At 72.9% G+C, this 56,993-nt stretch carries 52 protein-coding genes (1 of these 52 cut by a window edge); 26 read left to right on the top strand and 26 right to left on the bottom strand.

Annotated elements, in window-relative coordinates; all coding sequences use genetic code 11:
- The 3 genes from BM051_RS26125 to BM051_RS26115 all read left to right on the top strand — a co-directional run.
- Positions 1-928, top strand: the 3' portion of a protein-coding gene (locus BM051_RS26125) for a carbohydrate ABC transporter permease (protein ID WP_092535963.1). Its footprint begins 38 nt before the window's first position; 928 of the gene's 966 nt are visible here — the last part of the coding sequence; its start codon lies off the left edge, out of view; it ends in the stop codon at positions 926-928.
- A gap of 82 nt (positions 929-1,010) precedes the next feature.
- Complete coding sequence (locus tag BM051_RS26120) at positions 1,011-1,820, top strand: carbohydrate ABC transporter permease (protein ID WP_092536118.1); 810 nt, start codon at positions 1,011-1,013, stop codon at positions 1,818-1,820.
- A gap of 2 nt (positions 1,821-1,822) precedes the next feature.
- Positions 1,823-3,349 (top strand): beta-N-acetylhexosaminidase, encoded by a 1,527-nt coding sequence (locus tag BM051_RS26115; protein ID WP_092535960.1) that lies wholly within the window; start codon positions 1,823-1,825, stop codon positions 3,347-3,349.
- 35 nt (positions 3,350-3,384) lie between these two features.
- Here BM051_RS26115 and BM051_RS26110 read toward each other — a convergent pair whose 3' ends face one another.
- Together BM051_RS26110 and uvrA are read right to left on the bottom strand one after the other, a co-directional pair.
- A complete protein-coding gene (locus tag BM051_RS26110) occupies positions 3,385-3,849 on the bottom strand; it encodes an SRPBCC family protein (RefSeq protein ID WP_092536114.1) in 465 nt (154 codons plus the stop codon).
- A 7-nt stretch (positions 3,850-3,856) separates the two neighbouring features.
- Complete coding sequence (gene uvrA, locus BM051_RS26105; RefSeq protein WP_092535957.1) at positions 3,857-6,796, bottom strand: excinuclease ABC subunit UvrA; 2,940 nt, start codon at positions 6,794-6,796, stop codon at positions 3,857-3,859.
- A gap of 180 nt (positions 6,797-6,976) precedes the next feature.
- Between uvrA and BM051_RS26100 the strand changes: the two genes are divergently transcribed.
- Positions 6,977-7,654, top strand: a complete 678-nt coding sequence (locus BM051_RS26100) for an MBL fold metallo-hydrolase (RefSeq protein WP_092536111.1) — start codon at positions 6,977-6,979, stop codon at positions 7,652-7,654.
- Positions 7,655-7,678: 24 nt separating this feature from the next.
- Positions 7,679-8,179, top strand: a complete 501-nt coding sequence (rnhA, locus tag BM051_RS26095) for a ribonuclease HI (RefSeq protein ID WP_177217009.1) — start codon at positions 7,679-7,681, stop codon at positions 8,177-8,179.
- Positions 8,180-8,253: 74 nt separating this feature from the next.
- On the opposite strand, the gene BM051_RS26090 is transcribed toward rnhA, so the two are convergent.
- The 4 genes from BM051_RS26090 to BM051_RS26080 are packed head-to-tail and all read right to left on the bottom strand — an operon-like array spanning position 8,254 to position 10,155.
- The gene (locus BM051_RS26090; RefSeq protein WP_092535954.1) at positions 8,254-8,748 is read right to left on the bottom strand and encodes a hypothetical protein; all 495 of its coding nucleotides are present in this window, start codon (positions 8,746-8,748) and stop codon (positions 8,254-8,256) included.
- Positions 8,749-8,781: 33 nt separating this feature from the next.
- Positions 8,782-8,919, bottom strand: coding sequence for a hypothetical protein (locus BM051_RS29270; protein ID WP_166677642.1), 138 nt, complete (start codon positions 8,917-8,919; stop codon positions 8,782-8,784).
- A 59-nt stretch (positions 8,920-8,978) separates the two neighbouring features.
- On the bottom strand, positions 8,979-9,737 hold the full coding sequence (locus tag BM051_RS26085; RefSeq protein WP_092535951.1) for an ABC transporter permease: 759 nt from the start codon (positions 9,735-9,737) through the stop codon (positions 8,979-8,981).
- Positions 9,738-9,762: 25 nt separating this feature from the next.
- The gene (locus BM051_RS26080) at positions 9,763-10,155 is read right to left on the bottom strand and encodes an NUDIX hydrolase (protein ID WP_092535948.1); all 393 of its coding nucleotides are present in this window, start codon (positions 10,153-10,155) and stop codon (positions 9,763-9,765) included.
- A gap of 61 nt (positions 10,156-10,216) precedes the next feature.
- On the opposite strand from BM051_RS26080, the gene BM051_RS26075 reads away from it, so the two are divergent.
- Together BM051_RS26075 and BM051_RS26070 are read left to right on the top strand one after the other, a co-directional pair.
- Positions 10,217-10,924, top strand: coding sequence for a helix-turn-helix domain-containing protein (locus tag BM051_RS26075; protein WP_092535945.1), 708 nt, complete (start codon positions 10,217-10,219; stop codon positions 10,922-10,924).
- Between the two features lie 10 nt (positions 10,925-10,934).
- Complete coding sequence (locus BM051_RS26070) at positions 10,935-11,837, top strand: hypothetical protein (protein WP_092535942.1); 903 nt, start codon at positions 10,935-10,937, stop codon at positions 11,835-11,837.
- A 73-nt stretch (positions 11,838-11,910) separates the two neighbouring features.
- Here the strand turns inward: BM051_RS26070 and BM051_RS26065 are convergent, their stop codons facing one another.
- Positions 11,911-13,497 carry an FGGY-family carbohydrate kinase gene (locus tag BM051_RS26065; protein WP_177217008.1) on the bottom strand — a complete coding sequence of 529 codons (1,587 nt, stop codon included), beginning with the start codon at positions 13,495-13,497 and terminating at the stop codon, positions 11,911-11,913.
- A gap of 218 nt (positions 13,498-13,715) precedes the next feature.
- On the opposite strand from BM051_RS26065, the gene BM051_RS26060 reads away from it, so the two are divergent.
- Positions 13,716-14,717, top strand: a complete 1,002-nt coding sequence (locus BM051_RS26060; RefSeq protein WP_092535936.1) for a LacI family DNA-binding transcriptional regulator — start codon at positions 13,716-13,718, stop codon at positions 14,715-14,717.
- Between the two features lie 125 nt (positions 14,718-14,842).
- Here the strand turns inward: BM051_RS26060 and BM051_RS26055 are convergent, their stop codons facing one another.
- Complete coding sequence (locus BM051_RS26055) at positions 14,843-15,829, bottom strand: substrate-binding domain-containing protein (protein ID WP_166677641.1); 987 nt, start codon at positions 15,827-15,829, stop codon at positions 14,843-14,845.
- Positions 15,830-15,890: 61 nt separating this feature from the next.
- Positions 15,891-16,466, bottom strand: coding sequence for an ASCH domain-containing protein (locus BM051_RS26050; protein WP_092535930.1), 576 nt, complete (start codon positions 16,464-16,466; stop codon positions 15,891-15,893).
- A gap of 214 nt (positions 16,467-16,680) precedes the next feature.
- Between BM051_RS26050 and BM051_RS26045 the strand changes: the two genes are divergently transcribed.
- Together BM051_RS26045 and BM051_RS26040 are read left to right on the top strand one after the other, a co-directional pair.
- The gene (locus tag BM051_RS26045; RefSeq protein WP_092536105.1) at positions 16,681-17,265 is read left to right on the top strand and encodes a MerR family transcriptional regulator; all 585 of its coding nucleotides are present in this window, start codon (positions 16,681-16,683) and stop codon (positions 17,263-17,265) included.
- Positions 17,266-17,315: 50 nt separating this feature from the next.
- Positions 17,316-17,969: an RES family NAD+ phosphorylase gene (locus BM051_RS26040; RefSeq protein WP_092535927.1), complete on the top strand. Its 654-nt coding sequence runs from the start codon at positions 17,316-17,318 to the stop codon at positions 17,967-17,969.
- Here BM051_RS26040 and BM051_RS26035 read toward each other — a convergent pair.
- Positions 17,956-19,953 carry a S9 family peptidase gene (locus tag BM051_RS26035; RefSeq protein ID WP_092535924.1) on the bottom strand — a complete coding sequence of 666 codons (1,998 nt, stop codon included), beginning with the start codon at positions 19,951-19,953 and terminating at the stop codon, positions 17,956-17,958. The two genes, BM051_RS26040 and BM051_RS26035, sit on opposite strands and share 14 nt — an antisense overlap.
- Before the next feature lie 34 nt (positions 19,954-19,987).
- Positions 19,988-21,043, bottom strand: coding sequence for a TerC family protein (locus BM051_RS26030; RefSeq protein WP_092535921.1), 1,056 nt, complete (start codon positions 21,041-21,043; stop codon positions 19,988-19,990).
- 308 nt (positions 21,044-21,351) lie between these two features.
- Between BM051_RS26030 and BM051_RS26025 the strand changes: the two genes are divergently transcribed.
- Both BM051_RS26025 and BM051_RS26020 read left to right on the top strand, forming a co-directional pair.
- Positions 21,352-24,327 (top strand): alpha/beta fold hydrolase, encoded by a 2,976-nt coding sequence (locus tag BM051_RS26025; protein ID WP_134046028.1) that lies wholly within the window; start codon positions 21,352-21,354, stop codon positions 24,325-24,327.
- Positions 24,328-24,340: 13 nt separating this feature from the next.
- Positions 24,341-25,264, top strand: a complete 924-nt coding sequence (locus BM051_RS26020) for an ABC transporter permease (protein WP_092536102.1) — start codon at positions 24,341-24,343, stop codon at positions 25,262-25,264.
- 752 nt (positions 25,265-26,016) lie between these two features.
- Here the strand turns inward: BM051_RS26020 and BM051_RS26015 are convergent.
- The 4 genes from BM051_RS26015 to BM051_RS26000 form a co-directional block, all read right to left on the bottom strand.
- Entirely contained in the window at positions 26,017-26,589 is a 573-nt protein-coding gene (locus BM051_RS26015) for a GNAT family N-acetyltransferase (protein WP_208325883.1), read from the bottom strand.
- 196 nt (positions 26,590-26,785) lie between these two features.
- Complete coding sequence (uvrB, locus tag BM051_RS26010; protein ID WP_092536099.1) at positions 26,786-28,942, bottom strand: excinuclease ABC subunit UvrB; 2,157 nt, start codon at positions 28,940-28,942, stop codon at positions 26,786-26,788.
- 199 nt (positions 28,943-29,141) lie between these two features.
- Positions 29,142-29,408 (bottom strand): hypothetical protein, encoded by a 267-nt coding sequence (locus BM051_RS26005; RefSeq protein WP_177217007.1) that lies wholly within the window; start codon positions 29,406-29,408, stop codon positions 29,142-29,144.
- 91 nt (positions 29,409-29,499) lie between these two features.
- Entirely contained in the window at positions 29,500-30,774 is a 1,275-nt protein-coding gene (locus BM051_RS26000; RefSeq protein ID WP_092536093.1) for a PucR family transcriptional regulator, read from the bottom strand.
- A gap of 61 nt (positions 30,775-30,835) precedes the next feature.
- Between BM051_RS26000 and BM051_RS25995 the strand changes: the two genes are divergently transcribed.
- The 6 genes from BM051_RS25995 (at position 30,836) to BM051_RS25970 (ending at position 36,611) form a co-directional block, all read left to right on the top strand.
- Positions 30,836-31,396, top strand: a complete 561-nt coding sequence (locus tag BM051_RS25995) for a ribonuclease FAU-1 family protein (RefSeq protein ID WP_092535912.1) — start codon at positions 30,836-30,838, stop codon at positions 31,394-31,396.
- A 99-nt stretch (positions 31,397-31,495) separates the two neighbouring features.
- Positions 31,496-32,407 carry an ABC transporter ATP-binding protein gene (locus tag BM051_RS25990; protein ID WP_244894517.1) on the top strand — a complete coding sequence of 304 codons (912 nt, stop codon included), beginning with the start codon at positions 31,496-31,498 and terminating at the stop codon, positions 32,405-32,407.
- Between the two features lie 22 nt (positions 32,408-32,429).
- Positions 32,430-33,179, top strand: a complete 750-nt coding sequence (locus tag BM051_RS25985; protein WP_092535909.1) for an ABC transporter permease — start codon at positions 32,430-32,432, stop codon at positions 33,177-33,179.
- A complete protein-coding gene (locus tag BM051_RS25980) occupies positions 33,176-34,693 on the top strand; it encodes a glycosyltransferase family 39 protein (RefSeq protein WP_424923260.1) in 1,518 nt (505 codons plus the stop codon). Before BM051_RS25985 ends, BM051_RS25980 begins: the two co-directional genes overlap by 4 nt.
- Positions 34,694-34,719: 26 nt before the next feature.
- Positions 34,720-35,988, top strand: a complete 1,269-nt coding sequence (locus BM051_RS25975; RefSeq protein WP_092535906.1) for a sensor histidine kinase — start codon at positions 34,720-34,722, stop codon at positions 35,986-35,988.
- Positions 35,985-36,611, top strand: coding sequence for a response regulator (locus BM051_RS25970; RefSeq protein WP_092535903.1), 627 nt, complete (start codon positions 35,985-35,987; stop codon positions 36,609-36,611). Before BM051_RS25975 ends, BM051_RS25970 begins: the two co-directional genes overlap by 4 nt.
- A gap of 387 nt (positions 36,612-36,998) precedes the next feature.
- Here BM051_RS25970 and coaE read toward each other — a convergent pair whose 3' ends face one another.
- On the bottom strand, positions 36,999-38,192 hold the full coding sequence (gene coaE / locus BM051_RS25965) for a dephospho-CoA kinase (protein ID WP_092535900.1): 1,194 nt from the start codon (positions 38,190-38,192) through the stop codon (positions 36,999-37,001).
- Positions 38,193-38,454: 262 nt separating this feature from the next.
- On the opposite strand from coaE, the gene BM051_RS25960 reads away from it, so the two are divergent.
- Positions 38,455-38,664 (top strand): hypothetical protein, encoded by a 210-nt coding sequence (locus tag BM051_RS25960; protein ID WP_092535897.1) that lies wholly within the window; start codon positions 38,455-38,457, stop codon positions 38,662-38,664.
- Positions 38,665-38,845: 181 nt separating this feature from the next.
- Here BM051_RS25960 and rpsA read toward each other — a convergent pair whose 3' ends face one another.
- Positions 38,846-40,348 (bottom strand): 30S ribosomal protein S1, encoded by a 1,503-nt coding sequence (gene rpsA, locus BM051_RS25955; RefSeq protein WP_092535894.1) that lies wholly within the window; start codon positions 40,346-40,348, stop codon positions 38,846-38,848.
- Positions 40,349-40,621: 273 nt separating this feature from the next.
- Between rpsA and BM051_RS25950 the strand changes: the two genes are divergently transcribed.
- The 5 genes from BM051_RS25950 to BM051_RS25930 all read left to right on the top strand — a co-directional run bounded on the left by BM051_RS25950 (position 40,622) and on the right by BM051_RS25930 (position 45,786).
- Positions 40,622-41,446: a class I SAM-dependent methyltransferase gene (locus tag BM051_RS25950; RefSeq protein ID WP_092535891.1), complete on the top strand. Its 825-nt coding sequence runs from the start codon at positions 40,622-40,624 to the stop codon at positions 41,444-41,446.
- Positions 41,443-42,360, top strand: coding sequence for a GNAT family N-acetyltransferase (locus BM051_RS25945; protein WP_092535888.1), 918 nt, complete (start codon positions 41,443-41,445; stop codon positions 42,358-42,360). Before BM051_RS25950 ends, BM051_RS25945 begins: the two co-directional genes overlap by 4 nt.
- Positions 42,361-42,543: 183 nt before the next feature.
- Positions 42,544-43,236 carry an ABC transporter ATP-binding protein gene (locus BM051_RS25940; RefSeq protein ID WP_092535885.1) on the top strand — a complete coding sequence of 231 codons (693 nt, stop codon included), beginning with the start codon at positions 42,544-42,546 and terminating at the stop codon, positions 43,234-43,236.
- Entirely contained in the window at positions 43,233-45,128 is a 1,896-nt protein-coding gene (locus tag BM051_RS25935; RefSeq protein WP_092535882.1) for a YhgE/Pip domain-containing protein, read from the top strand. Before BM051_RS25940 ends, BM051_RS25935 begins: the two co-directional genes overlap by 4 nt.
- 73 nt (positions 45,129-45,201) lie before the next feature.
- Entirely contained in the window at positions 45,202-45,786 is a 585-nt protein-coding gene (locus BM051_RS25930) for a TetR/AcrR family transcriptional regulator (protein ID WP_092535878.1), read from the top strand.
- Here the strand turns inward: BM051_RS25930 and BM051_RS25925 are convergent.
- From BM051_RS25925 to polA, 4 genes are all read right to left on the bottom strand, one after another.
- Positions 45,780-46,373: a Rossmann-fold NAD(P)-binding domain-containing protein gene (locus tag BM051_RS25925; protein WP_243859346.1), complete on the bottom strand. Its 594-nt coding sequence runs from the start codon at positions 46,371-46,373 to the stop codon at positions 45,780-45,782. The two genes, BM051_RS25930 and BM051_RS25925, sit on opposite strands and share 7 nt — an antisense overlap.
- 99 nt (positions 46,374-46,472) lie before the next feature.
- On the bottom strand, positions 46,473-46,925 hold the full coding sequence (locus tag BM051_RS25920) for a VOC family protein (protein ID WP_092535875.1): 453 nt from the start codon (positions 46,923-46,925) through the stop codon (positions 46,473-46,475).
- Positions 46,926-46,976: 51 nt separating this feature from the next.
- Positions 46,977-47,366 carry a helix-turn-helix transcriptional regulator gene (locus BM051_RS25915; RefSeq protein WP_092535872.1) on the bottom strand — a complete coding sequence of 130 codons (390 nt, stop codon included), beginning with the start codon at positions 47,364-47,366 and terminating at the stop codon, positions 46,977-46,979.
- A 53-nt stretch (positions 47,367-47,419) separates the two neighbouring features.
- Positions 47,420-50,161: a DNA polymerase I gene (gene polA / locus BM051_RS25910; RefSeq protein WP_177217006.1), complete on the bottom strand. Its 2,742-nt coding sequence runs from the start codon at positions 50,159-50,161 to the stop codon at positions 47,420-47,422.
- A gap of 199 nt (positions 50,162-50,360) precedes the next feature.
- On the opposite strand from polA, the gene BM051_RS25905 reads away from it, so the two are divergent.
- Complete coding sequence (locus BM051_RS25905) at positions 50,361-50,765, top strand: PaaI family thioesterase (RefSeq protein ID WP_092536078.1); 405 nt, start codon at positions 50,361-50,363, stop codon at positions 50,763-50,765.
- On the opposite strand, the gene BM051_RS25900 is transcribed toward BM051_RS25905, so the two are convergent.
- Entirely contained in the window at positions 50,762-51,328 is a 567-nt protein-coding gene (locus BM051_RS25900) for a helix-turn-helix domain-containing protein (protein ID WP_092535869.1), read from the bottom strand. The genes BM051_RS25905 and BM051_RS25900 overlap by 4 nt on opposite strands.
- 343 nt (positions 51,329-51,671) lie before the next feature.
- On the opposite strand from BM051_RS25900, the gene BM051_RS25895 reads away from it, so the two are divergent.
- Positions 51,672-52,958 (top strand): ABC transporter substrate-binding protein, encoded by a 1,287-nt coding sequence (locus BM051_RS25895; RefSeq protein WP_243859345.1) that lies wholly within the window; start codon positions 51,672-51,674, stop codon positions 52,956-52,958.
- Positions 52,959-53,014: 56 nt separating this feature from the next.
- Here BM051_RS25895 and BM051_RS25890 read toward each other — a convergent pair whose 3' ends face one another.
- From BM051_RS25890 to BM051_RS25875, 4 genes are read right to left on the bottom strand one after another with little or no spacing between them, the layout of a single operon-like run.
- A complete protein-coding gene (locus tag BM051_RS25890) occupies positions 53,015-53,764 on the bottom strand; it encodes an ABC transporter ATP-binding protein (protein WP_092535863.1) in 750 nt (249 codons plus the stop codon).
- A complete protein-coding gene (locus tag BM051_RS25885) occupies positions 53,761-54,600 on the bottom strand; it encodes an ABC transporter ATP-binding protein (protein WP_092535860.1) in 840 nt (279 codons plus the stop codon). The genes BM051_RS25890 and BM051_RS25885 overlap by 4 nt, the downstream gene beginning before the upstream one ends.
- Complete coding sequence (locus BM051_RS25880; RefSeq protein WP_092535857.1) at positions 54,590-55,582, bottom strand: branched-chain amino acid ABC transporter permease; 993 nt, start codon at positions 55,580-55,582, stop codon at positions 54,590-54,592. The genes BM051_RS25885 and BM051_RS25880 overlap by 11 nt, the downstream gene beginning before the upstream one ends.
- Positions 55,583-55,592: 10 nt before the next feature.
- Positions 55,593-56,915 carry a branched-chain amino acid ABC transporter permease gene (locus BM051_RS25875; RefSeq protein WP_243859344.1) on the bottom strand — a complete coding sequence of 441 codons (1,323 nt, stop codon included), beginning with the start codon at positions 56,913-56,915 and terminating at the stop codon, positions 55,593-55,595.
- Positions 56,916-56,993 lie beyond the last annotated feature (78 nt).

Below are 56,993 nucleotides of genomic sequence, written 5' to 3'. Positions count from 1 at the left end.
GCCGGGGGTGCCGGCACCGGTGCGCGCCCGGCGCCGGCGGCGGGACGGGCGGCCGGCGGCGCTGTACCTGGCGCCGGCGGCCGTCCTCCTGCTCGGCGTGCTGGCCTACCCGCTGTACCAGCTCGTCCTGATCTCGCTGTACGACTACGGGCAAGCCGAGGCGGCCGGCAACGCGCCGCTGGTGTTCCTCGGCCTGGAGAACTACGTCCGGCTGCTGAGCACCACGCAGTTCTGGGTGGTGCTGGCGAAGACGATCGGCTTCGCCGCGGTGTGCGTGGTCGGCAGCCTGCTGCTGGGCACCGCGCTCGCGGTACTCGCCAGCCGGGTCCGCGCGGTGCCCCGGATGCTGCTGTTCCTGGCCGCGCTCGGTGCGTGGGCCACCCCGGCGATGGCCGGCTCCTACATCTGGCTGTTCCTGTTCGACACCGACTTCGGGCTGGTCAACGAGGTGCTCGCCGGGCTCGGCTGGGAGAGCATGGCCGGGCACTCGTGGACCTACGGCACCTACAGCGCCTTCGGCCTGGTGGCGCTGGAGGTGATCTGGTGCTCGTTCCCGTTCGTGCTCGTGACGATGTACGCCGGGATCAGGGGGGTGCCGGAGGAGGTCCTGGAGGCCGCCGCGCTGGACGGCGCGTCGTGGCGGCGGACCGCGACGGCGGTGATCCTGCCGATCCTGCGACCGCTGCTGCTGATCGCCACGATCCAGTCGATCATCTGGGACTTCAAGATCTTCACCCAGATCTACGTGATGACCAACGGCGGCGGAGTGGCCGGGCGCAACCTGGTGCTCAACGTCTACGCCTACCAGCAGGCGTTCGCCGGCTCGGAGTACGGGTTGGGCGCCGCGATCGGCGTGGTGATGACGCTCATCCTGCTGTCGATCACCGCGCTGTACGTCCGCTCGCAGCGGCAGAGCGTGGAGCTGTAGGGAGGTGGCCCCGGTGTCCACAGTGCTCGCGGCCCGGCGGCGCCGCGGGGTGCGCCGGCCCGGCCGGCTCGTCGCGGAGGTGATGACGGTCGCCGTCGCCGGCCTGGTCGCGTTCCCGCTGTACTGGATGCTGCTGTCGGCGCTCAAGCCGACCGGCGAGATCCAGTCGGCCGACCCGCGGCCGTGGACGCTGGCCCCCACCCTGGAGCACTTCGAGCGGGTGCTCGGCGCGGCCGGGTTCGCCCGCTACTTCGTCAACAGCGTGCTCGTCGCGGTCGTGGTGGTGGCCGGCTCGCTGCTGCTGTCGTTCCTCGCCGCGGTGGCGCTCACCCGGTTCCGGTTCCGCGGCCGCACGGTGCTGCTAGTGATGCTGCTGGTGGCGCAGATGGTGCCGGTGGAGGCGCTGACCATCCCGCTGTTCTTCCTGATGCGCTCGGTGGGTGACGTCGCGCCGGCGTTCGGGCTGAACGAGCTCGGCTCGCTGGTGCTGGTGCACCTGGCGTTCACCCTGCCGCTGGCGATCTGGATGCTGCGCGGGTTCGTCGCGGCGGTGCCGGCCGAGCTGGAGGAGGCCGCGACGCTGGACGGCGCCAGCCGGCTGCGGTTCACCTGGCAAATCCTGTTCCCGCTGGTACTGCCCGGGCTGGTGGCGGTCAGCGTGCTGTCGTTCATCCACGCCTGGAACGACTTCCTGTTCGCCAGGACGTTCATCATCTCCAAGACCGAGAACCAGACGCTGCCGCAGGCGATCCTGGTGTTCTTCAAGCCCGAGGAGAACGACTGGGGCGCGATCATGGCCGGCTCGACGCTGATGACGATCCCGGTGCTGATCTTCTTCGTGCTCGTCCAGCGGCGGCTGGTGTCCGGGCTGGCCGGCGCGGTGAAGGGGTAACCGTGCCCGGCTTCGACACGCTGCTGCCCCGCCCGGTGCGGATCGAGCCGGCGCCCGGGGTGTGCCTGCCGCCCGCGGGAACCGAGTTGGAGGTGCGCCCCGCGGCGGACCTGCCGGCCGAGGGCTACCGGCTGCACCTCACCCCGGATGGCGCGTACGCCGAGGCGGCCGATCCCGCCGGCGCCCACTACGCGTGGCAGACCCTGCGGCAGCTGCGCGGCCCGCACGCCTTCCGCGCCTCGGCCATCCACCCTGGACCGGATCGGCTCGCGTGCGGGGTGATCACCGACTGGCCCCGGTTCCGCTGGCGGGGCTGCCTGCTCGACGTCGCCCGGCACTTCCGCACCAAGGCCGAGGTGCTGCGGTTCGTCGACCTGCTGGGCGCGCACAAGCTGAACGTGCTGCACCTGCACCTCACCGACGACCAGGGCTGGCGGGTCGAGATTCCTCGCTACCCGCGGCTGACCTCGGTGGGCGCGTGGCGGACCGGGTCGATGGTGGGCAGGCACGACGGCCCGGACCGGGACGGGCGGCCGCACGGCGGCTTCTACACCGGCGACGACCTGCGGGAGATCGTCGGCTACGCGGCCGAGCGCGGGGTGACCGTGGTGCCGGAGATCGACGTGCCCGGGCACGTGCGGGCCGCGCTGGCCGCCTATCCGGAGCTCGGCGTGCACCCGGACCGCGAGCTCGACGTGTGGACGTCGTGGGGGGTGTGCCACGACGTGCTCAACGCCGAGGAGTCCACAGTGGAGTTCTTCACCGCGGTGCTGGACACCGTGCTGGAGATCTTCCCGTCCCCGGTGATCGGGATCGGCGGCGACGAGGTCCCGACCGAGCAGTGGGAGCACGACCCGCGGTCCCGGCGGCGGGCGGCCGAGCTGGGCCTGGCCGGCCCGCACGAGCTGCACGGCTGGTTCCTCGGCCGAATGGCGGCGCACCTGCGCGCGCGGGGGCGGCGGGCGCTGGGCTGGGACGAGATCCTCGACGCCGGCGGGCGGGTGCCGGCCGACGCGGTGGTCGCGTCGTGGCGGGGCACCGGCGCCGCCGTGCGGGCGGCCACCGCCGGCCACGACGTCGTGCTCTGCCCGGAGCAGGACGTCTACCTCGACCACCGGCAGTCCGACCACCCCGACGAGCCGATCCCGGTCGGCTTCGTCCGGGAGCTGGCCGACGTCTACCGCTACGACCCGCTGCCCCCGGAGCTGCCGGAGGGCGCCCGGGCGCGGGTGCTGGGCGCGCAGGCGCAGGTGTGGTCGGAACACCTCGACACGGCGCGCCGGGTGGACTACGCGGTGTTCCCGCGGCTGGCGGCGTTCGCCGAGGTGGTGTGGAGCAGCGGACCGCGGGACGACGCGGAGTTCCTGCCCCGGCTGCGCGACCACCACCTGCCCCGGCTCGACGCGCTCGGCGTGGAGTACCGGCCGCTGGCCGGGCCGCACCCGTGGCAGACCCGGCCCGGCGTGCCCGGCCGCCCGCGTCAGCTCACCGCCACGTACCGCGCCTCGGACCTGCCGACCTGCCCGTAGCGCGGCTTGCGGTCGGCCGGCGCGCATCTGGTGGGTCAACCGGGCCGGGCCGTCAGGTGCGCGCTCAGGCCGTGCCGGCCGCGGCGCATCATCACCGCGTGGTTGGCCCGGAAGAGCGGTCGCGCCAGCGGGGACAGCCACCGCAGCACGGGCTTGCGCACCACCACCTGCTGCACGATGTCGAGGCGGGTGCCACCCGGCCGGCCGGTGAGCACGCACCCGACGAAGCCCTCGAGGTCGCCGGTCAGCGCCACGCGCAGCCGCCCCCGGCGGTGGTCCCGCTCGACCCGCTGCTCGACGCGGCGCAACCACAGCCGCAGCTCGTACGGCAGCGCCGAGCGGCAGCGCACCTCCGCGGTGTCGTCGTCCACCCGGCACACCGCGCGGACGTCCGGCCACCACGACGGGTACCCGGCCAGGTCGGTGAGCGCGTCGGCCACCCGCGGCACCGGCGCGTCGATCGACCACACCACGTGGAACCGGTAGTCGATCAACGGCACCCTCGCATTATGCCGGCTCGGGGCGATCGCGGGCGGGGCGATCCGACGATCCGCGGGCTGCCGCGCCCGCTCGCCCACCTGCGAGGGCGCAGCCCCGCAGGACCGGCTCGAGGAACTGGCCGGTGTAGCTCTCCGCCACCTCGGCCACGGCCTCGGGCGGGCCCTCGGCGACCACCGTGCCGCCGCCCGAGCCACCCTCCGGTCCCATGTCGACGATCCAGTCCGACGTCTTGATCACGTCCAGGTTGTGCTCGATGACGATCACCGTGTTGCCCTTGTCCACCAGGCCGTGGATCACGCCGAGCAGCTTGCGGATGTCCTCGAAGTGCAGGCCGGTGGTGGGCTCGTCGAGCACGTAGACGGTCTTGCCGGTGGACCGCTTCTGCAACTCGCTGGCGAGCTTCACCCGCTGGGCCTCGCCGCCGGACAGCGTCGGCGCGGGCTGGCCGAGCCGCACGTAACCCAGCCCCACGTCGACGAGGGTCTGCAGGTGCCGGTGGATCGACTTGATCGGCTCGAAGAACTCGGCCGCCTCCTCGATCGGCATGTCCAGCACCTCGGCGACCGTCTTGCCCTTGTAGTGCACCTCCAGGGTCTCCCGGTTGTACCGGGCGCCCTTGCACACCTCGCACGGCACGTAGACGTCCGGCAGGAAGTTCATCTCGATCTTGATGGTGCCGTCGCCCGCGCACGCCTCGCAGCGGCCGCCCTTGACGTTGAACGAGAACCGGCCGGGCTGGTAGCCGCGCACCTTGGCCTCGGTGGTGGCGGCGAACAGCTTGCGGACGTGGTCCCAGACGCCGGTGTAGGTGGCCGGGTTGGACCGCGGGGTGCGGCCGATCGGCGACTGGTCCACCCGCACCAGCTTGTCCACGTGCTGCAGCCCGCGCACCCGGGTGTGCCGGCCGGGGACCTGCCGCGCGCCGTTGAGCTTGTTCGCCAGCACGGTGGCCAGGATGTCGTTGACCAGGGTGGACTTGCCCGAACCGGACACCCCGGTGACCGCGATCAGGCAGCCGAGCGGGAAGGACACGTCCACGCCGCGCAGGTTGTGCTCGCGGGCCCCGACCACGGTGAGCTGGCGCTTGCGGTCCACCGGGCGGCGGATCCGCGGGATCTCGATGACCTTGCGCCCGGCCAGGTAGTCACCGGTGAGCGACCCCCTGTTGCGCAGCAGCTTCTGGTACGGGCCACTGTGCACGATCCGACCGCCGTGCTCGCCGGCGCCGGGCCCGATGTCCACCACCCAGTCGCTGGACTTGATGGTGTCCTCGTCGTGCTCGACCACGATCAGCGTGTTGCCGAGGTCGCGCAGCCGGGTGAGGGTCTCGATGAGCCGGTGGTTGTCCCGCTGGTGCAGCCCGATCGACGGCTCGTCCAGCACGTACAGCACACCGACCAGCCCGGACCCGATCTGGGTGGCCAACCGGATGCGCTGCGCCTCACCGCCGGACAGCGTGCCCGCGGCCCGGTCCAGGGACAGGTAGTCCAGACCGACGTCGAGCAGGAAGCGCAGCCGGGCCTGGATCTCCTTGAGCACCGCACCGGCGATCATCGCCTCGCGCGGGCCGAGCACCAGGGCGTCGAGGAACTCCGACGCCTCGGCGATGGAGAAGGAGCACACGTCGGCGATCGAGCGCTCACCCCGGGTGGGGTGCTCCAGGGTGACCGCGAGGATCTCCGGCTTGAGCCGGGCGCCCTGGCAGGCCGGGCACGGCACCTCGCGCATGTAGCCCTCGTAGCGCTCGCGCATCTGCTCGGAGTCGGTCTGCTCCTGGCGCCGTTCCAGGAACGGGATCACGCCCTCGTAGTTGGCGTAGTACGAGCGCTGGCGGCCGTAGCGGTTGCGGTAGCGGACGTGCACCTGTTCGTCGACGCCGTGCAACACCGCCTTCTGCACCTTGGCCGGCAGCCGGCGCCACGGGGTGTCCACCCGGAAGCCCATGGTCTCAGCCAGGGACTGCAGTAGGCGCTGGAAGTACTCCGCGGCCTGCCCGCCCGACCACGGCGCGATGGCACCCTCGGCCAGGGACAGCTCGTCGTCGGGGACCACCAGCTCCGGGTCGACCTCCTTGCGGATGCCGATGCCGGTGCACTCCGGGCAGGCGCCGTAGGGCGAGTTGAAGGAGAACGAACGGGGTTCCAGGTCCTCGATGGCCAGCGGGTGGCCGTTGGGGCAGGCGAGGTTCTCGGAGAAGCCGCGGATGCGGTGCGCGTCATGCTCGGGCAGGTCGACGAACTCCAGCTCGACGAGCCCGTCGGCGAGGCGCAGCGCGGTCTCCACCGAGTCGGTGAGCCGCTGCTTGGCGCCGGCCTTGACGGTGAGCCGGTCGACCACCACCGCGATGTCGTGCTTCTCCTGCTTCTTCAGCGTGGGTGGCTCGGTGAGCGGGTAGACCCTGCCGTCCACCCTGGCCCGTGAGTAGCCCTGCTGCTGCAGGTTGGCGAACAGGTCGACGTACTCGCCCTTGCGGCCGCGGACCACCGGCGCGAGCACCTGGAAGCGGATGCCCTGCTCCATCGCGAGGACCTGGTCGACGATCTGCTGTGGGGTCTGCTTGCTGATCGGCTCGCCGCACTGTGGGCAGTGCGGCTTGCCGGCGCGGGCGTAGAGCAGGCGGAGGTAGTCGTAGACCTCGGTGATGGTGCCGACCGTCGAGCGCGGGTTGCGCGAGGTCGACTTCTGGTCGATGGACACCGCCGGGGACAGCCCCTCGATGAAGTCGACGTCCGGTTTGTCCATCTGACCGAGGAACTGCCGGGCGTACGCCGACAGCGACTCCACGTAACGGCGTTGCCCCTCGGCGAAGATCGTGTCGAACGCGAGGCTCGACTTGCCCGAGCCGGACAGGCCGGTGAACACGATCATGCTGTCCCGCGGCAGGTCGAGGTCGACACCGCGGAGGTTGTGCTCGCGGGCGCCGCGAACTACGAGGCGATCTGCCACCCGAGGGTCCCTTCAACTGGTGCTGTGGAGCGCCGAGATCCGGCGGGGCGAGGCTAGCGGGGACCACCGACAGAAACGGGTCGGTGCCCCGGCCGGCCGGACCCGGCGCGGCACCACGAGGGTACGTCGAGCGGTCGGAGGGCGTCGAACCGGTGGAGCCGACCGGCTACGGTGGGCGACGTGAACGTCGTGGACACCTACACCGGGCACGTGGACCCGGGCGGGGACGCCGCCCGGCGGACCCTGGGCGCGCTGACCATCACGAAGCTGTCGGTCGGGGCGATGGACAACAACACGTACCTGCTGACCTGCCGGGAGAGCAACGAGGCGCTGCTGATCGACGCGGCGGCCGACCCGGAGCGGATCTCCGACCTGGTCGGGCACGGCCCGGACCGGCCGGCGTTGCGCACCATCGTCACCACGCACCGGCATCCGGACCACTGGCAGGCGCTCGGCGCGGTGGCCGGGGCGTACGGGGCGAACACGGCGGCGCACCCCGCGGACGCCGAGCCGCTGCCGGTGCCGCCGGACTTCCTCGTCGAGCACGGCGACACGCTGACCGTGGGCGCGTGCACGCTCGAGGTGATCCACCTGCGCGGCCACACGCCGGGGTCGATCGCGCTGCTGTACCGCGACCCGGACGGGCCGCCGCACCTGTTCACCGGTGACTCGCTGTTCCCCGGTGGGGTGGGCAAGACCACCTCCCCGGAGGACTTCCGGTCGCTGATCGACGACGTCGAGCAGCGGGTGTTCGCCGTGCTGCCGGACGAGACCTGGTTCTACCCCGGCCACGGCGACGACTCCACCCTCGGCGCGGAGCGCCCCCAACTCACCGAGTGGCGCGCCCGCGGCTGGTGAGCGCGGCCGGGTAGGGTCCGCGGGGTGGACGAACCGGTCGTGGACATCTACACCGACGGCGCCTGCAGCGGCAATCCCGGGCCGGGCGGGTGGGGCGCGGTGCTGCGGTACGGCCCGCACGAGCGGGACCTGTACGGCGGCGACGCCGGTCCGACGACCAACAACCGGATGGAGCTGACCGCGCCGATCCGGGCGCTGGAGAGCCTGACGCGGCCCGCGGTGGTGCGGATCTACACCGACAGCACCTACGTGCGCAACGGCATCACGTCCTGGCTCCCGCGGTGGAAGGCCAACGGCTGGCAGACCAGCGCCCGGCAGCCGGTGAAGAACGCCGACCTGTGGCGCCGGCTCGACGAGGCCGCCGCGGACCACCGGGTGGAGTGGCACTGGGTCAAGGGCCACGCCGGCCACCCGGAGAACGAGCGGGCCGACCGGCTGGCCGTGCGCGGCGTCCGGGAGGCCACCGGCGCGCCATCGAGCGACCGGGTCACGACGGAGCCCGAGGGCGGGCTCGCCCCGGCCTGACCCCGCGCGGGACCTGGTGCGCGGAGTCGCAAGCCCATGGGGTCGGGGTGCGAGCTGGCCGGGGTCCGACGCCGTCAGTCGGACAGCGGCTCGCGCAGGGAGGCGGCCACCTCCTCCCCGTAGCGGTTTACCACGACCTGGTCGACCATCGCCTTCACCGTGGCGTCCTGCTGGGCGGCGGCCTGACCGAGCAGCTCGTCCATGGCCGCGAGCAGCGGTGTGAGGTCCACCTTCCACGCGTCGCCCTCCCGCTGGAAGTCCAGCTGGCGGAGCGTCGTGCTGCTCCGCCCGAGCACCCGCGCCGACGCCGCGTCGCCGTCCGCGGTGACGCCTCCCAGCTCCACCTCACGCAGCGTGTCGCCGTTCACCAACCCCAGGTCGACCGCGCCGCGCACCAGCTCCTCCGGCGTGTAGGTGCTCAGCTCCTCCCCGGTGAACTCGGCCCGCATCACGTAGACGGTCAGCAGGGTGGCCGGCCCGTGGCCGGTGAGCTGGTCCTCCGTCGCGGTCAGCGCCAGCTCGCGCGCCTCGTCGTAGAACCCGTACACCGACGTGGCCAGCACGGTCACGGCCGTCGCGCCGTCCTGGTCGATTGCGGCCGTTCAGTAGGTGTCGAACGCCGCGCGCACCGCCGACTGGACGTCGGCCGGGGCCTCCAGCTGCACATCAGGATGCGGACCGCACGCCCCCACGCCGAACACGACGACACCGCAGAGCAACGACCACAGAATTCGCCTCACCGGGGCAGCCTAGGCGGACAAGGGGGCCATCCGGCCGGAAGAGACCGGAACGAGACAGGTCAGCCGTGACGGCGCCAGTCGGCGTGCAGCAGGCGGGCCGCGACCAGGTGCACGGTCACCAGCACCGCCACCGACTGCGCGGCGAGCAACCCGATGAGCACCAGCAGCTGCGTCGCGCCGGCCTGGACGGGGCTGGCGCCACCGAGCAGCATCCCGACGTAGGCACCGGGCAGGGTCACCAGCCCCACCGTTCGGGTCTGGTCGAGCGCCGGCACCAACGCGTGCCCCGCGGCGGGCCGGGCGATCTCCAGCGCGGCCGGCCGCTGCGGGAACCCAAGCGCCAGCGCCGCCTCGTACTCGCCGTACCGGGTGCGCAGGTCGTCCAGCGACCGCAGCGCCGCCTGCGACGTCGCGGTCATCGCCCCGCCGATCACGATCCCGGCCACCGGCACCACCGCGACCGGCCGAACTGGCACCACACCGGCGGCCAGCACCAGCGCCAGCACCGGCGCCACCCCGGACCCGATCGCCACAGCCACCCACAGCACGTCCCTCGGCGCGCCGATCCGCCGCGCCGAGGTCACCACCGCGACCGAGAACATCAGCGCGACGAACCCGGCGGTCCACCACCCGGACCGCAGGATCACCGCGATCAGCAGCGACACCACCGCCAGTTGCACCGCCGCCCGCACTCCGGCGACGACCACTGCGCGCCCCGAGCCCACCTGCCCACGCGTCACGACCACGGCCGCGGCCAGCAGGAGCACCGCCAGCACGGCGAACAGCGCGGGTCCCGGCACGATCGACGCGTTCGTCACGGCCCCCGATCGTGCCGTACCGGGCTCAGTCGACCTCGCCGGACTCGGCGAGCAACCGCAGCGCCCGCCGGCCCGCGGGCGGGCAGCGCGGCGCGTCGGCCGAGGACAGCCACGCCAGCTCGGCGATCTCCCGCCCCGGCACGAACTCGCCGCGGTGCGCCGCCCGGTACGCGGTCATGTGCACCCTGCGCCCGTCGGCGTAGCCGTCGGCCCGCTCGTCGAACACCGCGAACAGGCGGAAGCTCAGCGGGTCCAGCTCGACGCCCAGCTCCTCGCGGATCTCCCGGCACAGCCCGGCGACGTCGCTCTCCCCCTCCTCGCGCTTGCCGCCAGGGAGGTAGAACTTCGCCCTGCCCCGGGTGCGCACGCCGAGCAACCGGCGATCCCGGACGAAGATCCACGCGAGGCTGTCGATCATCGGCGGGCTCGGCATGCGTTCACCGTAACTCGCTGTCGGACCCCGCCGGCATAATGCACCCATGTACGTCGAGCACCCGCCGCCCACCCCGCTCCGGCCGGCGATCCGCTGCCTGTGGCGCACCAGGATGCCCGAGCGCAAGCGGATCGTGCCGGATGGCTGCGTCGACATCGTCGTCGGCGCCGGCGAGGTGATCGTCGCCGGCCCGGACACCCGCGCCTGGCACACCGCGCTACCCGCCGGCGCGCTGGTACACGGCCTGCGGTTCCACCCCGGCCACGCACCCCGCGCCCTCGGCGTCGCCGCCGACGAGCTGCGCGACCTGCGGGTCCCGCTGGCCGACCTGTGGGGGCGCGGAATCGCCGACCGGCTGCTGGCCGAGCCCGCGGCGCTGCCCAACGTCGTCGCCAGCCGCCTCACCGGGGCACCGGACCCGCGGCTGGGTGTGCTGCTGGCCCGGCTGACCGCCGGGGTCCGGCTCGGCCCGGCCACCGCCGGGCTCGGCCTCGGCGAGCGCCAGCTCCGCCGGCGGTTCACCGCGGCCGTCGGCTACGGGCCGGCGCGGTATCTGCGGGTCGCCCGGCTGCAGCGGGCCATCCGGATGGCCGCGCGGGCGGCCGGCCTGGCCGACCTCGCGGCCCGCGCCGGCTACGCCGACCACGCGCACCTGTGCCGGGACTGCCAGGAGCTCACCGGGCTGTCCCCCGGCGCGTTCTTCCCGGCGTGGGTGACCGTTTCCGGCAAGCCGGCCGGCGTGCCGGCGGGCTAGCGTCAGCGCCATGAGCACACCCGACCTCGGCCGCGCCGCGGAGTTCCTCACCACCCACGCCCGGCTGCTGGAGCGCCGACTCGCCGCGCTGCACGGCGGCACCGGCGACGCCCACGGCGTGCTGGACGCCCTCGCGGCCTACCGCAACCCGGGCGGCGGGCTCGGCCACGCGCTGGAGCCCGACGTCCGCGCCCCGGACAGCCAGCCGCTCGCCGTCGACTTCGGACTCGAGGTGGTGGAGCAGGTGCTCGACTCCCCCGCCGGCCACGACCCCGAGGTGCGGGGCCGCGCCCGCGAGCTCGCCGCGGGCCTGCTGCCCTACCTGGCCGAGGTCGCCGCGCCCGGCGGCGGGCTGCCGATCGTGCTGCCCTCCGCCGCCGGCCACCCGCGTGCCGCGCACTGGGGCGACTGCCGGTTCCCACCCGGGCTGAACCCGACCGGGAACATCGTCGCCCGGCTGCGGATGCTCGGCCTCTCCTCGACCTGGCTGGACGCCGCGGAGTCCTTCTGCCGCGGGGAGATCGACGCGCTCGTCGCCGCGGCGGACCCGCCCGACGCGCACACCGCCGGCAACGCGTGGCGGTACTTGCGGTCCGCGCCCGACCGGGCCTGGGCGGAACGGAGGAGCGCCCAGCTCGCCGACCGGATGGCCGCCATGCCCCTGCTCCACCTCCACCCCGGCGAGGGGTACGGGCTGACCCCGCTCGACCTCGCGCCGACCCCCGACCATCCACTGCGCCCCCTGTTCCCGGCCGGCGCGGTGGCCGCGCACCTCACCGCACTCGGCGAGGCCCAGCAACCGGACGGGGGCTGGCCACTGGCCTGGCAGCCACCGGGTCCCGCGGCCGTGCTGGAGTGGCGCGGCGTGGTGACCGGCAACGCCCTGCGGGTGCTCACCGCCCACGACCGTTAGCGGCCGGGTCCGACGGCCCCGTCCCCACCCCGCGCGGAGAGCCCCGACGCCACCGAGGCCCCCTTGGTCGCGTTCAGCGCTCCCCTCCTGCGCGGGCTTCGCCAGCATCGCGCAACGGGGCACCTCGGGGGCTCTGGTGGCTCTGGTGGCACGACGACGCGGGGTTCTGAGCCGGGGTGTCCCGCTGCCGTTCGGCGAGGAAGTGCGCGATGTCGGCGGTGGCCGGGTACAGCACGCGGTAGCGGACGTAGAACTCGTCGTACACCGCGGTCCCGCGCTCGTCCGGGATCACGGTGTGTCGCACCGGGTTCCACTCCGCGACGTCCGGGTCGAGGCCCACGGCCACGGCCGCGAGCAGCGCGTCGCCGAGCGCGGCCCCCACCGTCTCCGCCGGCACCTGCTGCTCCGCGCCGGTCACGTCGCTGACGATCCGGGTCCACAGCCCGCCCCGCACACCACCGCCGACGGCCACCAGCCGGTGCGCCACCCCGCCCGCGTCGCGCATCACCTCGAGGTTGTGCCGGACTCCGTAGGCGATGCCCTCCAGCGCGGCCCGGTACAGCTCGGCGCGGCCGTGGCCGGTGGTCAGGCCGGCGACGACACCGCGGGCGTCCGGGTCGAACAGCGGGGTGCGCTCCCCGGCGAAGTACGGCAGCATCAGCAGCCCCCGGCTGCCGGCGGGCACCTCGGCGGCCTCCGCCACCAGCGTCGCGAAGTCCCCGCCGACCAGGCCGCGCAGCCAGTCGGTGACCGCGCCCGACGTGGCCATCCCGGCCGCGAGCGAGTACGTGCCGGGGTCGACGCCCCGGGTGGTCCACAGTCCCGGATGCGGCCGCGGGTTGGTGAGCACCTGGACGAGGAACATCGTGGTGCCGTACATGACCATGGTGTCGCCGGGCTCACGCACGCCGACGCTGGCGGCCTCGGCCCAGGCGTCGACCGTGCCCGCGGTGACCGGAAGCCCTTCCGGCAGGCCGGTCTCCGCCGCGGCGGCCGCGGTCACCGTGCCGGCCACCTCGGTCGGCCAGAGCAGCCGGGGCAGGGTGACGGTCGGGGCGACGCGGCGGGCCCAGTCCTGGGCCCAGGCCGCCGCGCGCAGGTCGTACATCGGGTCGCACTGGCTGGCCGAGTGGTGGTCGAGGACGTACTCGCCGGTGAGCCGGTGCACCAGATAGGAGCTGGCCATGAGGAACAGCTCGGCGCGCGCGGCCACGTCCGGTTCGTGCCGGGCCAGCCAGCGCCACTTCGGGCCCACCGCCTGCGACGACAGCGGCGTCCCGGCGCGACGCAGGATGGCGTCGGCGCCGAGCTCGGCGGTGAGCTCGGCGATCTCGGCCGTGGCCCTGGTGTCGACGCCGTAGAGGATCGCCGGCCGCAGGGGACGGCCCGCCGCGTCGGCTGGCAGCAGCACCGGGCCGATACCACTCACCGCCAGCCCGGCCAGCGGGCGTCCGGCCGCGGCGTCGAGCAGCTCCCGGCTCAACGCACGGAAGTCCGCCCACCACACGGCCTCGGCGTCGTGCTCCACCCAGCCGGGGCGCGGGGTCGCCGTGCGGTGCGCCCGGCCGACCTTGGCGAGCACTTCCCCGCGCGGGCTCACCAGCACTCCCTTGGCGCTCGCCGTGCCGATGTCGATGCCCAACAGCAACCCGTCCGGCACGGCTAGCTCCGCGACCACGCGTCGAGTCCCACGTCGAGCCACTCTGCCACGCGGCGCGGCCAGGCGGCCCACGACCATCCGGGGAGACGGTGGTCACATTCGCGCGTGCTCAGCGCCGTTTCCCGTCGTCAACTCACTCGCCGCGGCGAGTAATCGATTTCTTCGTCGATTATTCTCGCTCGGGATCGACGAGAACGGATACGAGGAGGGGTGGGCGCGTGGCGACCATCAGCGACGTGGCCGCGAGGGCCGGTGTCTCCACCGCGACGGTGTCCAGGGCGCTGAACGGGAAGTCCACAGTGGACCCGCAGCTGGTGGCCAGGGTGCTCGCGGCCGCCGAGGAGCTCGGCTACCACCCCAACGGGCTGGCCCGCAACCTCCGCCGGCAGGAGACGGCCGTGCTCGCACTGGTCATCTCCGACGTGGCCAACCCGTTCTTCACCGCGATCGCCCGTGGCGTCGAGGACGTCGCCCAGGACGCCGGGTACTCGGTGGTGCTGTGCAACTCCGACGAGAACCCGGACAAGGAGCGGCGCTACCTCGACGTGGCACTGCAGGAGCGGGTGGCCGGGGTGATCATCTCCCCCACCGGTCCGGCCACCAGCGTGGACGTGCTCACCCAGCGCGGCACCCCGGTGGTGGCGGTCGACCGGCCGCTCACGGGGCGGTCCGCCGACCAGGTGCTGGTGGACACCAGGGCCGCCGCGCAGGAGGCCACGGCGCACCTGCTGGCCGGTGGCTACCGCAGGGTGGGCTGCGTGACCGGACCGGAGGGGGTGCGCACCGCCGACGACCGGCTCGCCGGGTACCAGGACGCGCTGCGCGCCGCCGGGCTACCCCGGACCGGCCGGTGGGTGCGCCGGGTGGAGTACCACCTTCCGAGCGGGGCGCGGGCGGCGGCGGGTGACCTGCTGGCGCTGCCCGAGCCACCGGACGCGCTGCTGGTCGCCAACAACCCCACGGCGATCGGCGCGCTGGAGGCGCTGGCCGAGCGCGGGCTGCGACCGGGCCGGGACGTGGGCGTGGTGGCGTTCGACGACGTGCCGTGGGCAACGCTGATGGACCCGCCGCTGAGCGTGGTCACCCAGCCCGCCTACGAGATCGGCACGGAGGCCGCGCGGATGCTGCTGGCGCGGATCGCCGACGGCACCCGCCGGCCGAGCACCCGGGTCCTCGCCGCCACGCTGATCACCCGCGCCAGCTCGCGCCGCACCCCCTGACGGCGCGTGCCCGCCACGACACCGACATCCGTGTCCGCGCGCCACGCACACGTGTCCGCGCGCCACGCACACGTGTCCGCGCCGCACGACGTGGAGACACGTACACAGCACGCGGACACGTGGGGTCAGCGGATGAAGTCGGTGACGTTGGCGGGGGTGACCAGCCGCAGGGGTAGCGGCTGCCGCTTGGGGACCGGCTGGCAGTCGACCAGCAGCCGCCGGGACGTCTCGACCGCCTCCCTGCCGCCGGTGCTGTGGTACACCAGCGCGGCGAACCGGCCTTCGGCGACGGCGGCCACGCCATCGGACTCGCCCGTCAGCCCGGTGACCGCCACGATCGGCAGATCGGCCCGGCCGGCGGCCACGGCCGCCTGGTGCGCGCCCTCGGCCATCTCGACGTTGTGGGCGAACAGCCCCCGCAGGTCCGGGTGCTCGCCGAGGATCTCCGCGGTCATCCTCCGCGCCTCGTCCCGCAGCCAGTCGGCGTCGCGGGCGGCGACCAGCCGCGTCGAGGTGCCGGCCAGCGCCTCCGCCAGCCCGGCGGCCCGGTCGCGGGCCGCCGCCGAGCCGGGCAGCCCGCGCAACTCGGCCACCGGGCCCCCGTCCGGCAGCGCGCCGGCGAGGAAGTGGCCGGCCTCCCTGCCGATGGCGATATCGTCGGGGGCGACCAGCGCGGTGTAGTCGTCGCGCTTGACGTCCCGGCCCAAAACGATCACCGGAACGCCCTGGTCGAAGGCCTTCTTCACGATGCCGGTGAGCGGGGTCGGCTCGTTCGGGCTGACGATCAACAGGTCGACCGGCTGGCGCAGGAACTCCTCGATCTGCGCCACCTGCCGCGAGTTGTCCTCGACCGCGTCGGCGAACCGCACGGTGAGCTGCGGCACCTCCGCGGCGGCCGCCCGCACGTCCTCGTCCTGCCGCCGGTAGAAGGACTCGGCAAGGTTCGCCTGGCTCATCCCGATCGTGTAGCTGCCGTCCGGGCCGCACCGGGGCGGCACGGCGCCCTCGCCCACGGGGCTGGGCGCCGCGTCCCGAGGCGCGGCGCAACCGGGCAACACGAGCAGGCCGGCGAGGACCGCCGCGGCCAGCCGGCCGCGGGTGCTCGGTCTCATGGTGGTCACTCCTGGCATCGAACGGCACGGGCCACGGTCACGGCCGCGCATGGTCTGGCGGTCAGGCGGGGGAGACGCGGAAAGCGCGGCCCCGTGGGGACAATCTATAGCCGACCGGGAGGCTCTCGGTGAGCCCCAGGTTCTTCAGCTTCCGCACGTCGGCCTTGACCTCCGCCACCGGCCGGCCGCGGCGCGCCGCGAGGTCGGCCGCCCGCTCGCCCGGGTGGTCGGCGACCAGCCGCAGCAGCTCCCGGGTCCACGGCCCGTGCCGGCTGGCCCGGTCCAACCGGTCGAGGGCGGCCCGCAGCCGGTCCAGCTCCACTCCCTCGGCGACCCGCTCCCGCAACTCCTCCCTCGGGTCCGGGCCGGCGAGGGCCAGCGCGATCCGGTAGACCTGCCCGTCGGGGCGAGTGGCGAGGTCGGCGCGCACCGCGTCGGCATCGGGGTAGCCCGCGCTGCGAGCGTCGGCGTCGGTGATGTCCTCGGGCCGCACCGGGTCCACGGCGTCGATCCGCAGCACGCCCACCGCGGTACGCAGCGTCCCGCCCGACCGCACCGTGGGCCGGCGCCACCGGCGGAAGGCCACGGTGACCCTGCCCGCGGCGATGTGCTCCAGGATGTCACGGCTGAGCAGCATCGATCCCCCTTCCGGCCGTGCTGGTCACCGACATGATCGCACCGCCCGGCAGTGACGATCGACCCTGGACATCACCACCCGTGCCGGGCACACTGTCCCTCGGTCGTATACATCTCGTGTTGCTTCGTGTGCGGTCTGTACCGACTCCTGGTGAATCGGCGCACAATTGGGGTAGGAAGCGCACGAACCCGCACACACGGGATACCCTATGCACATGACGATCGCGTTGGAGAACATCCTGGCGAAGGTAGGGCTGAAAGTGGACGCCACCGAGTTCCTCACCATGGTCGAGGACGCGGCGCGCAAGCTGGCACCGCCGAACCCCGACCCGTCGCACTTCTTCTCCGCGGATCAGCGGGCCGCGTTGACCCAGGTCGGGCTGGACCTGTCGGCGCACCGCGACGACGAGCCGGACTACCGGGCCAGGGCCGTCGCCACGGACACCGTGCTCGCCGAGTCCTCGCTGACCGTCGGCGAGGCCGCCGCCCGCCTCGGCGTGGACGACAGCCGTATCCGCCACCGGCTCAAGGACCGCAGGCTCACCGGCTGGAAGGACCAGGGCGGCTGGCGGTTGCCGAACTGGCAGTTCACCGGCAGCGGCGTGCTGCCCGGCCTGGACGTCGTGCTGCGGGCCGTCCCGGACGACCAACCGGCGCTGGTGGTCGCCGCGTTCATGAACACCCCCCAGTCCGACCTGGAGATCAACGACCGGCCCGCCACCCCACGGCAGTGGCTGCTGGCCGGAGGGGACCCCGAGCGTGTGGCGCAGCTCGCAGCCACACTCGGCACACCCTTCTAGGCTGGCATCGGCCGAACACGATCTCACCGAAGGACAGGTAACCGCTTCACATGGCAAGGCTGCCTCTGCCGCCAGCGCGTGCCGTCCTGGTCAACGAGCTGCGCCGGACAGAGGACATCGTCGCGGTTCACCCGGCGACCAGGCTGGTGCGCATCTTCACCGCGCACGGCAACCACCCGCAGCAGTGGAACACGTTCCGCTACACGGGTCCGCTGCCGCACGGTCGGTTCGACCCGCAGCAACCCCGCCGCGGCGCGCCGGTCACCGACCGTGCCAACGGCGTGCTCTACTTCGGGCTGTCCGTGCGCACCAGCGTGGCCGAGGTGTTCCAGACGACGTCGACCGTGGACCGCAAGACCCGGGGGCCCCGACTGGTCGTCGTCCGGCCGCGGCGCACGCTGCGGCTGCTGGACCTGTCCGGGCTGTGGCCGACCAGGGTGGGCGCCTCGCAGGAGATCTCCAGCGGGCCGAAGAAGATCACCCAGGCGTGGGCGCGGGCGATCCGCGCCGCGTTCGGCGACCTCGACGGCCTGTGGTACCGCTCCTCGATGGACGGCGGCGACCCGGCGATCTGCCTGTGGGACCCGCCGGCCGGGTCGGCCCTGCCACGGGAGCCGGACGTGCTGCTCCCGCTCGACCACCCCGGGCTGGACGTTCCGCTCGCCCGGGTCTGCGAGGAGCTCAACTACGTCATGCTGAACTAGTGCCGCCGAGGTGGCGGTCCCACCACTCCAGCACGGCGTCGAACCGCTGCCGGCGGTGCCGCGGCCGGCCCGAGCGGCTCAACTCGTGCCCCTCGCCGGGGAACAGCAGCAGCTCGGCCGGGGCTCCGCGCAGCCGCAGCGCCACGAACATCCGCTGCGCCTGCTCCAGCGGGCAACGCCAGTCCTGCTCGGAGTGCACGACGGCGAACGGGATGCCGATCCGGTCCGCATAGGTCAGCGGACTGCGCCGGCGCTGCTCCTCGGGGTCGGTGCCGACATAGGAATCGGTGAACTCCCAGCCGATGTCCGAGCTGCCGGTGAAGGAGTCCCAGGCGTTGACCGCTCGCTCGCTCCACGCCGCGCGGAACCGCTCGCCGTGGTGCGCGGCCAGCCAGCCGGTCATGAACCCGCCGTAGGAGCCGCCCATCACCCCGACCCTGGCCGGGTCGAGGTCGGGGCGGGCCAGCGCGGCGTCCAACATGGCCAGGACGTCGCCGGCGTCCACCGTGCCGAGCCGGCGCACGATCGACCGCCCGTGCTCCTGGCCGTAGCCGGCCGACCCGCGCGGGTTGGTCAGCACCACCGCGTACCCGGCTGAGGCGTAGACCTGCGCCTCGTCGAACACGGCCCAGGTGTAGTGCGCGAACGGGCCGCCGTGCACGGCCAGTACCACCGGGTGCGGCCCCTCGCCCTCCGGCACGACCACCCAGCCGTGCACGGGGTAGCCGTCGGCCGACTCGGTGGTCAGCTCCTCCAGCGGCCGCAGCCCGGCGGACCGCAGCGGCGCGGAGAAGTCGGTCAGCACGCGGGGCACGGTACGGGTCTGCCCGTCGAGCAACACGACGTCGCCGGTGCTGTCGGCGGTCGCGACCACCGCGGCGACCGCGGCGCCGTCGACGGCGAAGCCGCGCACCACCCCGCGCTCTCCGGCCAGCAGCGGCAGGGTGTCCAGCGCGGCCTCCCGCGCGGTGCACGGCACGGCACGCAGCTCCTCGGCGCCACGGTGACGCACCACGACGAGCACCTCGTCACCCCGGCGCGCCGGCGGCCCCGCCGAAGGGGCGCAGTCCACCGACTCCACCTCGGTCAACCGGCGCGGCTCGGCCGGCGCACCGTCGAGCCGCAGCTCGGCCGCCCAGAGGCTGGTGTTGCGGCCGGCCATGTCGACGCCGGGGAACTCCGCGCCAAAGAACCAGACGGTGCCGTCGGCGTCGACGGCGGGCATGGCCGCCGTGCCGGCGGTGCGCACCGCGAGCACCGGGTCGCCGCCCTCGGCCGGCACGGCGTAGAGGTCGCTGTGCAGGGTCTCCACCCGCCCCCAGTCCCGCTCGGCGACCACCACGACGTGCCGCCCGTCCCGCGTCCACGCCGGGTCGTGCACGTCGGTGCGGTCGTCGGTCAGTGGCGCCGGGTCGGTGCGCTCACCGGTCTCGGCCGCGCGCAGGGCGGCGGGCACGTCGAGCACGAACAGCCGCTTCGGCCGGTCGAGCCGGAAGCCCAGGTCGTCCACCCGGTAGTCGAGCCGAGTGATCCTCCGCGGAGCCTCCGCCGCCGGCTCCAGTGCCTCGTCCTCATCTTCGAGAGGCGTGCCGTAGCGGCCCGGCTCGGGTACCCGCGCGGTGAACGCGAGCCGGGTGGAGTCCGCGGCCCACACCGGCGCGTCCACCCCGAGCGGCAGCGCGGTGAGCCGGACCGGCTCGCCACCGCCGGCCGGCATCACGTGCAGCTGGGGCTTGGCCTCCGCGCCGGTGCCGTCGCCGGCACGGAGGAACGCCACCCAGCGGCCGTCCGGTGAGATCGCCGGCGCGCTGTCCCGCGGGCCGTGGGTCCAGTGGGATGTCCCGCCGTCCGGGGACACCCGGTGCAGCCCGCCCCGGCAGGTGTCGGTGGCCAGGTCGGGCCGGGTGACCCCGACGAGGAGGAGGTCGCCGCGCAGCGCGGGCAGGCCGGGAGTCGCGAGGAGATCGAGATCGGAGGATCGCACGAGCGCGACCGTACCCGATCTTTAGCCGGTCTAACTACCTCACGTCGTGCGGCTGCCCGGCCTCGGCCCGGTCGGTTTCGCTCCGCTCGACCTCCACGCGCTCCTCCGGCGACGACGCGTGCAGCTCGAGGTTCACCCCGCTGGCGCCGGGGTCCTTGCGGGACTTGTACAGGCTGGCGAGCGTGGTCACGGTCAGGACGACGACGATCACGCCGAGCGACATCCAGTTGTTGATCTCCATCCAGGCCGGCGTCACGTGGTACTCGTGCAGCGCGTGCAGGAACAGCTTGGCGCCGATGAACCCGAGGATGATCGCCAGCCCGTAGGACAGGTACACCAGCCGGGTGACCAGGCCGCCGAGCAGGAAGTACAACTGCCGCAGGCCCATCAGCGCGAAGGCGTTCGCCGTGAAGACCAGGTAGGCGTCCTGGGTGATGCCGAAGATCGCTGGGATGGAGTCCACCGCGAAGAGCAGGTCGGCGCTGCCGATCGCCACGATCACCACGAACATCGGGGTGATCCAGCGCTTGCCGTCCTTCTTCACGAACGACTTGTGGCCGATGTAGTCGTCGGTGACCGGGAAGACCTTGCGCACCCAGCGGACGACGACGTTCTCGTGGTACTCCTCGTGCGCGCCGGTGTTGCGCACCATGCTCACGGCCGTCCACACCAAAATCGCGCCGAAGAGGAAGAACACCCAGACGAACGTGGCGATCAGCGCGGCGCCCACGGCGATGAACACGCCGCGCATCGCCAGCGCCAGCAGGATGCCGATGAGCAGGACCCGGTGCTGGTGGATGGCGGGCACCCGGAACGAGGCGATGATCACCATGAAGATGAACAGGTTGTCCACGCTCAGCGAGTACTCGGTGATGTAGCCGGTGAAGAACTCCACTCCGGAGTCGTGCCCGCCGAAGAACCACACCCCGATGCCGAAGAGCACCGCACAGGTGACGTAGAAGGAGACCCACCTGGCGGCCTCACCCGTGGTGACCTGGTGCGGCTTCCGATCGACGATCACCAGGTCGACCGCGATCAGGGCGAGCAACCCACCGATCGTCGCGAGCCACAGCCAGAAGGGCACGGTCATCGAGAGAACCTCCGGTTAGCGGGGTTGGGGAACCACTACCGGAGGTCTCTTCCACCGGCCGAGCCGGTCGGCGGTGCCGGGTGCCGGCGACCCCTCAGGCCCCGGCAGCCGTGTTGACGACACCACCGCGAAGGAATACTCCCCTCCACGTCGCTCGAGTATCTTCTCGGTTGCCGAGCGTCGGCGCCAGCCAAGGTTGCCTTGGTCACCGCAATTACCAGGGTAACGTCCGTCACAGTCGCTTTCCGCCGGTCCTCGAGCGGGTACCCACAGCGATCTCTCAGGAAACGCCGAATACGGTCACCTCCGTGCCCTTCCCCGCACCCTCCCCGCGCGCCCGTCGCGGCCGACTCGTCGCCGTCCTCGCCGTGGCCGTCCTGCTCGCCGGTGGCGGCCTCGTCTGGCTCGTCCCCGAGACCGACCCACCGCCGGTGCGCACCGAGGAAGCGATCCTCGAGGTGCCCGCCGCGCCGGGATCGGCCGAACGGATCGCCATCGACACGACGCTGTACGTCCCGCAGCGCTCACCCGCGCCCGCCGTGCTGCTGCCGCACGGGTTCGGCGGGGACAAGAACAGCGTCGCCGGGCAGGCCCGCGAGCTCGCCGAGCGCGGGATGGTGGTGCTGGCCTACTCCGCGCGCGGGTTCGGCCGCAGCGGCGGGCGGATCGCGCTGAACGACCCCGACCACGAGGTGGCCGACGCCAGCCGGCTGCTGGACCACCTCTCCTCCCGCCCGGAGGTACTGCTCGACGGCGCCGGCGACCCCCGGGTGGCGGTCACCGGCGCGTCCTACGGAGGCGCGCTGGCCCTGCTGCTGGCCGGCACCGACCGCCGGGTGGACGCGATCGCCCCGGCGATCACCTACAACGACCTCGGCGAGGCACTGATCCCGAACGCGGCCACCACCGGCGAGGTCGCCGCCGACACGCCGGCGGCCGGCGCGTTCGCGCCGGGCGGGGTGTTCAAGCGGTCGTGGGCGGGCATCTTCTTCTCCGCGGGGTCCGGCGCACCGGCCGGAGGGCCGGGCGGCGAGGCGCTCGAACCGGGGGTCGAACCGGACGACCAGGATCTCGGCACCGACCAGGGCGGTGCCGGGCAACCCGGCTCGGCGGCGCCGGACGGCTCGGCGTCGGATGGCTCGGCGTCCGATGGCTCCGCGTCGGGCGGTTCGGTGGAGGGCGGCGCCGAGCCAGGCCGGTCCGGGCGGAGCGGGGGCGCGGCGCCGGCCCGACCCCGCTCCGCGGCCGACCCCTGTGGCCGCTTCACGGCGGAGGTGTGCCGGGCCTACGCCGACGTGGCCACCGACGGCGTCGCCGACGAGCGGACCCGCGACCTGCTGCGCCGGGTCTCCCCCGCGTCGGTCACCGGCGACATCACCGTGCCGACGCTGCTGGTCCAGGGCGAGAACGACACGCTGTTCGGCCTGGACCAGGCCGACGCGACCGCGCGGCAGGTCAGCGCGGCGGGCGGCGAGGTCGACGTCGTCTGGTACGTCGGCGGGCACGACGGCGGCTCCCCGGGACCGCAGCTGCGCGGCCGCATCGCCGACTGGCTGGCCCACCGGCTCACCGGCGAGGCCGAGCACCCCGGCACGTCGTTCCGCTACGAGGTACAGGGCTCGCTGCGGGCCAACGGCACGCCGTCGGTGCGGGCGGTCGACGCGGCAGGCTACCCCGGCCTGCACGGCGGGACCACCGACTTCCGCACGGTGGCGCTCGGCGGTGAGCAGCAGCTCATCGTGCACCCGCCGGGCGGGAGCCCGGCCGCGGTCAGCGGCATCCCCGGGCTCAACCGGCTGGTCACCTCGTCGAACCGGCTGGCGGGGTTGTTCGGCTTCGACCCGCCGGGCCAGTCGGCGCGGTTCACGTCCACTCCGATGGACACGCAGCTGCTGGTCACCGGCGCGCCGCGGGTCCGGCTGCGGGTCGCGGCGGAGGGACCGGTGCCGCCGTCGGGCGCGGTGCTGTTCGCCAAGCTCTACGACGTCAACCCCGACGGCACGCGGACGCTGCCGGGCAGCGCGGTGGCGGCGTTCCGGATCCCGTCGCTGCCCACCGACGGCACCCCCGTGGAGGTGACCGTCACCCTCCCGGGGATCGTGCGGCCGGTCGAGACGGGGCACGCGCTGCAGCTCGTCGTCGGCACCACCGACCAGAGCTACGCCACCCCGCCCGAGGCGGCCACCTACTCGGTGTCCCTGGCCGGGGATGCCGGGCTGGCCGTGCCGGTGGTGCCGGGCACGCCGGCGAGCAGCGGCTGGCCGCTCCCCCAGCTGCTGGGCGTCGCCGGCGTGCTGGCCGCGGTGGCGCTGGTGACCGGGGTGGCCGCGCTGCGCCGACGGCGGGCGCACGAGGTGGACCCGGGCCTCGCCGACGTTCCGCTGGTGATCGAGAGCCTGACCAAGTCCTACCCCGGCGGGCTGACCGCGGTGAAGGACCTGTCGTTCCGGGTGGAGCCCGGGCAGGTACTCGGCCTGCTCGGCCCGAACGGTGCCGGCAAGACCACCACCCTGCGGATGCTGATGGGGTTGATCACGCCGAGCTCCGGTGAGATCCGCGTGTTCGGGCACAAGGTCGCGCCCGGCGCGCCGGTACTGTCCCGGATCGGCTCCTTCGTGGAGGGCGCCGGGTTCCTGCCGCACCTGTCCGGCGCGGCGAACCTGCGGCTGTACTGGGCGGCTACCGGCCGGCCGGCGGAGAAGGCGCACATCGCCGAGGCGCTGGAGATCGCCGGGCTCGGCGACGCGGTGCACCGCAAGGTCCGCACCTACAGCCAGGGTATGCGCCAGCGGCTGGCCATCGCGCAGGCGATGCTCGGGCTGCCGGAGCTGCTCGTGCTCGACGAGCCCACCAACGGGCTGGACCCGCCGCAGATCCACCAGATGCGCGAGGTGCTGCGCCGCTACGCCGCGACCGGGCGGACCGTGCTGGTGTCCAGCCACCTGCTCGCCGAGGTGGAGCAGACCTCGACGCACGTGGTGGTGATGCACCGGGGCGCGCTGGTGGCGGCGGGCGAGGTCGGCGACATCGTCGGCGCCGGCGGCGAGGCCACGTTCCGGGTCGATCGGCCGGAGGCGGCGGCGGAGGCGCTGCGCGCGGTCGGCGGGGTGTCCGAGGTGGACGTCGACGGCACGCTCGTGCACGCCGACCTCGACGGGCTGCCCCGGTCGGCGGCGGTGGCCGCGCTGGTGCGGGCCGGCGTGTCGGTGGAGCAGGCCGGGCCGCGACGCCGGTTGGAAGACGCGTTCCTGCAGCTGGTCGGAGAGGGTGGATCGGGTGAGTGAGTCCTCGGACCGGATGGTGGACACCGGTGTGCACACCGACCCGGCCGCGCTGCGCGAGCTCACTGACGCGGCCCGGCACGAGCCCACCGAGGTGGGCCCGGACGGAGCGGTCGCCAGCTACCGGGCGAGCCGCACGTTGCGGCTCGGTGTCGAGCTGCGCCGGCAGCTGCGCCGGCGGCGGACCCAGTTCGTGCTGGGCTTCGTCGCGCTGCTGCCGTTCATCCTGGCGCTGGCCTTCGAGCTCGGGGAGGACAACCCGCGCCGGTCGGGCGGGTTCATCGACCTGGCCACCGCCAGCGCGCCGAACTTCGTGGTGCTGGCGCTGTTCGTGTCCGGGACGTTCCTGCTGCCGATGATCGTGGCGCTGTTCTTCGGCGACACGATCGCCAGCGAGGCGTCGTGGTCAAGCCTCAAGTATCTGCTCGCGATCCCGGTGCCCCGGCAACGCCTGCTGCGGCAGAAGGCGGTCGCGTCGGCACTGCTGTCCGCGGCGGCGCTGACGTTGCTGCCGCTGGTGGCGCTCGGCGTCGGCGTCGTCTGGTACGGAGCGGGCGACGCGGTGAGCCCCACCGGCGACGCGGTGCCGTTCGGGGACAGCATCGTCGCGATGGCACTCGCGGTGGCCTACATCGTCGTGCACCTCGCCTGGGTCGCCGGGCTGGCGTTGCTGCTGAGCGTGTCCACCGACGCGCCGCTCGGCGCGGTGGGCGGCGCGGTGCTGGTGTCGATCCTGTCGCAGATCCTCGACCAGATCACCGCGCTCGGCGGGCTGCGCGACTTCCTCCCGACGCACTTCGCGTTCGCGTGGATGGACCTCATCGCGACCGATGTGGACTGGACGAACATCGCCAACGGGGTGCTGTCGGCCGTGATCTACGCGTCGGCGTTCGGGTTGCTCGCGGCGCGCCGGTTCGCCACGAAGGACATCACCAGCTGACCCGACCACCAGGCTGACCGTCACCGGCTGGGCCGTCGACCAGCTGAGCCCCACCGGCTGAGCGGGTTCCTCGGCTCGATCCTCCTCCTCGGAGCTCTGGCCTTACCCCGGGGCTCTTGCTCCGGGGGCGTCGCTGCTTTCGGGGCGGCGTCGCGGGTGGTCCGTAGGTGGTTGGGTCCAAAGACCATTCCGGATGGGTGATTCCTACCCACGGGTCGTCCTGCGTTGGTGGTCGCCACGGAATCACCCATCCGGCCCGGACTCGGTGGTCGCCTTGGCGAGGTTGGGACTTCCCGGTACAGGATCGAGTGGATGGTTCGGTGTCGTCGGTGGCTGGGTGAGGGGCTCGGGTTGGGGCGGTCGCGCAGGGAACCGTGAGGTAGGGAGAGGTAAGGAGAGCCGGGACGTCTGTGGCACGCTGCCCGCGGCTACCCGCGCCAGCGTGTTCGCCCGCTCCCGTCACCGTGTTCGCCGCCCGCGTCACGGTGTTCGCTCGTGTTCGGCGCCCCGTCACATTGTTTGCCGCTCACGTCTCATTGGGGCACACGCTGTCCTCGTTGGCGTGTTTGCCATCCCCGTCAGTGGCTTTACCGCCCCGTCGTTGTGTTTGCCGTTCCCGTCGGCGTGGTTGCCCTCTCCGTCCGTGTATTTGCCGCCCGCGTCGGTGTTGTCGCTGCGTCTGCCGGTGTGGCTGTTGCTTCTTCGCGTTGCCATCCGCCCGTGCTCGGCTGCTCCGACAGGAGCTCGCCGGCTCAGCGGCTCCGCCGGGCGGCGTTGGTGACGGTGGGGCCGGGATCGGGATCGGTGGCCAGGCGGGCGTGGATCTCCACGTCGTAACGGCGGTCGCCGTAACGGAGCTTGTCGCGCTGGATTCCTTCCGGGCGGAACCCGGCGTGCGTGGCCACCCGGCACGACGCCGGGTTGTTCAGCCGGTGGCCCAACTCCAGGCGGAACAGGCCGAGGTCGCGCAACGCCCAGTCGCTCACCACCCGGCAGGCGGTGCTCGCCACGCCGCGACCACGCGCCGGGGCGACCGTCCAGTACGACACCCACCCGGTGTCGTGCCGGCGGTCCACCGCACTCACCTCGACGCTGCCCAGCACCGCGCCCTCGGTGTCGGTGACCGCCCACGAGTAGGCGCGGTCGACCGCCCAGTGCCGCTGCCGCGCGGCGATCCACGCGGCGGCCGCCGCCGCGGTGTCCACCGGCTCGCTGCTCTGCCGCCCCATCTCGGGGTCGGCGAAAGCGCCCAGTACGGCGTCGCGGTCACCGGAGACCCACGGCCGGAGCAACAGGTCTCCCGCGACGATCAGGTGTTCGACCACCATCCCAGCTTCGGTCAGACCCCTGCCGGGGTCCAGCCAATTTCCGCCGAGAACACTCGCGCGCGGCGCCGCCGCCACGTCGCGCGGCTGTGTCCGCGGTCCATGAACGGGTGTTGGCGCCGCCGGACGCGGAGACCCGTACACCGGGCGCGGACACGTGCGCACGGACCGCGGACACGTGGGCGCGGAGGGCTCGCTACTTGACGCCGGCGGCGTCCATGCCGCGGAGCTCCCGCTTGAGCTCGGCGATCTCGTCCCGCAGCCGCGCGGCCAGCTCGAACTGCAGGTCGCGCGCCGCCTGCATCATCTGGTCGGTCATCTGCTGGATGAGGTCGGCCAGCTCGGCCCTCGGCATCGTCGACGGGTCCTTGTCCACCAGCATGCCGGAGCTGCGCACCCGGTCGCCCTGCTCGGGCTTCTTCCCCCGCGACGCGTTGCGGCCCGACCCGCCGACGGCGACCTCCTCCGAGTCCTCCGCCTCGGTGTACACCCGATCGAGGATGTCGGCGATCTTCTTCCGCAGCGGTTGCGGATCGAGGCCGCGCTCGGTGTTGTACGCGATCTGCTTGGCGCGCCGCCGGTTGGTCTCGTCGATCGCGTACCGCATCGAGTCGGTGATCGTGTCGGCGTACATGTGCACCTGCCCGGACACGTTCCGCGCGGCCCGCCCGATCGTCTGGATCAGCGAGGTGCCGCTGCGCAGGAATCCCTCCTTGTCGGCGTCCAGAATGGACACCAGCGACACCTCGGGCAGGTCCAGCCCCTCGCGCAGCAGGTTGATCCCGACCAGCACGTCGAAGTCGCCGGATCGCAACTGCCGCAACAGCTCCACTCGGCGCAGCGTGTCCACTTCGGAGTGCAGGTAACGCACCCGGATGCCCAGCTCGAGCAGGTAGTCGGTGAGGTCCTCGGCCATCTTCTTGGTCAGCGTGGTCACCAGCACCCGCTCGTCCCGCTCGGCCCTGACCCGGATCTCGTGCACCAGGTCGTCGATCTGCCCCTCGGTCGGCTTGACGACCACCTCGGGGTCGACCAGCCCGGTGGGCCGGATGACCTGCTCGACGAACTCGCCGCCGGTCTGCCCCAGCTCGTACGGGCCCGGCGTGGCGGAAAGGTACACCGTCTGCCCGATTCGGTCGGTGAACTCCTCCCAGGTCAACGGCCGGTTGTCCAGCGCGCTCGGCAGCCGGAATCCGTGCTCGACCAGCGTGCGCTTGCGCGAGGCGTCACCCTCGTACATCCCGCCGATCTGCGGCACGGTGACGTGCGACTCGTCGATCACCAGCAGGAAGTCCTCGGGGAAGTAGTCGATCAACGTCGCCGGCGCCGACCCCGCCGGCCGGTCGTCGATGTGCCGCGAGTAGTTCTCGATCCCGGAGCAGAAGCCGACCTGGCGCATCATCTCGATGTCGTAGGTGGTGCGCATCCGCAGCCGCTGCGCCTCCAGCAGCCTGCCCTGCCGCTCCAGCTCCTCCAGCCGCTCCGCCAGCTCGGCCTCGATCGATCGGATGGCCTTCTCCATCCGCTCCGGGCCGGCGACGTAGTGGGTGGCCGGGAAGATCCGCACCTCGTCGACATCGCGGACGATCTCCCCGGTCAGCGGGTGCAGGTAGTACAGCTTGTCGATCTCGTCGCCGAAGAACTCGACCCGGATCGCCAGCTCCTCGTAGGCCGGGATGATCTCCACGGTGTCCCCGCGCACCCGGAAGGTGCCGCGGGCGAAGGCCAGATCGTTGCGGGTGTACTGCACGTCGACCAGCGCGCGCAGGAACACGTCCCGCTCGACCTCCTGCCCGACGGTGAGCTTGGACGACCGGTCGAGGTAGGACTGTGGCGTGCCCAGGCCGTAGATGCAGGACACGCTGGCCACCACGATCACGTCCCGCCGGGACAGCAAGTTCATCGTGGCCGAGTGCCGCAGCCGCTCCACGTCGTCGTTGATCGACGAGTCCTTCTCGATGTAGGTGTCGGTCTGCGGGACGTAGGCTTCCGGCTGGTAGTAGTCGTAGTAGCTGACGAAGTACTCCACCGCGTTGTGCGGGAAGAACTCACGCAGCTCGTTGGCCAGTTGCGCGGCCAGCGTCTTGTTCGGCGCCATCACCAGCGTGGGCCGCTGCACCCGCTCGATCAGCCACGCCGTGGTGGCCGACTTCCCGGTACCGGTCGCGCCCAGCAGCACGACGTCCTTCTCCCCCGCCTTGATCCGACGCTCGAGCCCGTCGATCGCCGCGGGCTGGTCGCCGGCGGGCCGGTAGTCGCTGACGACGCGGAACCGGCCGTCGGTCCGCACGACGTCGGACACGGGCCGGAACTCGGAGTGCGCGAGCACGGGGTGTTCGGTTGCGAAAGCCACGAGGTCCAGGGTAGGCGGGACCACCGACAGTTCGCGCCGGGCATGGCCGGCGTCGCCTGCCGGCGCGGCACGGCCGCCACGCATGGTCACAGGAGCCACACGCGCATCACTCACGGCCGTGCCGAACTCGCCGTTCCGAACGCAGGACTCGCGGCCCCGAACGTAGGTCTCGCTGCCCGGAGCGTCGATCTCGGCGTGGTCAGGCGCCCTTGGGCAGGGTCTGCCGCGGCGCCGATCGCAGCAGACAGGGCTCGCACGGCATGCCGGCCAGCCCCGGCAGCAGCTCGGCCTGCTCGACCACGATGTGCTCACCGCACAGCGCCGTCAGCCGTTCCGGCAGTCCCCGCGCCTGCCACGGATCGGGGACGGGTACGACGTGACACACTCGCCGGCTCTCGCCGACCACTCCCCGCCGTAGCCGCACCATCGCGACCAGTTCACCCGGATTACCCATTGCGGACCCCATAGCGGGAGCTTATTGGCTCGCGGTCAATCACACTTCGTGTCGACCGACCAACAAACTCCCACCAGACTGGTCCCATGGACCGAACCGGCGGCTACCTCCGGTGCAGCACGGCCGGGCCGAGCCGGTGGCACAGGGTGAGCGCCAGCTCCACGTCGAGCCGGCGCTCCGCGACCGGCCGGCCCAGCAGCTCCTCCGCCTTGCGCACCCGGTACTGGACGGAGTTCTTGTGCATCGTCAGCCGGCTGGCCGCCGCGGTGTAGCTGCCGCCGCCGGCCAGGAAGACCCGTAGCGTCTCGCGCAGCCGCTCGTGCTGCTCGTCGTCGGTGGCCAGTGGGCCGAGGGTGTCCCGCACCCACGCACTGGCCGCGGTGATGTCCGAGGCCATCAGCGCGATCCCGCCGACCTCGGCGAACGTGAGCACCCTGGCGCACCGCTCCCCCGCGGCCTGCGCCAGCGCGTGCACCCGCTGCGCCTGCCGGTGGGTCCGGCGGAACCCGGCGAGGTCGTGGCCCGGCTCGCCCACCGCGAGCCGCACCGCGCCGTCGGCGGAGTCGGCGGACTCGACCTCGGCCAGCGCCCGTCGCAGCCACTCCCGGTCCGGCGCCGGGCCGGGGAGCGGCAGCCACACCCACGCGCACAGCTCGTCGTGCGGCACGAACAACGGGCGGCCGTCCCCGCCCAGCCGGGCGCCGAGCTCACCGGTCAGCGCCTCCAGCCGGGTGAGCGCGTCGCCCACGGCCGAGCCGTCCGGGTACCAGGCGATCACCCCGACGTGGGTGCCGCGCAGCCGGTAGCCCAGTCCGGCGGAGGTGGCGTCGAGGTCGGTCCCGCCGCCGTCGAGCAGCGCGCGCACCCTGGCCGCCCGGACGGCGCTGCGGTTGAGCAGCCACCGGTCGCGTTCCTCCTGGTAGGCCGACACCACCTGCTGGGTGACCCGGTCGATGAACGCGAACGTCGTGGTCAGCGCGCCGCGCATCATCGCGCTGAGCAGCTGGGTGTCGTCGACCTGGCGGGCGGCCTCGGCCATGGCCTCGTCGAGCACCGCGGTCTGCCCGAGGTAGTAGGCCCGGATCAGGTCGATCACCGGCGTGCCCCGCTGGGCCAGCCGGCGCGCGTACTCCATCGCCGCCGCGGGCGCCTCCACCCGGGTCGGGTCGATCCCGTGCTGGAAGATCCGCAGCGCGGTGTCGATGTTCTGGTACACGCTCGCGGACAGCAGGCTCACCATGTCCTCGGTGTCGTGCACCAGGTGGCCCAGCTCCCGCTCGTAGAGGGCGACGAGGTCGCTGGTCAGCTCCTCGGCCCGGCCGCCCAGCGTGGCCGCGACCCGCGCGACGTGCTCGGCGACCTCGGAATCCTCCAGCACGGTGATCACCATAGTGGTGCGACATCGCCGTTCGATCTGTCGACCCGGCAGGATGGCGGGCATGCCGGGCACCGAGCCGCACCCGCCGAAGACCGAGACGTTCGACCTCGCCGCCGGGGTGAACGTCGATCCCAAGGGCGTCGCGCGGGCGGTCGAGGAGTTCCGCGCGGAAGCGTTCGGGCTCTACCTGGCCAGGCCCGCGCCAGGGCGGGCGCAGTTCCACTACCTGGAGTCCTGGCTGCTGCCCGGCCTGGGGCTGCGGGTCACCGACTTCTGGTTCACCCCGGGGCACGAGCGCGACCAGGACTTCTACCTCGACGTCGTGCGGGTGGACCGGACCGATGGCCGGTGGCGGTCGACCGACCTGTACCTCGACATCGCGCTGCGCCAGCGCCGCGGACTGCGGGTGCTCGACGGCGACGAGTTGCTCGCCGCGGTCGCCGCCGGCCTGCTCGACCCGGAGACCGGTGCGGAAGCGCTGGACATCGCGTGCGCCACCGTGGAAGGGCTGGCCCGGCACGGCTACGACCTGGACGCGTGGCTGGCGACCCTGGGCGTGACCCTGACCTGGCGCCGGCGCCGAGCCCACCCCGACCGGGCGCGCAATCCACCGATCGGTTGATCCGGTTCACCGCCCGGCGGATGCCCTGCGTAACCGCGCGGGCGATCCCACGGCCAGCGCGCTCCCCCATGCTCGACTCCGGCAACCGAGCGAAGGGGGATGGACGTGCCGGTCATCGAGGTGGAAGGGCTGCGCAAGACCTACGGCGAGAAGGTCGCGGTGGACGAGGTGTCGTTCGCCGTCGAGCGCGGCGAGATCTTCGGGATCCTGGGATCCAACGGCGCCGGGAAGACCACGACCGTCGAGTGTGTGGAGGGCCTCCGGGTGCCGGACCGCGGCAGGGTGTCGGTACTCGGTCTCGACCCGTGGCGCGACACGGCCGAGTTGCGCCAGCGGCTCGGCATTCAGTCGCAGGCGAGCGAGATGCCGGACAAGCTGCGGGTGTGGGAGGCGCTGGACCTCTACGCCTCCTTCTACCGGCGTCCCGCCGATCCGGAGCGGCTGCTCGACAGGCTCGGCCTCGTTGAGCAGCGGGACACCCACTACCGCACGCTCTCCGGCGGTCAGAAGCAGCGGCTGTCCATCGCGTTGGCACTCATCGGCGACCCGGAGGTCGCGGTGCTCGACGAGCTCACGGCCGGTCTCGACCCCGCCTCCCGGCGGGAGACGTGGGACCTCGTCGAGCAGATCCGCGACCAGGGCGTCACGATCCTGCTGGTCACCCACTTCATGGCGGAGGCGGAACGCCTGTGCGACCGGCTGGCGGTGATCGACGCGGGCAGGGTGATCGCGCTCGACACGCCCGCCGGGCTGGTCGCGGCGGTCGACGACGGGCAACGCGTCACCTTCCGCCCGTCCGCACCCGTGGCGGACGAGTTCCTCACCGATCTTCCCGAGGTGCGGGCCGTCGAGCGGCACGGCGGACACCTGGTGGTCTCCGGCCGCGGCAACGTCCTGCACGCCGTGACCGCCGCGCTGGCCAGCCGGCAGATCGTCGCCGAGGAGCTCCGCGTGCAGCGGGCCGACCTCGACGACGCGTTCGTCGCGCTCACCGGGCGCGCACTCGACTGATCTCCACGAAGGGGGAAACATCATGACCGCACTGGGAAAGCTCACCGCCGTCGAGTCGAAGCTGTACCTCCGCGACCCGGCGAGCTGGCTCACGGTCGTCGCCGTCCCGATCGGGCTGCTGCTGGTGCTGAGCCTGATTCCGGGTGCCACCGCGCCGAGCGACGACTTCGGCGGGCACCAGCCGTTGGCGGCCTTCATCGCACCACTGTGCGTCACGCTCGTGCTCGCGATGGTGGCGTTGACGATCTTCCCGGCCTACCTCGGCACCTACCGGGAGAAGGGGATCCTGCTCCGGCTGGCCGCCAGCCCGGTGCCACCGCGCCGGCTGCTGATCGCGCAGCTGGTGGTCCACCTCGTCGCCGCCGTGGTGGTCGTCGTGCTGATCGTGGCGGTGGGTCACCTCGCACTGGGCATGGAGCTGCCCGCCAACCCCGGCGGCTTCGCGGTCGCGGCGTTGCTCGGCGCGCTCGCCCTGTTCTCCGTCGGGCTGGTCGTCGCCGCCGTCGCCCCGTCCGGGCGTGCCGCCAGTGGCATCGGCTCGGCCGCGTTGTTCCCGATGCTCGCGCTGGGCGGGGTGTGGGTGCCGAAGGAGCACCTGCCGGCGGTCCTGCGGGACGTGGCCGACGTGCTGCCCCTCGGCGCTGCCCTGAACGCGCTCCGGGAGAGCTGGGTCGGCGCCACGCCGCGCGCCGTGCAGCTGGTCGCGCTGGCGGTGGCCGCCGCGGTGTGCCTGGTGGTCGCCGTCCGCTTCTTCCGCTGGGGGCCACGGTGAGTGTGTCGGCCGTCCAGCCCACCCTTGGGCGGAGCACCGTCCCCGCGCTCGCCCGCGGCCCGGTGCTCGCGCTGGCCGCCGCCGTGGGGTTGCTGCTGCTGGCCACCAGCGGTCGCCACGGCTACTTCGGCGACGAGCTGTACTTCCTCGCGGCGGGGCGGCACCTGGACTGGGGATATGCCGACCAGCCGCCGCTGCTCCCCCTGCTCGCGCGGCTGATGGACACGCTCGCGCCGGGATCGCTGGTCGTGTTGCGGCTGCCGGCGACCCTGGTCACCGCCACCGGCGTCGTGGTGGCGGCGTTGCTCGCCCGCGAGCTGGGCGGCGGGCGGAAGGCCCAGGTGCTGGTCGCCGCGACGTCCGCGATCTGCCCGTTCCTCCTCGGCACCGGCCACTATCTCGCGACGTCCACACTGGACCCGTTCGGCTGGGCGGTGGTGACGCTGCTGCTGGTCCGCTGGGTGCGGACCAGGGCCGACGGGCTGCTGGTGTGGGCCGGGGTGGTCACCGGGCTCACCCTCAACGTGAAGTTCCTGCTCCTCGGGTTCTGGCTGGTGGCCGGGGTCTGCCTGCTCGCGGTCGGACCGCGGGAACTGCTCCGCCGGCCGATGCTGTGGGTGGGCGCGCTGATCGCCGCCGCGGCGGTCGCGCCGACCGTGGTGTGGCAGGCCCGCAACGGGTGGCCGCAGTTGGACATGAACGCCGCCATCGCCGAGGAGGTCACCGTCGGCTGGGGTGGTCGAGCGCTCTTCCTGCCCGGCGCGCTGCTGGGCGCGGGCCTCCTACCGGGGGTGGTGCTGCTGATCTACGGCGTAGTCCGGCTGCTGCGGTCGGCGGAGCTGCGGCCCCACCGGTTCCTGGGCTGGACCACGCTCGGGCTGGCCGCGGTCTTCCTCGCCATACCCGGCCGGCCCTACTACCTGGCCGGGATGTTCCCGGTGTGCTGGGCGGCCGCGGCGGTCGGCGTCGAGCGGGTCCGGCCGGCGCGCTGGTGGCGCTGGGTGCCGACCTGGCCGGTGTACGTGGTCAGCGCGGTGGTGGCGGTCCCGTTGAGCCTGCCGGTGTACCCGACGAGCTGGGTCACCGTGCGGCCGGAGATCCCGGGGCCGGCGTTCGCGTTCGCCGAGCTCGGCTGGCCGGACACCGTGGCCGCGATCGCGGGCGCCTACCACCGGATCCCCGAGCCGCGGCGGCGGCACGCGGTGGTGGTGACGGAGTTCTACTGGGAGGCGGCCGCGGTGGCGCGGTACGGTCCCGAGCACGGGCTGCCCGAGCCGTACAGCGGGCACCGCGGCTACTGGACGCTGGGCCGCCCGCCGGAGACCGCCGACACCGTGCTGTACCTCGGCACGGACCCGAGCGTCCTCCGGGCGCACTTCACCGAGGTGCGCCGAGTCGGCGAGCTGCCCGCGGGCACGGGCGCGATGCGGCCGGGCACCGGGTTGTGGCTGGCCACCGGGCGGACGGAACCCTGGGAGACGCTGTGGCCGAGATTCCGCCGGTTCTCGATCTGACCCCCGGCCCCCGCGATACTGGCCAGGTGACCGAGCACACCCGCGCCGGCCCGCCCCCGAGCGTCACCCCCGAGGAGGCGTTGCAGCCGTGGTTCGGCTACGTCGAGCGGGCCCTGCCACCCGTGCTGCTGGTCGTGGCGACGGCGATCGCGTTGATCCCCGAGGAGCACCCGCCGGCCGATCCCGCGGGCACCCTGGCGCTGGCCACGCTCGCCGGCGCGTGGGTGCTGCTCACCGACACGGTGCCGCCGGCGTGGTGGCGGACCACTCGGTGGCGGGCCCCTGTGTCCTTCGCCGGCCTGGTGGTGTTCGCGACGGTGCTCATGCTGCGCGACCCGCTGTTCCTGGTGTTCCTGATCGCCGGGTTCTTCGTGGCGCTGCGGCTGCGGCCACTGCCGGTGGTGTTCGCCGCGCTCGCGGTGTGTTCGACGCTGATCCACACGATCCCGCAGGGCGGGCCGGTGCGCGCGCTGACCGAGGAACCGTTCCTCTGGCTCACCATCGTCGCCGTGCAGACGTTGGCGATCGGCGGCGGCGCGGTGCTCTCGGACAAGATCGCCGAGCAGAACGAGGCCCGCCGCAAGGCGGTGGCCGAGCTGGAGTCCGCGCTGGAGGAGAACGCCGGGCTGCACGGTCAGCTGCTCGTCCAGGCCAGGGAGGCCGGCGTGCTCGCCGAGCGGCAGCGGCTGAGCCGGGAGATCCACGACACGCTCGCCCAGGGCTTCACCGGGATCATCACCCAGCTCGAGGCCGCAGCCCAGGCCCGGCACGACCCGGCCGAGCTGGACCGGCACCTGGCCCAGGCCACCGCACTGGCCAGGGAGAACCTCACCGACGCGCGGCGCTCGGTCCGTGCGCTCGGCCCCGAGGTGCTGGACACCGCCGAGCTGCCCGACGCGCTGGCCGACGTGGCGCGGCGGTGGTCGACGATGTCCGGGGTGCCGGCGGAGTTCACCACCACCGGCACGGCACGGCCGCTGCACCCGGAGATCGAGGCGACCCTGTTGCGGGTCACCCAGGAGGCGCTGGCGAACGTGGCCAAGCACGCCCAAGCCAGCAGGGTGGGGCTGACACTGTCCTACATGGAGGACCAGGTGACGTTGGACGTGCGGGACGACGGGGTCGGGTTCGGACCCGAGGTACCGGCACGCACCGAGCACGGCGGGTTCGGGCTGGCCGGGATGCGGCACCGGGTACGGCGGCTGGCCGGGACCCTGCACGTCGAGTCCGAGCCGGGCGCCGGCACCGCCGTGTCGGCCAGCGTGCCGGCCATCAGCGCCGGGGAGCCGGCGTGACCATCCGGCTGATCGTCGCCGACGACCACCCGATCGTGCGAGACGGCCTGCGCGGCGTCTTCACCGGCGAGCGCGGGTTCGAGGTGGTGGGCGAGGCCGCCGACGGCGCGGAGGCGGTGGCGCTCACCCAGCGTTTGCGGCCCGACGTGGTGCTGATCGACCTGCGGATGCCCGGCACGGACGGGCTCACCGCCATCCGCGCGCTCGCCGAGCGGGGCAACCCGGCCAGGGTGCTGGTGCTGACCACCTACGACACCGACTCCGACGTGCTGCCCGCCATCGAGGCCGGCGCCACCGGCTACCTGCTGAAGGACGCGCCGCGCGACGAGCTGTTCCGCGCGGTGCGGGCGGCGGCCCGCGGGGAGTCGGTGCTCTCACCGGCCGTGGCCAGCCGGCTCATGGGTCGGATGCGGGAGCCGGCGCGGGAGCCGCTGAGCCAGCGGGAGGTCGAGGTGTTGCGGCTCGTGGCGCGCGGCGCGACGAACCGGGATGCCGCGCGGCAGCTGTTCATCAGCGAGGCCACGGTGAAGACCCACCTGCTGCACATCTACGCGAAGCTGGGCGTCAACGACCGGGCCGCGGCGGTCGCGGCGGCGTTCGAGCGGGGCGTCCTCGGCGGCTAGGACTGCCGCTCCGGGCCCGGCCCCGCTCCGGGCTCCGGCACGGCGGGATGAGCCTCGAGGCTTCGATGCACCCCGCCCCTTCTTGACCGGCAGGGTGTTACGGGGCGAGCCTCGCCCTCCACACGGCGAGTTCTGCGCTGAGGATCGCGAGACCTACGTTCAGAACGGCGAGTTCCTCGTGGGGTTCCGGGCGGGTTCCGCCGTCGAATGGGGAGCTCGACCGGCCGCGAACAAGTCCACACGTCCCCCGTGCCAGCACCTCGCGGTGCTCGCGTTCCGGGCCTGCCCTCGGCGTCGGTCGGCAACTCCCGGTGGAACCGCTGGTGCTCCGGGGCCGGTGCGGCAACCGCGCGGGGACGCGGCCGACATCGGCGACCGACGCGGGCTCTACGGCCTCCAGCCGGTGCGTTCCGCCCAGCCCGCCGCCCGGCGGAACGCCGCGTCGATCCAGCCCTGCTTCTCCTCCGTGTAGGGCTCGACGGTGCCGTCCCCGGCGTGCGCCTCGGCCAGCCGCCGCTTCGCCGCGGCGTAGGCGGCGAGCTCGTCCGGCTCTGCCCGCAGCCAGTCGCGGAACAGCAGCGCCAGCCGCCACGCCGGTCCCTCGGCCGATCGGACGTGCAGGTTGACCGGGCGGGCCGGGTCGGCGCCGAAGTGGAACCGCTTGTCCCACCGGCCCGGCTCGGTGGCGCCGTCCTGCGGATCGTCGCACCAGTGCCCCTCGGCGCGCGGGAAGCCGGCGTCGGACAGCACCTCGGCGATCGCGTCGGCATCGGCCAGGGTCGGCACGGTCAGCTGGAGGTCGAGGACGTCCTTCGCGGGCAGCCCGGGCACCGCCGTGGAACCGATGTGGTCGAGTCGCACCGCTCGGTCCCCCGCCGCCACCCGGATCCGGGCGAGCGCGCGCTCGGCCTGCGCCGGCCAACTCGGGTCGGGCGGCACGACCATCGGCGAGCGCGGCGGCCGCGGCTTGCGCAGCCGCAGGTTCGCCTCGAACGGCACCAGCCGGTCCGCCCACAACGCGTCCACGTCGGCCAGCACGATGTCCCTGGCCGCGCCGTTGTCCAGCCACACGTCGGCGACCGCCCTTCGCTGCGCCGCACCGGCCTGCGCCGCGATCCGCGCGCGCGCGTCCTCCTCGGTCATCCCGCGGTACTCGACCAGCCGCCGCACCCGCACCTCCTCGTCGGCGTCCACCACGACCACGAGGTGGTAGTGCGGGGCCAGGCCGTTCTCCACCAGCAGTGGCACGTCGTGCACCACGATCGCGTCCGGCGCCGCCTCGGCCATCAACTCGGCGGTGCGGGCGCCCACCCTCGGGTGCACGATCGCGTTGAGCGTTCGGCGGGAGTCCTCGTCGGCGAACGCGCGGGCGGCCAGCGCGGGCCGGTCCAGCGACCCGTCCGGGGCGAGCACCTCCGCGCCGAAGGCGGCGACCACCTCGGCAAGCCCGTCCGTTCCCGGTGCCACCACCTCCCTGGCGAGCCGGTCCGCGTCGATCAGCACGGCCCCGTGCTCGACCAGGCGGGCCGCCACGGTGGACTTGCCGGCACCGATCCCACCCGTCAGCCCTACGCGCAGCATGGCCGCATTCAACCAGTCCCGGGCCGGCCACCGGCGGACTACCCGTCCGGGCCACGAGAGGTCCGGCGTCACCGGCGGAGCACACTCTGCGTCGTTATGCAACTGGATTGAGTGACACGCCGCGCGGTTCCGCCGGTTTTCGTCGTCACTTGCGTACGGTGCCTGCGAGGCGATCGTCCACGCCCGTCTCCCGCCGCCCCGGCACACGGAAGGCGCGCCCCGGACCCGCGTCGCCTCATTGTGTCACCCACACGGAGGAACGATGCCAGTCACGAAGCACGCCGGGAGGCACCGGCTCGGAACGCCGGGGCTAGTGCACTGTGTCCTGCATCGTCCGGTCGCCGAAGCGCTCGCCGAGTACCGTCGCAACTGGTTGACCGCCCTGCTGATCCCCGCCAAGCACAGCCTGGCCGGGCTGCGGCGCAGGGCACGCGCGGCCGCGCACGAACACGCCTGGGCTCCGGCGACCTGACGCCGGCACGGCCCGGTACACCGCCCCACACGTCCGCGTGTCCGCCGGCTGCGATCACGTGTTGGCGTCGCACGACGCCAACACGTGTACCTGGACCGCGGACACGTGGACGCGGACCGCGGACACGGCGGAGGCCCGGCTCCCCTGGGGAGCCGGGCCTCCGGTGGGCCTCAGCCGGCGGTCACGCGCCGCCGGACAGCTTCTCCCGTAGCGCGGCGAGCTGCTCGTCGCTGGCCAGCGTGCCGCCACTGCTCTTCGGCGCGGCTTCGGACGCGGTGGAGGAGTAGTTCTGCTCCCCGTCGTCGCCACCAGCCTCGCCGCCACCCTGGGCGGCGGCCGCGTCGGCCTCCGCGGCCTTGGCGACCTGCCTCATGTGCTTCTCGTAGCGGGCGTGCGCCTCGGCGTACTGCTTCTCCCACTCCTCACGCTGCTTCTCGTAGCCTTCCTGCCACTCCTGCGTGTCGGGGTCGAAGCCCTCCGGGTAGATGTAGTTGCCCTGCTCGTCGTACTCGGCGGCCATGCCGTACTGGGTCGGGTCGAACTCGGCGTCCGGGGTGAAGCCCTCGTTGGCCTGCTTCAGCGACAGCGAGATCCGCCGGCGCTCGAGGTCGATGTCGATGACCTTGACCATGACCTCGCTGTTGACCTGCACGACCTGCTCCGGGATCTCCACGTGGCGCTCGGCCAGCTCGGAGATGTGTACCAGGCCCTCGATGCCCTCCTCGACCCGGACGAACGCGCCGAACGGGACGAGCTTGGTGACCTTGCCCGGGACGATCTGGCCGATCGCGTGGGTCCGGGCGAACTGCCGCCACGGGTCCTCCTGGGTGGCCTTCAGCGACAGGGACACGCGCTCGCGGTCCATGTCCACCTCGAGCACCTCGACGGTGACCTCCTGGCCCACCTCGACGACCTCGCTCGGGTGGTCGATGTGCTTCCAGGACAGCTCGGAGACGTGCACCAGGCCGTCCACGCCGCCGAGGTCCACGAACGCGCCGAAGTTGACGATCGAGGAGACGACGCCCTTGCGGACCTGCCCCTTGGCCAGGTTGTTGAGGAACTCGCTGCGGACCTCGGACTGGGTCTGCTCGAGGTAGGCGCGGCGGGACAGCACCACATTGTTGCGGTTCTTGTCCAGCTCGATGATCTTCGCCTCGAGCTCGCGGCCGACGTAGGGCTGCAGGTCACGCACCCGGCGCATCTCGACCAGCGACGCGGGCAGGAAGCCGCGCAGGCCGATGTCGAGGATCAAACCGCCCTTGACGACCTCGATGACCGTGCCCCTGACCGGCTCGTCCTTCTCCTTGAGCTCCTCGATCGTGCCCCACGCGCGCTCGTACTGCGCCCGCTTCTTGGACAGGATCAGCCGGCCTTCCTTGTCCTCCTTCTGGAGAACGAGGGCCTCGACCTCGTCGCCGACGGTGACAACCTCAGCGGGGTCGACATCGTGTTTGATGGACAGTTCACGCGAGGGGATGACGCCCTCGGTCTTGTACCCGATGTCGAGCAGCACCTCATCGCGATCGACCTTGACGATGGTGCCCTCAACGATGTCGCCGTCGTTGAAGTACTTGATGGTCTTGTCGATCGCCGCGAGGAAGTCTTCCTCCGTCCCGATGTCGTTGACCGCGACCTGCTCGGCCTGCGGGGCGGACGTCGGGGCGGTGGTGGTGTCGGTGGTCATTAGGCGGGTTGCTCCGGTAACGGCTTGGGGTCAGTAGGGTTTGCAGTTTGCGCGCGCCGTGGGCGGGAGGCGACGACGAGCAAGCGTTCGAGAAGAACGGCCGCGAGCATCACCGACAGGAGCGCGACCCACCACTCGACACGGAGCCGAGGCAAGGCAGCGCGAACCCACTGCGCTAACAGTTATCCTACGCGGCCGTCGGAGCCGGGCACAATCAGGGTCCGGCCCTGTCCCCCGGGCGGCACAGCGGCCGGCGCCAGGGAAGATACCGGCGTGGAACCGTCACCGTCACCCGACCGCGCACGGGTCGCGCACCGCGACGTCCGCTCGGCCGAGGCCGCCGCCGCGAACCGCGCGTGGTGGGACGCCGACGCCGACGACTACCACGCCGAGCACGGCGACTTCCTCGGCGAGACCGACTTCCGGTGGTGCCCCGAGGGCCTGCGGGAAGCCGACGCCGGCCTGCTCGGCGACGTCCGCGGCAGGGACGTGGTGGAGGTCGGCTGCGGTTCCGCGCCGTGCGCCCGCTGGCTGGCCACCCAGGGGGCCAGGGTGGTGGGCGTGGACCTGTCCGCCGGGATGCTGCGGCACGCCAGGGCGGCCGCGGCGCGCACCGGTGTCGCCGTGCCGCTGGCGCAGGCCGACGCCGAGCACCTGCCGCTGGCCGGCGAACGGTTCGACGTCGCCTGCTCGGCGTTCGGCGCGGTGCCGTTCGTCGCCTCGGTCGAGACGCTGTTCGCCGAGGTGGCCAGGGTGCTGCGACCCGGCGGTCGCTGGGTGTTCGCGGTCACCCACCCGATCCGGTGGATCTTTCCCGACGATCCCGGGCCGCAGGGCCTCACCGCGACCCAGCCGTACTTCGACCGCGCGCCCTACGTCGAGGTCGACGATCACGGCGTCGCCACCTACGTCGAGTACCACCGGACGCTCGGCGACTACGTCCGGGCGCTGACCGCTGCGGGGCTGTGGCTGGAGGACCTGGTCGAGCCGGAGTGGCCGGAGGGCCACACGCGGGTGTGGGGCCAGTGGAGCCCGCTGCGCGGCCGGCTGTTCCCCGGTACCGCGATCTTCCGCACCCGCAAGGAGCCCCGGCGATGACCGACCTGGTGCGCGCGCAGGCCGAGCGGTTCGCCGCGCTCGACCCGCGGCTGCCCCCGTTCGACGACCCGCCCGAGGGCGAGGAGCTGTCCGCCGCGCTGCCGGACGGGCGGGAGGTCGGCGGGGTGCTCTACCGCGCCTACCACGGCCCCGGCACGCCGGAGAGCCTGTGGGCCGCGCGGGAGAACTGGGAGCTCACCCCCGTGCTCGGGAACACCGGCGCGGCGGGGATGGCCGCGCTGCTCGGGGCGCTCCGCCGCCGGCTGGACCACACCGCCACCGGCGCCGACTCCGCCTGCGTCGTCGCCTGGCCCAGCCGGGACGCCGACGTCACCCGCGTGCTGCTCGACCACGGGCTGGTGCCGCTCAACGCCCTCGCGGTGCGGCCCAACCGGCCGCCGGAGGCGGAGGCCCCGAACGGGGTACTGGTGCGCAGGGCCCGCCCGGTCGATGAGGAGGAGGTCGTCGCGCTGCGCCTGGCCGAGTTGGAGTACTCGGCGCTGGTCGGGTCGAACGTGCTCCGGCAGGACGCGGTGGACGTGGTGACCGCCGACGTGCGCCGTGGTCTGGTCTTCGGCGGCCGCAGCTGGCTGGCCGAGATGGACGGTGTCGCGGTCGGGTTGGCCAGTTGCGGGTGGAGCACGCCCGCGCCGGGCAGCGCGATCGCCGGCCGGCTGACCGAGGGGCGCTGGGGCTACGTGGGGACCCTGTCGGTGCGCCGGGACGCGCGCGGCGGCGGGGTGGGCCGGGCCCTGATGGCGGTGGCGCACCGGGAGCTGAACCTCGACGACGTGCCCGGCACGTTCCTCTTCTACAGCCCGGTGAACCCGCTGTCGTCGGTGTTCTGGCACCGACAGGGCTACCGTCCGCTGTGGACTTTCTGGGAGGTGCGGCCGGCGGGCGCGCTGCGCTGAGCCCCACCTGGCATCGCCTGATCGGGTCAGATCACACCCGTTCCGCTTGTCCCCCGCCCGGCACCGGGCTAGCTTTGAACTGACCGGTCAGTACAAACTTGGGCACTCGAGGCCAACCACGTCACGAGCGCACAACGCACTGTTCGGGCGCCCGCCCATTCGGACACATCCCACGGAGTATGCATGCAGGTCCGCGCCGACCGGGTGGCACTGGACGGCCCCCACGGCCCACTGCTGCCGGCGACGTCGCTGACCGTCGCCGGCGGCGAGCTCGCCCTCGTGCACGGTGACCCCGGCGCCGGGCTCACCGCGTTCGGCCTCGCCCTCGCCAGCCGGCTGCGGCCCACCACCGGCACCGTCACCGTGCACGGGCTGGCCGGCCACGAGCCCGGCACGGGCGACGCCGCCGCGCTGCGCGAGCTCGTCGCGGTGGTCGACGCGCCCGGGGTCAGCGAGCCCGACGAGGCGCTCCCGCTGCACGCCGTGGTGGCCGAGGAGCTCGACCTCGCCGGCCGACCCGCCGGCCGGGACGCCGTCCGGCGCTGGCTGCTCGCGCACGACCTCGCCGGCCACGCCGACACCCGGTTCGAGAGGATGCCCGCTGCCACCCGCACCCGGCTGCTCGCCACGCTGGCCGCCGGCCGTCCGGGCGTCGGGATGCTGGTGCTCGACCGGCCGGACCGGCACACCGCCGAGGTCGACGACTGGGCGATGCTCGCTCACGAGCACGCCGAACGCGGGCTGGCCGTGGTGGTGCTGACCGCCACCGTCCCGGTGGCGGCCCTGCCCGCGCCGTGCGCCCACATCGGCGCGCACGAGCAGCCCGAACCGCGACGCTGCCGCTCCGAGCCGGCGGCCGAGGGAGAGTCCGCATGAGCAGCCTCCGCATCGCCGCCAACGAGCTCCGCCGGCTCAGCGCCGGGACTCTGCCCAAGCTCGCGCTCGTCGCGCTGGTGCTCGTCCCGCTGCTGTACGCGTCCCTCTACCTCTACGCCAACTACGACCCCTACGGCCGGCTGGACAAGCTGCCGGCCGCGGTGGTCACCGACGACGCCGGGGCCACCGGGCCCGAAGGGCGACCGCGCAACGTCGGCAGGGAGGTCACCGACGAGCTGGTCGGCTCGGGCACCTTCCAGTGGCACGAGGTGTCCGCCGAGCGGGCCGCCGACGGCGTGCGGGACAACGACTACGCGTTCTCCATCACCATCCCCGGGGACTTCTCCGCGGCGCTGCTGTCCACCGGCGACCTCACCCCGCGCCAGGCGACGATCACGCTCACCACGAACGACGCGAACAACTACCTCGCCGGCACGATCGCCGACCAGGTGGCCGAGCAGGTCAGGGCCACGATCGCGGAGAAGGTGGGCAGCGAGGCCGCGGACCGGTTCCTCATCGGCTTCTCCACCATCTACGGGCGGATCAGCGAGGCCGCCGACGGCGCGGCGCGGCTGGCCGACGGCGCCGCCGACCTGCGCGACGGGCAGCAACGGCTCGCCGAGGGGGCGCACCAGCTCGCCGGTGGGACCACCGAGCTGGCCACCGGGCTGGAGACGTTGCGGCGGAGCACCGCCGACCTGCCCGAGCAGAGCCGCCGGCTGGCCGACGGCGCGAGCCAGGTCGCCGACGGCAACGCCCGTGTCGCACAGGCGGGCGCGTTGGTCGCCGACGGGTCGGCGGACCTGCAGCGCGGCCTGGACGACCTGAACGAGCGGCTCGCCCAGCGGCTGCGCGACAGCGGGCTCGACGAGTCGCAGGTCCGGAAGGTGCTGTCCGAGCTCGGCCAGCTGCGCCAGCCGGTGGACGACGCCGACGCCAAAATCCAGCAGGCGTCCGGTCAGCTCGACACGCTCGCCGACGGCGCGCGGCAGGTCGCCGACGGTGCCCAGCAGCTGGCCGGTGCCGCGCCCGCGCTCAGCGACGGCATCGCCAGCGCCGCCGACGGCGCGGGGCGGCTCCGCGACGGAGCCGCCGAGCTGGACCAGGGCGAGCAGGCGGCGCTGGCCGGCAGCCGGGAGCTGGCCGACGGCGCCGCGACGCTGCGGGACGGGCTGGCCGGCGGGCTGGCGCAGATCCCGCATCCGGACGACCCGACCCGCGCGGCCACCGCGAACACCATCGCCGACCCGGTGGCGATCAACTCGGTGGGCCTGGCCTCGGCCGGCACCTACGGTGCCGGGCTCGCGCCGTTCTTCATCGCGCTCGCGACCTGGATCGGCGCGTTCGTGCTGTTCCTGCTGCTGCGGCCACTGTCCACCCGGGCACTGACCGCGGGCGCCGGGCCGCTGCGAGTCGCGCTCGGCGGCTGGCTGCCCGCGGCGCTGCTCGGGGTCGCGCAGGTGCTGGTGCTCTTCGCCGCGGTGGCCTGGCTGGTCGGCATCCGGATCGCGCATCCGGTGCTGGCCGTCGGCTTCGTGGTGCTCGCCTCGCTGGCGTTCACCGCGATCGTGCACGCGCTCAACGCGCTGTTCGGCGCCGTGGGCAAGTTCCTCGCACTGGTGTTGCTGGTGCTGCAGCTGGTCAGCGCCGGCGGGACGTTCCCGTGGCAGACCATTCCGGACCCGCTCTACCCGCTGCACGTCGTGCTGCCGATGAGCTACGTGATCGACGGGTTGCGCCACCTGCTCTACAGCGGAGCCTCGCCACGGATCCTCGGTGACGTGGCGGTACTGCTGGCCTACCTCGTCGGTGCGCTCGCGGTGTCCGCGCTCGCCGCCCGACAACGTCGAGTGTGGACGGTGAACCAGCTGAAACCGGAGCTGGCGCTGTGAGCGAGCCGGCGCGCGAACCATTCCACACAGCAGCCCAGCGAACGACACCAATCACCGACAGCGAGGAGGGGGCGTGAACGGCAGGGACGCCACCCGGCGTCGACTGTTCGAGGCGACCCTGCGATTGGCCACCAGCCGGGGGCTGGTCGGGGTCACGGTGGACGAGATCGCCGCCGAGGCCGGGGTCGCCAAAGGCACGGTGTATTACAACTTCGGCAGCAAGGACGGGCTGGTCGACGCGCTGCTGCGGTACGGGGTGGACCTGCTCGCCGAGCGGCTGCGGGCCGGCAGCGAGCGGGACGACCCGGTGGCCGGGCTGGAGTCGCTGGTGGACGCCGCGCTGGAGTTCATCGCCGAGTACCCGGGTTTCTCGCAGATCCTGGTGAGCGAGATGTGGCGCACGCCGGGCCAGTGGCACGAGACACTGACCCTGCTGCGCGCGCGGATCGTCTCGATCGTGAGGGACCAGTTGCAGCGGCTCGCCGACGCCGGCCGGCTGCCGGACGGGGTGCGCATCCCCACGGCGGCCGCGGGGCTCTTCGGCACCCTGCTGGTCGTGGCCCTGGACTGGCGGGTGTTCCAGCCGGAGCGCAGCCGCGACGACATCCGCGAGTCGGTGATGCTGCTGGTGCGCGGCCTCGCCCGGCCGGATCAGTAGCCGGACGTCTGGCGCAGTTGGCCGACCTGGTGGACGCCCGGCGGCCGGCCGTCCACCGCGCGGCGCACCGCGGCGAGGATCCCGTCGACCATCTCGGTGTGCGACAGCGCCCTATCACTGTCCCGTTCGGACACCATGCCGAGCAGCACGAGCTGGGTCGGGTGCTCGGCCAGCACCGGCTCCGGCGGCTCGCCGAACGGGCTCGCGCCGCCGCGCACCTCCACCACCGGGGCACGCGAGGCGAGCAGCGGCTCGACCACGTCCAGGACCGAGCGGCGGTAGGACTCGTGCACCCAGGCCACCAGCAGGTCCGCGGGCTCGTCGAGCACCCGGTCGACCGCGGCGGCCAGCTCCCGAGGTCGGTCCCAGTGGGCCGCGACCCACACCGCGACGCCGGGGCCCTCCCTGCCGACGGCGCGGCGACCACCGCGACCGTGTCGCTCGGTACCGCGCTCGCCGGGCCGCAAAGCGATCGGGTTGTACCGGCGGCTGGGCAACACCACCCGCCATCCCTGCGCGGTCAACGCGTGCACGACCGGGTCCACCATGCCGGTACCCGCGAGGACCAGCGCCGTTCTGCCCGCCATGTGGTCACGCTACAAGCCGGATGGCGCTCGCGCGGCGCCAACACCCGCCGGTTCCGGCCGCGCTACCCGATCAGAGCAATCAGGAGCGTTCCCGGGACCTCACTCCGCGGACGGGGCGAAACCCCAGTCCTTGCCCGGGTCGAACGGGCGCCGCTCGGTGAGGCTGAACCAGTTGCCCGAGTCGTCCCGGAACACCGCCTCGACACCGTACGGGCGGTCGGCTGGTTCCTGGAGAAACGTCACACCGCGGGCGGAGAGCGTCTCGTACGCCTTGCGGCAGTCGTCGGTCTCGAAGGCACCCATCCCCAGCACACCCTTGGCGACCAGCTCGCGCAGCTGCCGCTCGGTCTCCGGGTCGTGCTGCGGCGGCCCCGGCTCCATGAGGATGATCTCCAGCTCCGGCCGGTCCGGCACCCCGACGGTGAGCCAGCGGAACCGCTCGTCCATCAGGACGTCGTCGCGGACCTCCATGCCGAGCTTCTCGGTGTAGAACGCCTTGGCCGAGTCCTGGTCCAGCACGTACATCGACGCGTGCGAGAGCTTGCTGATCATGTCCGCTCCCTTGCTCCGGTTGACGCCGACGCACCGCCGGCGGGAGCAACGCTAGGGCCCCTCGGCCGCCGGAGGCTTATCCGGAAGTGACGGCTTCGGCGCCGGTCGGGTCCACATCATCAGCACGCACCCGGGGATCGGCGGCGGACCCGCGGCGCGCGCGGCCGCCCGGTACTCGGTCGGGCTCGTCCCGACGAGCTCGGTGAACCGCCGGCTGAACGTGCCCAGGCTGGTGAACCCCACCAGCAGGCAGATCTCGGTCACCGTGAGGTTCGCGGCGCGGAGGAGGTCCTTGGCCCGCTCGATCCGCCGGCGAGCCAGGTACGCCTTCGGCGTCTCGCCGTAGGCCGCGGCGAACAACCGGATGAAGTGCTCGCGCGAGCACCCGGCGACGGCGGCGAGGTCGGCCACGGTCAGCGGCTCGGCGAAGTGCGCGTCCATCCAGTCTCTGGCCCGCCGCGGGTGGGTCACCGCGGGCGGCCGCGTTCCCGAGGTCAGTGCGCCGCCTCGTTCCACGACCGGCCGTAGCCGACCGAGACCTCCAGCGGCACCGCGAGCTCGTAGGCCTTGCCCATCTCCCGGCACACCAGGTCCTCGGCCCGCTCGCGCTCCCCTTCCGCGACCTCGAGGACGAGCTCGTCGTGCACCTGCAGCAGCACCCGGCTGCGCAGGCCCGCCTCGGCCAGCGCCCGGTGCACCCGCAGCATGGCGACCTTGATGATGTCGGCGGCGCTGCCCTGGATCGGCGCGTTGAGCGCCATCCGCTCGGCCATCTCCCGGCGCTGCCGGTTGTCGCTGTTGAGGTCGGGCAGGTAGCGGCGCCGGCCGAAGATCGTCTCGGTGTAGCCGACCTTGCCGGCCCGCTCGACCACGCTCTGCAGGTAGTCGCGCACCCCGCCGAACCGGGCGAAGTACTCGTCCATCAGCTCGCGGGCCTCCTCGGTGGAGATCCGCAGCTGCTGGGACAGGCCGTAGGCGGACAGCCCGTAGGCCAGCCCGTAGTTCATCGCCTTGATCTTGGCCCGCTGGGGCCCGGTGACCTCGGTCGGCTCGACCCCGAACACCCGGGCCGCGGTGGCGGCGTGGAAGTCGAAGCCGGACTGGAACGACTCGATCAGCGCGGCGTCCTCCGACAGGTGCGCCATGATCCGCATCTCGATCTGGCTGTAGTCGGCGGTCATCAGCTCGGCGTAGCCGGGGCCGACCACGAAGGCGTCCCGGATCCGCCGGCCCTCGTCGGTGCGGATCGGGATGTTCTGCAGGTTCGGCTCCACCGAGGACAGTCGGCCGGTGGCCGCGATGGTCTGCTGCAGCGTGGTGTGGATCCGCCCGTCGTCGGCGACCGACCGGATCAGCCCCTCCACGGTGGTCCGCAGCCGGGTGGCGTCCCGGTGCTCCAGCAGGTGCTGCAGGAACGGGTGCTCGGTCTTCTCGTACAGGGTCTGCAGCGCGTCGGCGTCGGTGGTGTAGCCGGTCTTGGTGCGCTTGGTCTTCGGCATCCCCAGCTCGTCGAACAGCACCACCTGCAGCTGCTTGGGCGAGCCGAGGTTGATCTGCTTGCCGATCACCGAGTACGCGCTCTCCGCGGCGTTCTTGACCCTGGCCGCGTAGTGCGCCTCCAGCTCGGTCAGCTGGTCGAGGTCCACCGCGATGCCGGCGGCCTCCAGCCGGGTGATGACCTCCAGCAGCGGCAGCTCGATCTCGCGCAGCAGCCGGCTGCCGCCGATCCGCTCCAACTCGTCGCCGAGCGCCTGGGCCAGCTCGGCCACCGCACGGGCCCGGACCAGCTCGTCCTGCGCGATCCTGGCGTCCTCCGCCTCGGCCGCGTCCGGCTCCAGCAGGGAGAGCTGGTCGCCGTCCTTGCCGGCCTCCGAGCGCAGCTCCCGGCGCAGGTAGCGCAGCGCGAGGTCGTCCAGCTCGAACGAGCGCTGCCCCGGCCGCACCAGGTACGCGGCCAGCTCGGTGTCCACGGTGAGACCGGCGAGCGTCCAGCCCCTGGCGAGCGTGGCGTGCAGCGGCACCTTCAGCGCGTGGCCGACCTTCGGCACCGTGGCGTCGGCCAGCCACTCGACCAGCGCTCGCTCGTCCCGCTCGTCCATCGCCGCCACGTCGACGTGGGCGCCCTCGCCGTCGGCGGTCGCGAACGCCACGGCCAGCAGGTCGGAGCGCACCGAGGAGCCGGTGGTGCGGAAGGAAAGGCCGACCGGGTCGCCGGTGCGGGCGTGGGCGGCCAGCCAGTCCGCCAGCGCGCCGGTGGCCAGCCGCTCCCCGCGCACCTCGAAGCCCTCGTCGGCCTCGGGCTCGGCGCTGGACAGCGTGGCGAACAGGCGGTCGCGCAGCACCCGGAACTCGAGCTCGTCGAACAGCCGGTGCACCGCATCGCGGTCCCACGGGCGCAACGCCAGGTCGTCCGGAGTGACCTCCAGCGGCACGTCGCGCACCAGCTCGGTGAGCCGGCGGTTGAGTAGTACGGCGTCCACGTGGGCGCGCAGCGCGTCGCCGGCCTTGCCCTTCACCTCGTCGACCCGGTCGACCAGCTCGGCCAACGACCCGAACTGCTGGATCCACTTGGCGGCGGTCTTCTCCCCCACCCCCGGGATGCTCGGCAGGTTGTCCGAGGGGTCGCCGCGCAGCGCGGCGAAGTCCGGGTACTGCGCCGGGCTGAGCCCGTACTTGCCGGTCACCGCGGCCGGGTCGAAGCGGACCAGGTCGGACACGCCCTTACGCGGGTAGAGCACGGTGCACGCGTCGCCGACGAGCTGCAGCGCGTCCCGGTCGCCGGTACAGATCAGCACGTCGTAGCCGGCGCCGACGGCCTGGGTGGTGAGCGTGGCGATGATGTCGTCGGCCTCGTAGTTCTCCTTGGTCAGCACCGGGATGCCGAGCACGCCCAGCACGTCCTGGATCAGCGCGACCTGGCCCTTGAAGTCGTCGGGCGTGGTGGTGCGGGTGGCCTTGTACTCGGCGAAGGCCTCCGAGCGGAAGGTCTTCCTGGACAGGTCGAACGCCACCGCCAGGTGGGTCGGCTGCTCGTCGCGCAACAGGTTGATCAGCATCGAGGTGAACCCGAAGACCGCGTTGGTCACCTGCCCGGTCGAGGTGCGGAACCGGTCCGCGGGCACCGCGAAGAAGGCCCGGTAGGCCATCGAGTGACCATCGATCAGCAGCAGCCGCCGCCCGGTGTCCGTGGTCTCACCGCTGGTGGTGGGGCTGGGGGTGGTCTGGCTGGCGTTCACGCCCCCTCCTCGCTGGCGCTCGTCGGCGGCGTTCGCCGGGCTGCTGTGTTGAATCGTTCCCTCGCAGGCTCGGTCACGTGCCGAAGTCTAGGGTGGGCTACCGACACCCGGTGGTGTGCGTCCCCCGCTCCCCCGTCCGGGTGCCGAGGCGGAAGAGGTGGCAACGTTGACCGAGCAGACGTCCGACGGGTACCGCGCGATGCTGCGCGGCGTCGACCCCGCGGTGGCCGACCAGCAGCTCAACGACAAGCTGGGGATCGAGATCGTCGAGCTGAGCCCGGAGCGGGTGGTAGCGACCATGCCGGTGACCGGCAACCTGCAGCCGTACGGCCTGCTGCACGGCGGCGCCAACGCGGCGCTGGCCGAGACGTTGGGCTCCGTCGCGGCCGCGCTCAACGCCGGTCCGGGCCGGGCGGCGATGGGCCTGGAGCTGTCCTGCACGCACCACCGTGCGGTGCGCGAGGGGGTGGTCACCGGGGTGGCGACGCCGCTGCACGTGGGCCGGGGCACGGTGACGGTGGACATCGCGATCACCGACGGGCGGGGGCGGCGCACCTGCACCGCACGGCTGACCTGCGTGGTACGGGACCAGCCGCCACGCTAGGTCTCACGCGGGCGGGCGCGGACGTGCATGCGCTCGCCCTGCGGGCCGAACAGGCTGAGGATCTCCACCGGGGCCTCGCCGGTGCTGCCGAACCAGTGCGGCAGCCTGGTGTCGAACTCGGCCACCTCGCCCGCCCTGAGCACGATGTCGTGCTCGGCGAGCACCAGGCGCAACTTCCCGTCGAGCACGTACAGCCACTCGTAGCCCTCGTGGGTGCACGGCTCGGGGGTGTCGCGGCTGGCGGGGATGACCATCTTGTACGCCTGCGGACCGCCCGGCCGCTGGGTCAGCGCCACCACGGTGAAGTCGCCGCGGCGGACCGGCCGGAGCCGCACCCGCGGGTCGCCGACCGGCGGGGCACCGACCAGCTCGTCCAGCGGCACCTGGTGGGCGTGCGCGATCGGCAGCAGCAGCTCCAGGCTGGGCCTGCGCTGCCCGGACTCCAGCCGGGACAGTGTGCTGACCGAGATCCCCGTGGCCGCCGAGAGCGCGGTGAGGGTGCACTGGCGCTCCTGGCGGATTCGCTTGAGCCGCGGCCCCACCGCGGCGAGCACGTCATCCATGCCACCATTGCAAGAACAGCAAACCGGCTTGTCAAGTTGGCAGCCGCCCTTTCGTCCTGAATGGACCTTCGGCGTCCCCTCGGGATACCCGGACGAGTGACGCACCGTGGCATGGCCGTCACCGGAAGACAGCGCTCCTCCCCTTGGCCGACCTCGCGAAAGGCCGCTGCCCGCGGGAGGTTGCAGGAGGGTCCCGATCGGGTTCATCGGCTCGCACCCGGGCACGCCGCGTTCTAGTATTCCGCCCTAATTCATGCGGACGGAGCAGTGTTCCGGCGACCGTGAGCGGCCGTCGGTCGGGGACGCGGCACCGTCCGTGCAGGCAGAACGACTGGAGGCTGGTGTGCACTTCAGGACGGGTATCCGCGCGGCCGTCACGGTAGCGGCCACCGCACTGGTCGTCGCCGCGTGCGGTGGCGGCGACAACGGCCAGGACAACGAGGGAACCGGAGAGCAACCCCAGACCGGGGCCGGCAAGGGCAACGGAGTCCTGGAGCTGGGCTACGTACTGCCGGAGACCGGACAGTTGGCCTACCTCGGCCCGCCGCAGATCCAAGCGGTCAACTTCGCGGTCGAGACGATCAACGACGCGGGCGGCGTGCTCGGCAAGCCGATCCCCGCGGTGGTCGGCCGGGACGAGGCGGGGCAGGAGGCCGTCGCCGCCCAGTCGGCCGACCAGGTGCTCGGCACCGGGGTGGACGCCATCATCGGCGCCGCCGCCTCCGGGATGTCACTGGCGATCATCGACAAGGTGACCGGCGCGAAGGTGGTGCAGTGCTCCGGCTCGAACACCGCGCCGACCTTCACCGACTACAACGACGGCGGCTACTACTTCCGCACCGCGCCGAGTGACGTGCTGCAGGGCCCGGTGCTGGCCAACACGATCATCGGCGACGGGCACAGCAGGGTCGCGCTGGTCGCCAGGGCCGACGACTACGGCCGGGGCCTGATGGAGGCGACGAAGGCGGCGTTGGAGGGCAGCGGCGCGACGGTCGTGCTGGCCGAGGCCTACGACCCGAAGGCGACCAACTTCTCCCCCGTGGTGCAGCAGATCAAGGGCAGCAACCCGGACGCCGCCGTGGTGATCGGCTTCGAGGAGGGCACCCAGGTCCTCCAGGGCATGATCGAGAGCGGCATCGGGCCGGACCAGATCGGCGTCTACGGCGCCGACGGGCTGCGCAACACCGACCTGGCATCCCTGGTGGCCCAGGGCAACCCGGGGCAGCTGGCCGGGATGAAGGGCACCGCGCCGGCGTCGGTGGACAACGAGGAGTTCGTCCAGCGGCTGCAGGAGTTCGCCCCGCAACTGACCGAGCTGCAGTTCGCGCCGCAGGTGTACGACTGCGTGATGGCGATCGCGCTGGCGGCGCAGAAGGCCAACAGCGACGACCCGACGAAGTTCGCCAACGAGATCGTCAACGTCACCAAGGACGGCGAGAAGTGCACGACCTTCGCCGACTGCAGCGCCAAGCTGCAGGCGGGCACGGACATCGACTACGACGGTGTCAGCGGTCCGCTCGACTTCACCGAGGCCGGTGAGCCGGGCCAGGCCACGATCGAGGTGTACACCTACGACGAGCAGGGCCAGCTGCAGACGCTGCGCACCGAGGTGAGCAAGCTCAACCAGTGAGCCCGACCCCGAGGGGGTGGCGCCGCGGCGCCACCCCCTCGGTCGTCAGGTACCGCTCAGCGGGCGCGCGCCAACGTGCCGAGGTAGCACTCCACGACCCTGGAGTCGTTCAGCAGCTCCCGGCCAGTGCCGGTGTGGGCGTTGCGGCCCTGGTCGAGCACGTAGCCGCGGTCGCAGATCTGCAGGCAGCGGCGGGCGTTCTGCTCCACCATCACGATCGACACGCCGGTGGCGTTGATCTGCCCGACCTGCTCGAACACCTGGTCCTGATAGGACGGTGACAGTCCGGCCGATGGCTCGTCGAGCAGCAGCACCGACGGCTCGGCCATCAGCACCCTGCCCATCGCCAGCATCTGCCGCTCCCCGCCCGACATCGAGCCGGCGCGCTGGTCCCTGCGCTCGGCGAGTCGGCCGAACAGCTCGGCGACGTAGGCGAACCGGCTCTCGAACTCCCGTGGCCGCAGGAACGTGCCCATCCGCAGGTTCTCCTCCACCGTCAGGGAGGGGAAGACGTTGTCCCGCTGGGGCACGTAGCCGACGCCCTTGGCGACGAGGGTGTGCGCCGCGGCGTTGGTGATGTCCTCGCCGCGCAGCCGCACGGCGCCGGCGCGCACCGGCACCAATCCGAACATCGCCTTGACCAGAGTGGACTTGCCGGCGCCGTTCGGCCCGATCACGCCGACCAGCTCGCCCTCGGCCAGCTCCAGCGTGCACCCGTCCAGCACGTTCACACCGGGCAGGTAGCCGGCCACCAGCTCGTCCGCGACCAGCAGTGGGCGCCGTCCGCCGTTGTCCGCCGCGCTCATCGTGACTCGTCCTCCCGCACCGGGCTCCCGTGCTGCTTGCCGAGGTAGGCGTCGATCACCTCGTCGTTGGCGCTGATCTCCCGCGGCGTGCCCTCGGCGATGACCTGGCCCTGCGCCAGGCACACCACCCAGTCGCTGGTGCCCATCACCATATCCATGTCGTGCTCGACGAAGCACACGGTCAAGCCCTCGTCCCGCAGCCGCACGATGTGCTCCAGCAGCGACTGGGCCAGCGCCGGGTTCACCCCGGCCATCGGCTCGTCCAGCATGAGCATGGTCGGGCGGACCATGAGGGCGCGGGCCAGCTCGAGCAGCTTGCGCTGACCGCCGGAGAGCGTGCCGGCGTGCGCGTCGCGCAGGTGGTCCAGCCGGAAGCGCTCCAGCAGCTCCTCGGCCCGCTCCCGGTTGCGCTCCTCCTGGCTCTTCCACAGTGGACGAACCAGCGCCGGGACCATCCGCTCACCGCGCTGGCCGGTGGCGGCGAGCAGGAGGTTCTCCAGCACGGTGAGCCGGGCCAGCGCCTTGGTGAGCTGGAACGTGCGGACCATGCCGTGCCGGGCCACCCGGTAGGCGGGTATGCCGGCCAGCGGGGTGCCGTCGAACGACCACCGGCCCGAGTTGGCCCGATCGAACCCGGTGAGCACGTTGAACAGGGTCGTCTTGCCAGCGCCGTTGGGGCCGATCAGCGCGGTGATCGCACCACGCTGCAGCTCGAGGTGGCGCACGTCCACGGCGTGCAGCCCGCCGAACGAACGGGTGACGCCGTCCACCACCAGCATCGGGTCGGGCTTGGCCACGCCCGGTTCGGCGGGCACGCCAGCGAGATCAACGGGCATCGAGCACCATCTCTTCCCTGCGGCCGAGAATGCCCTGCGGCCGGAACACCATCAGCAGCAGCAGGCCCAGGCCGACGAGCGCGAAGCGGACGGCCCCGACCTCGGCGTCGGCGAGGACGGTGGACGGGATGAGGCCGGTCGCGATCGCCTGGCGCAGCAGGGCGTCCAGGAACACCATGACGAACCAGAACAGCACCGAGCCGATGACCGGGCCGAGCACCCGGCCGGCGCCGCCGAGCACCAGGAGGGTGTAGAGGAAGAACGTCACCACCGGGTCGAAGCTGTCCGCGCTGGCCGACTGGGTGTTGATCACCATCACCATGCCGCCCAGCGCGCCGATGACGCCGCCGAGCACCAGGCTCTGCAGCTTGTAGGCGTAGACGTTCTTGCCGAGGCTGCGAGCGGCGTTCTCGTCCTCCCTGATCGAGCGCAGCACCCGGCCCCACGGGCTGTGGATCAGCAGATAGACCAGGAGCACGCCGAGCAGCACGAGGCCCCAGCCCAGGGTGGCGACCCACAGGTCGCGGGCGCTGAACGAGATCGGGCCGATGCCGTAGCTGCCCGGCGGGTAGGGGTTGAGCTCGTAGAAGTCGCCGGCGAACTGCTGCAGGCCGTAGACGCCACCAGTGAGCGGTTCGGCGAAGCTCGACCGGTAGAACAACCGGAGGATCTCGCCGGCGGCGATGGTGGCGATGGCCAGGTAGTCGGCGCGCAGCCGCAGTGTGGGGATGCCGAGCAGCAACGCGAGCACCACCGCGCAGAGCACGCCGACCAGCACGCCCACCCACAACGGCAGCGCGAACTCCGACACCGAGATGGCCACGCCGTAGCCGCCGACCAGCATGAAGCCCACCTGCCCGAAGTTGAGCAGGCCGGTGTATCCGAAGTGGATGTTCAGCCCGATCGCGGCGAGCGCGTAGGCCGCGGCCACCGGACCGATCGCGCCGGTGACGGCGGCGGTCAGGATCGCCGAGAAGTCCATGTCGCTCCCCTCACCCGATCCGTTCCCGGCGGCCGAGGATGCCCTGCGGCCGGACGAGCAGCACCACGATCAGCACCAGCAGCGCCCACGCGAACTGCAGCTCGACGGGGAACCACAGGGTGGACAGGTGGGCGACGATGCCGACGACGAAGCTGCCGATCATCGCGCCGTAGGCGCTGCCGAGGCCGCCGAGGATGATCCCGGCGAACATCATCAGCAGCAGCTTGAAGCCCATGTCCCAGGACACCACCTCGGCCAGGCCGTACATCACGCCGCCGAGCGCGGCGAGCCCGCCGCCGAGCAGCCAGACCACCAGCACGACGCGGTTGACGTCGATGCCGGAGGACTCGGCGAGGTCGCGGTTGTCCGACACGGCGCGGATCGCGGTGCCGATCCGGGTGCGCTGCAGCATGAGCGCGACGCCGACCAGGACCAGCACGGACAGGCCGACGATGCTCAGGTCCCGCGGGGTGGCGCTGACCGGGCCGAGGTCGACGGCCGACTGGATGTCGAAGTCGGTGTAGGAGCCGGGGCGGGAGCCGTAGAAGACCAGGATCACGTGGCGCAGCAGCAGGGACAGCCCGATGGAGATGATGAACAGGCTGATCCGGCCGGTGTTGCGGTTGCGCAGCGGGCGCCAGAGGGTGGTCTCGAGGCCCCCGCCGACCAGCGCCCCGGCGGCGACGGCCAACAGGGCGGCGATCACGAGCGGGAGGGCGGGCCCGCCGCCGGCGGCGTTGAAGAAGAACGCCACCACGGCGCCGATGGTGACCAGCTCGCCGTGCGCGAAGTTGATCAGCCGGGTGGTGCCGAAGATCAGCGACAGGCCGATGGCGCTGATCGCGATGACGGCGCCGAACTGGATGCCGCTGAGGAGTGCCTGCCCGAAGCGCTGCGGGAACGGTGGTTGGGCCGGCGTCGGGGGTGGAGGTGGCTCGCCGGCGGCGCCCTCCTGGACCAGCGGGAAGATCACGGCGCGGGCCTGGGACGGGGACACTGTGACGTCGCGAAGGACTTCGCCGCCCTGCTGGCGGGGCACGATGCCGCTGGGCAGGGTGGAGAGGTCCAGCCGGACCTCGTAGGCGCCGGGGCCGGGCAGCGCGACGCGCCAGTCGCCGTCGGCGTCGCTGGTGCTGGTGCCGACCTCGGTGCCGTCCTGGAGAACGGTGACGACGGCGCCGCTGACGGGGCCGTCGGGGCCGCGGAGGGTGCCGCGGAGGGCCTCACCGTCATTGGCCCCGCCGTCCTGTGCCGCGGCGGCCACCGCGGGTAGCAGGACGGTGAGTACGCTCAGTGCCAGCAGCACCAGCGACCGCGCGATCGTCCTTCGCACTGTCACCAACGAACACACGCCTCCGTAGCCGGTCGTGCCGCAGCACGCAATCCGTTCGCCCGTTCGCCCGTTCGCCGC

The organism is Amycolatopsis arida, assembly GCF_900115565.1.
GTDB lineage: Bacteria > Actinomycetota > Actinomycetes > Mycobacteriales > Pseudonocardiaceae > Yuhushiella > Yuhushiella arida.
Note: the sequence above shows the minus strand (reverse complement) of the source record. Positions and strands in the feature narration are given on the sequence as shown.

Bases quoted from the DNA above. Each gene is read 5' to 3' on its own strand.
- BM051_RS26120 (WP_092536118.1), top strand. From the start codon at position 1,011: ATGACGGTCGCCGTCGCCGGCCTGGTCGCGTTCCCGCTGTACTGGATG.
- BM051_RS26080 (WP_092535948.1), bottom strand. From the start codon at position 10,155: ATGATCGACAGCCTCGCGTGGATCTTCGTCCGGGATCGCCGGTTGCTC.
- BM051_RS26075 (WP_092535945.1), top strand. From the start codon at position 10,217: ATGTACGTCGAGCACCCGCCGCCCACCCCGCTCCGGCCGGCGATCCGC.
- BM051_RS26070 (WP_092535942.1), top strand. From the start codon at position 10,935: ATGAGCACACCCGACCTCGGCCGCGCCGCGGAGTTCCTCACCACCCAC.
- BM051_RS26055 (WP_166677641.1), bottom strand. From the start codon at position 15,829: ATGAGACCGAGCACCCGCGGCCGGCTGGCCGCGGCGGTCCTCGCCGGC.
- BM051_RS26050 (WP_092535930.1), bottom strand. From the start codon at position 16,466: ATGCTGCTCAGCCGTGACATCCTGGAGCACATCGCCGCGGGCAGGGTC.
- BM051_RS26045 (WP_092536105.1), top strand. From the start codon at position 16,681: ATGACGATCGCGTTGGAGAACATCCTGGCGAAGGTAGGGCTGAAAGTG.
- BM051_RS26040 (WP_092535927.1), top strand. From the start codon at position 17,316: ATGGCAAGGCTGCCTCTGCCGCCAGCGCGTGCCGTCCTGGTCAACGAG.
- BM051_RS26030 (WP_092535921.1), bottom strand. From the start codon at position 21,043: ATGACCGTGCCCTTCTGGCTGTGGCTCGCGACGATCGGTGGGTTGCTC.
- BM051_RS26020 (WP_092536102.1), top strand. From the start codon at position 24,341: ATGGTGGACACCGGTGTGCACACCGACCCGGCCGCGCTGCGCGAGCTC.
- BM051_RS26005 (WP_177217007.1), bottom strand. From the start codon at position 29,408: ATGGGGTCCGCAATGGGTAATCCGGGTGAACTGGTCGCGATGGTGCGG.
- BM051_RS25995 (WP_092535912.1), top strand. From the start codon at position 30,836: ATGCCGGGCACCGAGCCGCACCCGCCGAAGACCGAGACGTTCGACCTC.
- BM051_RS25990 (WP_244894517.1), top strand. From the start codon at position 31,496: ATGGACGTGCCGGTCATCGAGGTGGAAGGGCTGCGCAAGACCTACGGC.
- BM051_RS25985 (WP_092535909.1), top strand. From the start codon at position 32,430: ATGACCGCACTGGGAAAGCTCACCGCCGTCGAGTCGAAGCTGTACCTC.
- coaE (WP_092535900.1), bottom strand. From the start codon at position 38,192: ATGCTGCGCGTAGGGCTGACGGGTGGGATCGGTGCCGGCAAGTCCACC.
- BM051_RS25960 (WP_092535897.1), top strand. From the start codon at position 38,455: ATGCCAGTCACGAAGCACGCCGGGAGGCACCGGCTCGGAACGCCGGGG.
- rpsA (WP_092535894.1), bottom strand. From the start codon at position 40,348: ATGACCACCGACACCACCACCGCCCCGACGTCCGCCCCGCAGGCCGAG.
- BM051_RS25945 (WP_092535888.1), top strand. From the start codon at position 41,443: ATGACCGACCTGGTGCGCGCGCAGGCCGAGCGGTTCGCCGCGCTCGAC.
- BM051_RS25940 (WP_092535885.1), top strand. From the start codon at position 42,544: ATGCAGGTCCGCGCCGACCGGGTGGCACTGGACGGCCCCCACGGCCCA.
- BM051_RS25935 (WP_092535882.1), top strand. From the start codon at position 43,233: ATGAGCAGCCTCCGCATCGCCGCCAACGAGCTCCGCCGGCTCAGCGCC.
- BM051_RS25925 (WP_243859346.1), bottom strand. From the start codon at position 46,373: ATGGCGGGCAGAACGGCGCTGGTCCTCGCGGGTACCGGCATGGTGGAC.
- BM051_RS25920 (WP_092535875.1), bottom strand. From the start codon at position 46,925: ATGATCAGCAAGCTCTCGCACGCGTCGATGTACGTGCTGGACCAGGAC.
- BM051_RS25915 (WP_092535872.1), bottom strand. From the start codon at position 47,366: ATGGACGCGCACTTCGCCGAGCCGCTGACCGTGGCCGACCTCGCCGCC.
- BM051_RS25905 (WP_092536078.1), top strand. From the start codon at position 50,361: ATGCTGCGCGGCGTCGACCCCGCGGTGGCCGACCAGCAGCTCAACGAC.
- BM051_RS25900 (WP_092535869.1), bottom strand. From the start codon at position 51,328: ATGGATGACGTGCTCGCCGCGGTGGGGCCGCGGCTCAAGCGAATCCGC.
- BM051_RS25890 (WP_092535863.1), bottom strand. From the start codon at position 53,764: ATGAGCGCGGCGGACAACGGCGGACGGCGCCCACTGCTGGTCGCGGAC.
- BM051_RS25885 (WP_092535860.1), bottom strand. From the start codon at position 54,600: ATGCCCGTTGATCTCGCTGGCGTGCCCGCCGAACCGGGCGTGGCCAAG.
- BM051_RS25880 (WP_092535857.1), bottom strand. From the start codon at position 55,582: ATGGACTTCTCGGCGATCCTGACCGCCGCCGTCACCGGCGCGATCGGT.